Below are 56,540 nucleotides of genomic sequence, written 5' to 3' on the forward strand. Positions count from 1 at the left end.
TTGATGGGCCTGTTCGCCCAGGTCGGCGGCGTCGAGAAACCGCAGGTCTGGCGGGCGGCCTTCATCGTCCTCTCCGTGATCGGCTGTGTGTCCACCCTGCGGCTGCTGGCCCGCGCCCGCGGCGACCACTTCATCACCTGGCAGCAGGCCGCTTCCGCACTGCTCTACGCGCTGATCGCCGTCGTCGGCGCGTTCCCCGATCTCGCCCGCCACGTCGGGCTGCGTCCCATCCAGACCGAGGCCCTCATGCTGATCGTCCTGATCGTTCTCGCTCACGCCCTGGTCTGGCGGTACATGGCGGGGGAGGGCCGTGCCGACGAGGATGCCTGATCCCCGTGCGTCCGGCACCTCGCCGTGTCCGGCCTGCCGGGCCGCCGCCTCCGCAGCGGTGACGGACATGCCTCCCGGGGTGCCCCGCACGACGGAAGGCGCCCTGCCGACGTTCCGGGGGTCAGCGGGACCGGGCGACGAGCCGGACGTCGTCCTCGGCCGGACGGCGGTAGACGCCGTCGCTCCGGTGCAGATGGTGCAGGTCGACGAGGTACCGGCGCAGGGTCACATGGTCGATTCGGTCCCCTTCGCACCAGACGCGGAGCCTTTCGTCGACCTCCTTCTCCGCGTACTCCCGGCCCGGCTCGAAGGTGCGTTCCGCGATGTGGCGCAGTACGAGCTTCTTCCGGTTCCACTGCGACGGCAGCTTCACCAGCCGTCCGTCCCGTACGAACGTGCGGAGCACCGTCTCGAGCCGCTCGTCCCCGGTGCCGTGGTCGTGCGCGGGCCGCGGTCCGGCCGCCTCGCGCGCCAGGCGGCGGAACGAGTCGTAGGACACCGCGAGTCCGTCGGCGCCCGCCGCGACGGCCTCCCGTTCCTCGAGCCGCCGCAGCGCGACGAGGGCCTCCCTGGCCGGCATCCCGGTCCGCTCGACGACCTCGGCGGCGCTCGTCGCGCCCAGCGCCACAGCGGCGAAGACCCGCACCCGGGTCTCGTCGGCGAACAACCCGACCACGTCCTCGCCCGTCATGCTCCGTCTCCGTCCTTCCGGGAGCGGTACCCCCGAACCATGTCATCGGGACGCTACCCCCGAGGCACAGCGGACGCCCGTCGTTTTCCGCGCGGGCTCCGGGCACGCCAGACGCGTCGAGCGCGGTGCCCCCGCCCGGCTTCACCGGAGCGAACTTCATCGAAGCCGTCGGACGATGTGGGATCTTCACACGCATGGGCATACGGGGAAAGCGGGAAGGCGGGAGAAGGCACATGCGGCTGGACACACGGGCGGCGGGCGGGGCGTCGACCCGGCAGGCAAGGAGGTCACGATGACAGGGTCGGAGCACAGGGAGGTCCAGGGGCTGTCCGTGCCGACCGCTTCCGCCGCGCTGGAAGCCATCGGCGCGGGCGCCTACGTCGTCGACGAGCAGGGCTGCATCATCGCCGTCAACGCCCGCGCCGAGGAACTGCTGGGCCGGCCTGCCGCAGAACTCCTCGGCCATGACGCGCACGACCTGCTGCACCGCGATCCGCAGGGGCAGCAGATGCCGAGGACCCAGTGCGCGATGCGACAGGCGTTCCACGCCGGACACCCCGCCCAGGCCGACGAGGACTACTTCGCACGCGCCGACGGTTCGGTGCTGCCGGTCTCCTGGCTGATCACCCCGTACGGCATAGGCGACCACCGGGTCACCACACTCGTCGTCTTCCACACCCCCGAGCCCCTACGGGACACCGGCCCCCTGCCGGAGCCGACGGCCCGGTCGCTGTCGGAACTGCAACGGCTGGCCCTGTTGGCCGAGACCACCACGCAGCTGACCTCCACTCTCGACGCCGACGAGGCGCTGGAGCGGCTGGTGACCCTGGTCGTGCCCCGGCTGGCGGACTGGGCGGTCATCGACCTGATCACCGAACGTGACGAGGTGTGGCGTACCGTCGTGGTCCACGCCGAGGGCGACACGCTGGTGCAGCGCGAGGACCTGCAGGGACCGATGCCGCCGATTCCCGAGGAATCCCCGATGCCCCTGTCCAGAGCCCTGCGCGGCGTCTCCTCCACCCTGGCCGGCCCGCGGACCTACCAGAGGGAACCGGATTCCGGCATCGCGGTCGAGCAGGGCCGCCTGTTCCACGCCACGGGGATGCACTCCGCGGCCATCGCACCCATCCGCAGCACACGCGCGGTCCTGGGCGCGCTGACCCTGGGCCGTACCGAGACTCCGGCGGCCTTCGCACCCACGGACCTCCCGCTGATCGAGGACATCGCGCGCCGGGCCGGCCTCGCCCTGGACAACGCCCGCCTCTACCAGCGTCAGCGCAAGGTGGCCGAGACCATGCAGAACCACCTGCTGCCCCAGATGCCGGGCGTTCAGGGCCTGGAGATGACCGTCCGCTACCTGCCCGCACCCGACGCCTCACATGTCGGCGGCGACTGGTACGACGCCTTCCCCTTGTCCGACGCGTCCACCGCCCTGGCCATCGGCGACGTCGTCGGCCACGACCTGGAGGCGGCGGCCGGCATGGCACAGGTCCGCAACATGCTCCGCGCCTACGCCTGGTCCCAGCACGAACCCCCCAGCCGCATCGTCGAACGGCTCGACGAGGCGATCCAGCACATCACCGACGTCGCCATGGCCACCATGATCTTCGGCCGGATCGAAACGGCCCACGACGGTCACTGGCAGCTGTCCTGGACCAACGCGGGCCACCCTCCGCCGCTGCTGATCAGCCGGGACGGCCTGGCGAGCTACCTCACCGACGGCCACGGCATCCTCCTGGGCACCCAGACGGGACTGCGGCGCCCCGACGCCAGCGCGCTGCTCCCGCCGGGATCCACCCTGGTGCTGTACACGGACGGCCTCATCGAAGCACCCGGCCAGACCCTCGACACGGGGCTGAACCGGCTGCGCCAGCACGCCGCCGCCCTGGCCCACCGGCCCCTCACCTCGTTCACCGATCAACTGCTCCGTCGTGTCCGCCCCGCCGGCAACGACGACGACGTGGCCCTCCTGGCCCTGCGCGTTCCCGAGGGCTGAGCCCGTAGGGGACCTTCGGAGGGCCGATCGGCCCAGGCACGGCGCGCCTCGGCCGTCCCGGTGGGCCCCGGTGGAGGATCGGTGGGGCGGCGGCCCCGCGACGGGCCGCCCGGCACCGTCCGCCGCGTGAACGAGGTCCGGCCATGGAACAGTCCGACGACCCGCTGCCGAAGTCCTCCGCCGACCGGGCGCCGGAACGCGCCGGGAACGGCGCTCCCGGCGTCACGCGGGCGGCGACGTGACCGCCGGACCGCGCGGGCGCGGCCGGTACGGCGAGGACGTCTTCCGCCCCGGACAGCCGCACGAGGACGAGCGCGTCGACTGCGGCGCCCTCGCCTACGACGACATCACCCTGGCGCGGCTGCGGTCACTCGGGGCCGGCCCGGGATGGCGCTGCCTCGACGTGGGCGCCGGAACGGGCACGGTCTCCCGCCGGCTGCTGGACGAGGCCGGGGTGACGAGCGTGCTCGCCGTGGACCGCGACGTCCGTTTCCTCACCGAGCGGCCCGTGCCGGGGCTCGACGTGCTGGAGGCCGACATCACCGCCCCGGACTTCGCCCCCGGCCGGTTCCGGCTCGTCCACGCGCGCTTCGTGCTGATGCACCTGCCCGAGCGCGAACGCCTGATCACGGCACTGGCCGGACTCGTCGCGCCCGGCGGTGTGCTGGTGCTCGGTGACGCGGTCGACCTGACGAGCGACCGGGCGCCCGGCACGCCGTACACGAGGGTGATGCGGGCGATGTGGCAGGGGCTGCGGGAGACCATCGGCACCGATGTCTCCTGGGTGCCGTCGTACCCCCGGCTGCTGTGCGGAGCCGGGCTCGTGCGTGTCGCCGCCGAGATGCATGTGCCGCCGCTGCTGCCCGGCAGCCCCATCAGCCGCTTCTGGGCGGACACCTGGGAGCGGAGCAGAGCGGCGATGCTCGCCACCGGCCTGGTCGACGACGCCGCCGTCGACGACGCGGTCCGGTACCTGGACTCCGACGAGTGCGCCGCGCTGTCCGCCGGCCTGCTGACCGTCTGGGGCCGGAAACCCGAGGAGGCCCGAAGCTGACCGTCCGCGTCCCGGGCGGCTGTGAAGCCCACGGCAGGACGACGCCGCCTACCCTTCGGCGTTACGTGTGGCGAGGTCCTCGTCGGTGATGGCGCGGACCACGCGGCAAGGGGTGCCGAGCGCGACGGTCATCGGGGGGATGCTGCGGCTGACGACGCTGCCGGCGCCGATGACCGATCCGTATCCGATGCGGACGCCGGGCAGGACCACGGCGTTGCTGCCGATCCACACCTTGTCCTCGATCACGATCGGCTCCGAGAACCGCCCGAAGTCGGCGCGTCGTGAGGGGTGCACCGGGTGTCCCGTCGTGGTCAGGGTCACGCTCGGAGCGATCATCACACCGTCACCTATGCGGATGTCGACATCGTCGACGAAGGTGAGGTTCACGTTCCCGAAGAAGTCGTCGCCGATGTGGACGTTGCTGCCGAACCCGGCGTGGAACGGCGGCAGCAGCACCGTGCGTTCACCGACCGACCCGAGGATCGCGACGAGCAGCGACCGGCGCTTCTCCGTCTCGCCCGGCGGGGTGTGGTTGTACTCGAAGATCTGCTCGGTGCGGCGCCGGGGAGCCTGGAAGGCCGCTTCCGACTCGGTGTAGACGAGTCCCTTGGCGATCCGGGCCAGGACCTCTTCCTCGTGTTCCTCGTGCGCGTGCGTCACAGCGGAACGGCTCCGTTCGTCCAACCCCCGGGCCCGGGCCCGACGCGCCCTCGGCCGGCCGCGCGCACCGAGCCTATGCCTTCGCCTGGACCGAGGCGCCCCTGTCCCGCATTGTGACGCCTGCACGGGGACCAATGCGTCGCGATGACGACCGGGACGGCGACCGGTTCGCACTGCGGTCCGGCAACCGGCACGGTGCCGGCGGCACTTGGAACGGCACCGGCACTTTGTCCCATGCGAGGAAGAAGACGCGGGACCGCGCGCGAAAGGGGTTACGCGTTCACGCGAGGCCCGCTAACTTCCTTGAAATGGACCGGTCATAACCCTGTCCGGGGTGACGGCCCGGTGTTCGACGGCGCGACGGCGCGCGCCCGTACTCCTTCACGGCAGGCCCCCGTGGCCTGCCGCCACCCCCCCATATTCCTGGAGACTTCCGTGCGCACGAAACCGCTCGGACACAGACGTGTCCGCATGCTGCTGACGGCCGTGGCGTGTGCCATGGGCCTGGCGCTGCCCATGGGCCCGGCCGTCGGGGCCCCCGCCGCCGCCCCGGCCGGACCCGGCGGCGCAGCCGCGGCGGCCGAGGACTTCCAGCAGGTCACCCTCGCCAAGGGCGTGGCCGAAACGGGCGAGCCCATGACCCTGGCCGTGCTGCCGGACCGCTCGGTGCTGCACACCTCGCGCGACGGCACCCTGCGACGGACCGACGCGGCCGGCACCACCACCGTGGCGGGCAGACTGGACGTCTACAGCCACGACGAGGAGGGCCTGCAGGGCGTCGCGGCCGACCCCGGTTTCTCCACCAACCGCTTCGTCTACCTGTACTACGCCCCCGAGCTGAACACCCCGGCAGGCGACGCCCCCGCCGACGGAACGGCATCCGACTTCACCCCGTTCGACGGCGTCAACCGGCTGTCCCGGTTCGTCCTGCGGACCGACGGCACCCTCGACGTGGGGAGCGAGAAGAAGATCCTCGACGTGCCCGCCTCCCGCGGCCTGTGCTGTCACGTCGGCGGCGACATCGACTTCGACGCGGCGGGCAACCTGTACCTGTCGACGGGCGACGACACCAACCCCTTCGCCTCGGACGGCTACACCCCCATCGACGAGCGCGCCTCCCGCAACCCCGCCTACGACGCCCAGCGTTCCTCGGGCAACACCAATGACCTGCGCGGCAAGATCCTGCGGATCAAGGTGAACCCCGACGGCACCTACGGCATCCCGGCGGGCAACCTCTTCGCGCCCGGCACCGCCAGGACCCGGCCCGAGATCTACGCGATGGGCTTCCGCAACCCCTTCCGGATGAGCGTCGACAAGGCCACGGGCACCGTCCACGTCGGTGACTACGGCCCGGACGCGGGCACCGCCGACGCCTCCCGGGGCCCCGGCGGACAGGTCGAGTTCAACCGGATCACCAGGGCAGGCAACTTCGGCTGGCCCTACTGCACCGGCAGGAACGACGCCTACGTCGACTACGACTTCGCCGCCGGCGCCTCGGGCGCGGCCTTCGACTGCGCGGCGCCGAGGAACACTTCGCCGCACAACACCGGCCTGACCGGCCTGCCGCCCGCCCAGTCCGCCTGGATCCCCTACGACGGCGCCTCCGTCCCCGAGTTCGGCAACGGATCCGAGTCGCCCATGGGCGGACCCGTCTACCGGTACGACGCGAACTCCACCTCCGAGGTGAAGTTCCCCGCCGAGTACGACGGCGACCTCTTCGCCGGCGAGTTCGGCCGCCGCTGGATCAAGCGCATCGAGACCGGCGGCGACGGAAGCGTGCAGGCCGTCAACGCCTTCCCCTGGGCGGGCACCCAGGTGATGGACATGGCCTTCGGCCCGGACGGCGCCCTCTACGTCCTGGACTACGGCACCGGCTACTTCAACGGCGACGCCAACTCCGCCCTGTACCGCATCGAGCACGTGACCGGCGGACGCGCCCCGCTGGCCCAGGCCGAGGCGGACACCACCTCCGGCACGGCACCCCTCACCGTCGGCTTCTCCTCGGCCGGCAGCTCGGACCCGGACGGGGGCGCTCTCACCCACGCCTGGACCTTCGGCGACGGCGCCACCTCCACCGCGGCCGACCCGTCCCACACCTACACCACCAACGGCCAGTACACCGCGACGCTGAAGGTCACCGACCCCACCGGCAAGTCCGCCACGGCCTCCGTCCGGATCACCGTCGGCAACACCGCCCCGACCGTACGGCTCGACACACCCGCCGACGGACGGATCTACGACTTCGGCGCCGCCATCCCCTTCAAGGTCACGGTCACCGATCCGGAGGACGGCACGATCGACTGCGCCAAGGTGAAGGTCACCTTCATCGTCGGTCACGACAGCCACGGCCACCCGCAGACCTCGGCCACCGGCTGCACCGGCACCCTGCACACCCTGGCCGACGGCGAACACGACCCCAACGCCAACATCTTCGGCGTCATCGACGCCGAGTACACCGACAACGGCGCGAACGGACAGCCCGCGCTCACCGCGCACGACCAGCACATCACCCAGCCCGGTCACCGGCAGGCCGAGCACTACGGCGACTCCGCCGGTGTCCAGGTCGTCAACCACACACCCGCGCACGGCGGCAGGACGGTCGGTGAGATCCACAACGGCGACTGGATCTCCTTCACGCCCTACAGCCTCGACAACGCCGCCGGCTTCACCGCCCGCGTCTCCTCGGCGGGCAGCGGCGGCACCCTCGAAGTCCGCGCGGGCTCCCCGGCCGGCACCCTGCTCGGCACGGCCACCGTGCCGGTCACCGGCGGCTGGGAGACCTTCCAGGACGTCACGGCGTCCCTCACCGGCCGGCCGGCCGGCACCACCACCCTGTACCTCGTCTTCAAGGGCGGCAGCGGCGCCCTGTTCGACGTGGACGAGTTCTCCTTCACCACCTCCACCGGCGGCACCCGCACGGGTGAGGTGAGGGGGGTGAACGGCAAGTGCCTGGACGTGGACAACGCGGGTACGGCGGACGGTACGGAGGTGCAGGTCTGGACGTGCAACGCGTCGGCGGCGCAGCGGTGGACGGTGGCGGACGACGGCTCGTTGAGGGCGTTGGGCAAGTGTCTGGACGTGTCCGGTGGCGGGAGTGCGGACGGTACGCGGATCCAGTTGTGGACGTGCAACGGGACGGGGGCGCAGAAGTGGGCGGCCCAGTCGGACGGTACGGTCCGCAATCCGCAGTCGGGCAAGTGCCTGGACGCCTCGGGCGGTACGTGGAACGACGGTACGCCGGTCCACCTGTGGACCTGCCACACCGGACCCAACCAGAAGTGGACCCTGCCGTAGAAAGGAGGCGACCCACGATGCGCACCCTGCTCAAGACAGCGATCGGCCTGTGTGCCGGCGCCGTGCTCTGCCTGACACCCCAGGCCGCGACCCTGCCCGGCACCGCACCGGCGGCCCTCGACACCGCGGACCGCACGGCCACCGCGGCGGCCGACCCGGCGTACAGGATCCTCGTCTTCTCCCGGACGGCGGGCTTCCGCCACTCCTCGATCGACGAGGGCGTCACGGCCCTGCGCGACCTCGGAGCGGCGAACAACTTCACCGTCACCGCCACCGAGGACCCGGCGGCCTTCACCACCGCCAACCTGGCGCAGTACCGGACCGTGGTCTTCCTGTCGACCACGGGCGATGTACTCGGTCCTTCCCAACAGACGGCCTTCGAACAGTACTTGGGCGCGGGCGGCGGATACGTCGGCATCCATGCCGCCGCCGACACCGAGTACGACTGGCCCTTCTACGAAGGACTGGCCGGTGCCCTCTTCCAGTCCCACCCCGCCATCCAGCCGGCGACCGTCGAGGTCGAGGACCGGGCGCACGACGCCACCGCGCACCTCGCCGGCACCTGGCAGCGCACCGACGAGTGGTACAACTACCGCACCAACCCCCGTACCACCGCCCACGTCCTGGCCTCGCTGGACGAGTCCAGCTACTCCGGCGGCTCCATGGCGGGCGACCACCCGATCGCCTGGTGCAAGGACTACGCCGGTGGCCGCGCCTTCTACACCGGCGGCGGCCACACCGAGGAGTCCTACGCCGACCCGGCCTTCCGCCGGCACCTGCTCGGAGGCATCCGCTGGGCCGCCGGCACCACCCGGGCCGACTGCCGCCCGGAGACCGGCTACACACCCCTGTTCGACGGCACCGGAACGACCGGCTGGAAGCAGGCGGGACCGGGCGGCTTCACCCTGGCCGACGGCACCCTCACCTCGCACGGCGGACTGGGCCTCTTCTGGTACGACGCCGAGGAGTTCACCGGTGACTACTCCCTGAAACTGGACTGGAGGGCGAGCGGGGACGACAACTCCGGTGTCTTCGTGGGCTTCCCGGCGTCCGACGACCCCTGGTCGGCGGTGGACAACGGCTACGAGATCCAGATCGACGCCACCGACGCGGCCGACCGCACCACAGGAGCCGTGTACGGATTCCGGTCCGCCGACCTCGCCGCACGCGACGCGGCGCTGAACCCGCCGGGGGAGTGGAACACGTACGAGATCCGCGTCACCGGAGAGCGGCTGGAGGTCTTCCTCAACGGCCGGAAGATCAACGACTTCACCAACACCGACCCGGCACGCAGCCTGGCACAGGGCCGTATCGGCCTCCAGAACCACGGCGACGGGGACGACGTGGCCTTCCGCAACATCCGGATCAAACAGGCCGGAACTCCGTCCGATCCACGTACGGGTGAGGTGAGGGGGGTGAACGGCAAGTGCCTGGACGTGGACAACGCGGGTACGGCGGACGGTACGGAGGTGCAGGTCTGGACGTGCAACGCGTCGGCGGCGCAGCGGTGGACGGTGGCGGACGACGGCTCGTTGAGGGCGTTGGGCAAGTGTCTGGACGTGTCCGGTGGCGGGAGTGCGGACGGTACGCGGATCCAGTTGTGGACGTGCAACGGGACGGGGGCGCAGAAGTGGGCGGCCCAGTCGGACGGTACGGTCCGCAATCCGCAGTCGGGCAAGTGCCTGGACGCCTCGGGCGGTACGTGGAACGACGGTACGCCGGTCCACCTGTGGACCTGCCACACCGGACCCAACCAGAAGTGGACCCTGCCCTGATCCCGGCAACTTGCCCGGCCCGTCCGCCGCTTGACGCTTTCGACCGGGGGTAGCCGATAGAGCGTCAAGGACGAACAAGGCAAAGTACGCAAGGAGGCCGGCCATGGGAGCGCGCCACGACCACGACGGACAGGAACTCGGCGACCTCGAACCGGGCACGCGCCAGCGTGCTCAGTTACGCGCACGCGTCGCCGACATCGCCTCGACGGCGCTGTGCGTGGTGCTCGCCCTGTGGGCGGTGTGGAGTGTCGTCGGCGTGGTGCGCGGAACGGCGGAATGGGCGTACAGCGTGGTCGCCTGCGTGCTGCTGGCGGCCGCGCTGACCGCCCGGACGGCAAGCGTCCGGCGCGGCGACGTCCGGTCCGGACGGTAGGGGGCGGCGGTGGAACGGCTCAACACCTTCCTCGGCCGCCACATCTGGGCCCAGGTGCTGCTCGTCGTCCTTCTGGGCTGGGCGGTGATCATGCTGATGTCACCGGGGGAGCCGGCCCTCGTGGTGCTGGCACGGTCCGCCGTCACCTCGGTGGGCGCGGTGGCCGTCCTGCTGGTGCTGCGGGCCAGGGAGAAACGCGCGGCCGGCGGCTCGGGCGACCGCCTGGTCACCCTGGACCGCCGGCTGCGCCACGGGGAGGTCCCCTCCTCGCCCGCCGACCGGGAGGCCATGCTGGACCTGGTGGAGCAGCGGCTGCACCGCACCCGGCACCGGCGCCCCGCCCTGGCGGTCCTCTGCCTGATGTACGTACTGCTCGTCGCCGCGCCGCTCCTCCTGGGTCAGGTCCGCCAGGCGCTGGTCTGCGCGCTGCTCGGCGCGATCTGCCTGCCGCTGCTGACATGGCAGGGCGGCCGGCAGGTGCGGCGCCTGCGCGAGATGCGCGAGGCCCTCCGCGGGAGCACCGGCGGCCCGCTGTCCACCCGATGACGCGGGACCCCGGGCGCGGTCCCCGTCAGCTTCCCAGGGTGAAGAAGTGCAGCGGGCTGTTCGGTTCGAAGCCGATCCGCGGGTACACGGGGGCCCCGGCGGCGGTCGCGTGCAGCGTGGCGCGGGTCAGTCCGGTGGTCCGGGCGCCCTCGTGCAGGGCCTTGCGGGTCACCGCCTCCCCGTACCCCCTGCGCTCCCATCGCGGGTCCGTGGCCACCAGTACGACGAAGAGGCGGCCGTCCGCTTCCACGGCCCCGGCGCACGTCACCGGAACGCCATCCCGCATGCCCAGGTAGGCGTGCACCCCCGTCCTCCACAGCCGCGAACCCACGAGGCCGTCGCGGCCGGCCTCCAGCGGCATGCCGTAGGCGCGCGAGTTGAGGTCGGCGTAGGCCCGCAGGTGCTCGTCCGTGCCGACCCGTGTGAACGTCAGGTCCGGGTGCGCCGGTTCGGGGACCGGCAGCAGGTCGCCGGCCATACCGGTGCCCGAGAAGGCGTGCACCAGACCGGCACGCTCGGCCGCTTCCGCCAGGCGCGGGCGCGCCTCGGCGTCGAGGAGGTCCTCGAAGACCCACAGAAAGCCCGCGTGCCTCTTCGAGCGCATGATGTCCGCCGCCTGCCCCAGCCGCTTCTCCATGAGGCCCGCGCCCGCCCCGGCGTCGGTGAGCGTGACGCAGTTCCAGAAACCGAACCGGCACTCCGCCCAGCGCACCGCGATGCCCGGCAGGTCCCGCACGTCCGCGCCCGGATCCCGGTCGAGCACCATGTCCCGCCAGACCGTGGCGAGCTGCTCCATCGATTCCACCGCGTCAGCGGAGTTCCGCGTCACCTTGTCCCCTTTGCTCGACCACCGGTCGGGACATGTCTGCCCACCGGGACCGACGGAGCACGCCCGAACCGGCTGGAACGGCTCCGCTCACGGATGATCCGGCAGCCGGAGCCACTCCTCCCAGGTCAGGTCCCGGCCGATGAAGCGCGGCCGTTCGAAGGGCCAGTCCTCGGCGATCCAGCGCGGCACGAACGCGTCCAGCGCCCGTTCCAGCGCACCGCCCACCTCGTCGTCCACCACCCACCAGGAAATCTCGGCGTCCGCCCCCTGCTTCTCGGGCGGGTCGATGTAGACGCAGCCGCGCAGGGCGGTGCGGTCCGCGTTCTCGATCGTGTAGTTGAACGACTCGTGCGCCTCGATCTCCCGGGCGTGCCGCTCCAGATCGGCGAGGTTCGCCTCGTACGACATCGTGGTCGCCGGCCAGCCCCACGCGGGGCCGAAGATCGACCACAGCCGCTCCCGCGAACCCATCACCGTCGGGTAGTCCAGCGGTGCGTCCGCACCGCTGATCGGGCGCAGCCGGTGGCCTCCGCCGTCGGGTATGCCGACGTGGAGGGGATGGACGAAATCATGCGGAAGCCAGGTCATGGGCGTGAGCCAACCAGGCCGGGAAGCGCCGCGCAAAGGGATATCGCCGCGGCCGACCGGTGTCACCTGGCACGGTGGAGTCCGTCCCGCGTGTCGGCCGTCTCTCCCGGACCGGACGCGGCGGGAGGCATGGGCGGCAGGCTCGAGGCGAGGTCCGGCAGCAGGACGGGCTCCAGCCGGACCCGCTCCTGCCTGCCCAGGTACCCCTCCAGTTCCGACGGCCGGTAGCCCGTGTCACGGTCGTAGCGCTCCTTGGCGGGCACCGCCAGGAACTCGTTGCCGTCGGGCTCGCCGTGGTCGTCCACCGCCTTTCCGAGCGGCCGGTGCAGCGGCCCGGCCAGCCGGTACATGCCCGTCCGTGAGGCGTGGAGAGTGCCCGAACCATCCGGCCGTACACGGAAGTCGACGCATTTCTCGGGCTTCATCACCCGGGGTCCCTCCGTGCTGAGCGCGTCGGCGTCGAACTCCAGCCCGTGTCTGCGGGCATGGTCGACCATCCACAGCAGGGCGATGTCCGACAGCCCCGTCTCCGCGTAGCCGCCACCGACATCGCAGTGCACCCCGGCGAACCACACCTGCTTCAACTCCTGGCCCCGCGCGGCGGATTCGGGATGCTGGTGCCACAGGGCCGGCCGGAAAGCCGAGCGCTGTTCGTCGATGGCCAGCGCGTGGAAGGCCGCCTCGACCCGGTCGCTCAGCTCGGTGTCGTGGAACGCCCAGCGGCGGTTGAACCGGTTCGCCGACGGCTGCAGCCATGTGGTGTCCGGGACCGGGATGCCCAGGGCGCCGACGGTGTCCCACACCCCGACGAACCTGATGTCCGTCTCGCGCGCGTACGAGCGGCGGAACAACGTGGCGGCCGCGCCGTTCGGCTGCTCGATGCGGTCACGGTACAGAGCCCAGGCCTCCGGGATCCGGTCGGCGTGGTCCCGGCGCAGGACACCGCTGTTGTGCACCAGCCCCGCCAGACTGCGGGCGGTGAACGCGCCGCGGCTGAAACCGAAGAGGAACAACTCGTCGTCGGGCTCGTACGTCTCGACGAGGAACCGGTAGGCGTCCACGACGTTCTGGGACAGCCCCACACCGAACGCGCCGCCGCGCAGACGCTCCCACCGGTGGGTGCCGACACCGCTGTGGTAGTAGACGCGTTGTTCCTTCCCGGCGGCGGACCCGGGACGCACGGACAGGGCGACCTTGGCGACATTGGTCTTGCTCGGCTGGTCCGCGAAATTCCATGTGCCGTCGCAGCAGACGACCAGACGCTTGGCCATGACCAATCCCTCCTCGCGAGAGAGTGGAGCGGCACACAACACCACTTCCAGGGTCCCACCGTCCGACGCCCCGCGCCATGCGACAGCCGCTCGGCACGCTCGCTGGTGATGTTCCGCCCTCGGGAGCACCATGGAAGAGGAGAGGCGAGCGGCCTCGGACGGGGCCCGCCCCCCCCCAGCCTTCCCTTCCCTCGTACGAGGGGGTTCCCTCATGGCTTCCCACAGCCGTCCTCCTGTCACGCCGACACCCGGGCGGGACATGCGAGAACGTCACCAAGGGGGCCGTCCCGGCGGCGGTGGCCGTCCCAGGCGCCCCGGCGGAGGCGACCGTCCGGACCACCATGGGGGTGGTGGCCGCCCCGACCGTCCCGGTGGTGGTGGCCGCCCCGACCGTCCCGGTGGTGGTGGTCGTCCGGACCGTCCCGGTGGTGGTGGTCGTCCCGACCACCCTGGGGGCGGTGGCCGCCCCGACCGCCCCGGTGACGACGGCGCGGTGGGACCGTTCAGGGTCGTACGTCCCGCGGACATGCTCGTGGTCGACATAAGCCTGGTGAACCTCCGGTTCGACGGCCGCCGTCTGGTGCGGCGGGAGCCGGCCGCGCCGACGCTGGTCGTCGTCGGACTGCCACCGCAACACGTCCGGGAGGAGGTCCCCGGGAAACTGGACTTCACGACCACCCCACCCGGCTCCCTGGAAGCCTTCACCTCCGGTGTGTCCCAACTGGTCTTCTCGGTACCGCCCGAGGTGGAGAGCCTGGACCTGTCCTTGGCATCCCTGCTCGACTGGGAGCGGCTGGTGCCGATGACCGTGCCGCTGCTCCAGCCGGGCGTCCCCGCCCCCGAACTCCCCGGAAGCGTCCTCGAGTTCCCCACCCGGCTGTTCCTCACCTACGACGAACCCGTCACCTGGACCTGCCGACCGGAGCCCCACGACGCCGACGGCCGCACAGGGCTGTGGCACGCCCTGCTGAACAGCGAACGGAGGGGCGACGCACTGCTGCGGGCCCTGAGGAGGGCCGAGGGGCGGCCCCCCGTCCCCGCGCACGTTCCGCTGACCGAGGCGAATCTGGAGGACCTGGTCACCCTCACCAGCCGCACGGAGCTGGTCGACCTCAACAACGCGCCCATACCGCTGCCCAGCGCCCCCCTGCGCGCCGAGCAGTTCATCGCGACACCACTGGGCGCCTCCGCCCATCTGCACGGTGCCTGGGACGACGTGTCACGGGGCGCCAAGGAGCAGTTCGCCAAGCTCGAGAGGCGCAGCCCGGAACTCGTGGCGTACGACCACATCACCGGTCTCGGACGTGACCAGTTCGTCAGAGTCGTCACCCGCGGCGTCCTCACCAGCGGGCACCCGGCCCTCCTGGTGAGTGAGTTCAAGCGGCTGTTCGTCGCCCACAAGGACGACGGGATCGTGGCCTACCTGCAGCGGGAGGACCGGATCCTGCCCCGTGAACCGGAGGTGCGCTACGGGGAGAGCACCGGCTTCCCGAACCAGGGACGCGAGATGCCCTTCCGAGTGCTGCGCATCACCGACCGGGTCACCCCGCCGATCAAACCCGTGTGGCCGCCGCCGCCCCTGGACCGACCGGACGCCCAGCCGCAGGCCGCGGAGCCGTTCTGGGTCGAGCTCGAGGGCGGCGGAGACCATCGGTTCACCGTTCTGGCGACCGACCACGAGGGGCGCACGGTCAGCTTCACCACGCCGCTGGTGTTCGTGCCCGACTCACGGACCGATGCCTGGGGGGCGTTGAACAACCTCTACACGTCGGATGAGACGAAGGAGAAGAAGCGCCTCGAACGGCCGCTGGGCGGGCAGGTGATGGCCATGGCCCAGCCGCCCGCCGACGCTCCCGGCAGCACCGCTCACGCGGTGGGCAGACTGACCTTCGCGTTGGCCCAGAAGGAGGCCGGAGGCCAGCACCCGCTGGCCGGCATGCTCGTCGTGTCCTCCGCCGAGGTGCGGGTCCCCGCCCTCGAACCGTTCGCCCCCAAGGCGGGGGAGGTGTCCGTCGAGTTCAACGAGATCTACCGCAAGCGCGGCATGGCGGCGCATCCGGCGCGTGCCTACCTCGACCTGAAGAACGCGGTCGGCCTCGACTTCGCCGCGGAGAAGGCCGGTGGCCTCGCCCGGCCCAACGCCGCGGTCAAGGTGATCACCGCTCAGGCCGGTGTCGTACCGGACATGTTCAGGGCCGACTCCACCGGCCCCGTCGAAGCGGCACCCATGAAGGACATCCAGGAGGCTTTCGGAAAAGCCAAGTTGCTCGGCTTCATCGACCTGTCCGCACTCCTGGCGCCCATCACCACCGAGCACCTCGGCCGACTGAAGCAGCTCGGAGAGGCCGAGATCCAGAACCTGCTCGACGACGCGGAGGGCATGATCCCCGCCCCGGTGCTGCGCGTCCGCGACCTCGTGGACGGGGAGGGCAGGGAACTGCGCTACGTGTGGAAGACCAAGCTGCGGAAACCGCAGCCGGAGCCACCGGACAACACGTTCCTCCTGGACGTGACCGACGCGGTGCTGACCCTGGACGCGCGGACGACCGTCTCGAAGGACGGCGGGCAGAACACGTCGGTGGAGGGCCGGCTGCGCGATATCGCGCTGGTCATCGCCGACGTCGTCCGTGTGGAGATCGCCGACCTGAAATTCAGGACCGTCCCCGGCAACAAACCGGACGTGTCGGCGTCCGGCCTGGAGATGCGGTTCCTGGGGGAGCTCCGGTTCATCGACACGCTGCGCAGCGCCCTGCCCGCCGACGCCTTCGGTTCCGGCGCGTACGTGGACGTCCAGCCCTGGGGCATCCGCACGGGTTACACGCTGGCCCTTCCCACCATCGGAATCGGTGTCTTCTCACTCGCCAACGTCTCCCTGAAGACGGAACTGACCATCCCCTTCGACCCCGACAAGGCCATCTCCTTCCGCTTCGCGGTCGCCGAGCGGCAGCGTCCCTTCAACGTCGTCGTCTCCATGTTCGGCGGCGGTGGCAACGTCTCCGTGCTGGTCGACGCGGCCGGGCGCATCGAGGTCGAGGGCGCCATCGAGTTCGGTGGGGGAGCGGCACTGAACCTGGGCGTGGCGAGCGGCGGAGTGACGGTCATGGCCGGTGTCCGCTTCGAAGTCCGGGACAAGCTCGTGAAGGTGGGCGGCTACCTGCGCTGCAACGGCTTCCTGAGCGTGCTGGGCATCGTCACCGTCTCCGTCGAGTTCTATCTGGAGCTCACGTACGAGAAGCACGACAACGAGTCCGTGATCCGGGGGAGGGGCACCCTCACGGTGAGTGTGAAGATCGCCTTCTTCAGCAAGTCCGTATCCCTCGAGCTCGAGCGGAGTTTCTCGGGTGCGCCGGGCGACCCCTCCTTCGTCGACTGCTTCGACAAGGAGACGCACTGGGAGGACTACTGCCTGAGCTTCGACGGCGCCCCGTAGACCCGGCGGGAAGTGATCATGAAGTTCGAACAGCAAGTCCTGTGGACCGTGCTCCCGGCGGGAATCCCGGCGGACGGCACCCAGCTCAAGGTATCGGTCTTCGTCACCCCACGACTGGGGGTCCCCGACCGGGATCCCGCCGAACCGCCGGAACGCGGCACGCTGCGGGCCTTCCCCGACTTCCGCGCCTGGCCCGACAAACTGCGGGAAGCGACCTTCGAGTTCGGGCCCGGAGACGGCGCTTCCCCCTCCTTCGGTGGCCAGGTCCGACCGTCCGGCCCGGCCCCCGACGCCGCGCTCTGGACGAAACTCTTCGGCGGCGAGGACATCCCGCTGGAGCCCTACGTGTTCCAGGACATGGCCCCACGGACCCACGAGGCCCGCACCTACTCGGCCCGGAGCGTCAGCGAAGCGACCCGGACGGCCTACGGGCGGGCGGCACGGGAGTCTCCCGAGCAGCCCCCCGAAATGCGTTCCATGATGCGGGAGATGATGAACACCGAGCACCCGGGGCTCTCCTCCCAAGCCACCACCATGCGCGAAGGGCTGAACCAAGTACAGGAATTCCACGAGCCGTTGGGCCGGAACACCCCGACGCTCGCGGACGGAGAGACACCGCCGCCTCCGCCGCCGAAGAAGCCCGACCCGGACTTCCACCAGATGATCACCTCGCTCGGTGACCACCCGGCCCTGCTCCGACGGCTCGGGCTGATCCTGGACTTCCTCCTCCCGGACGGGACCGTCCCCGTCTCCTCGGGCGAGCACACACTGAGCGTCGTCCCGCACTGGACGTCCGAACTCGGTCCGCGGTCGAGGGACCTGGCCCCGCGCACGCGTTACGTCTGCCTTCCCGACCGGAAACTGTTCGTCCCCGCGTCCCGGAAGACCGAAACCGGTCCGCTCGGCTCTCCGGCGCTCGGTCTGCTGGCGCTGCCCGAGGACGACTTCTCCCTCGAACAGGCCGACATCGACGGTGCCGCGCTGAAACTGGCGGAACTCGCCCGCGGCCCGGCCGGGGCCGGCGCCCCCGCACCGGACCCGACCGCGCCGGCCCCGGAGACCAAGGGACTGGCTCCGGTCCGCACCCAGGGGCTCTCCCTGGTCAGGGACAAACGCCTGAAGCTCCTCGAGGACGACTTCAAGAAGGCGGCCCAGGACAACGACGCGGCCGCCGCCGCACTGGCGAAGAGGCAGGCGGGGGACGTACCGCATCCGGAGCGGCCGGACTCGGCGGACATGCCGGACCTCGGCGCCGAGGACCTGGTCCGCGGTCACCGGATGGACGTGTGGGACGACACCCGGGGCCGCTGGTACTCGTTGCACGCGCGCACAGTCGCATACCGTTCCCCCGGTGCCGGCGAACCGCTGCTCACGGCGTCCGACGAAGGCTTCTTCCAGATCAACCTGGTGTCCCCGCCGGACGATGCCGACAGCGACCGGCTGTACGTGCCCGAACGGATCACGACCTGGGAGAACTGGTCCCTCTCCGCGCCCCGGCCCGGCCGGGTCCTGGGCATCGGACAAGGGGCGCCCGACGAGGTCGTCGAGCCCGCCAACGAGAGGCAGACCCGGCTGCCGCTGGAGATCGACGTCAAGGTGCTGAAGGGCACGCTGCCCTGCCTCAGGTACGGCCGTGGATACCGGATCCGGCTGCGCACCGTCGACCTGGCGGGCAACGGCCTCACCCTGCGGGAAGCCGATGCCCTGATGGACCGGGACCACGACGGCGACTGGGCCCTGCCCGGGGACGGGCCCCTGCAGTTCCGGAGGTTCGAGTCCGTGCCGGCCCCCGCCGTCGTACCCAGGCTGCCGCTCGACGAGGGCGCCTCGGTGTCCCGGCTGGTCATCCGCAGCACCCCCGGCAGCGCACCCGGCCCGGCCGGCGGTGCGGCCCCCGGCACCGGGACACGGACCGTCGTACTGGCCGACGTACAGCCGGGCATGACCAACGACGACGTACGCCTCGTCCAGCAGGCCCTGATCGCCCGCGGCCACCCCATCCCCGCCGGCGCGACCGGCCACTTCGGATCCCAGACCGGCGAGGCCTACGCCGCCGAACAGCGCGAACAGGGCTTCCGCGGCGGGGACGCCGACGGCGTCCCCGGCTGCCGGTCCCTCACGGAGCTCGGCCGCAACAGCGGCTTCGCCGTCGACTGCGACGCCGCCGCCGGCACCCCCGGCACGGCGGCCGGCGAGACTCCCCGGGGTGAGGAACCGGCCCGGACCGCCGAACAGTACGCCGCCGACCTCAACGGCTCGCCGCTGGTCACCACAGGGGAACACACCCCCTTCCACGGGGTCGACGAACGGCACCTCGTGGCTCCGAAGGCGTCACTGCAGTGCGTCGAACGGCACGGACTGCTCGACGGGGCCATCGGTTCGCAGGACCGCGCGGCCAGGGAGGCGGGCTACGCGCTGGCGTCCCGGGAGAACGGGTCGCTCAACGATCCGAACCAGCCGGACGTCGAAGTGGTACCGGTCGACTCGCCCGCCGCCGACCCGGAGCACCCCGCGGCGACCGCCCGGCACACCGGGGAACAGGTCGAACTGCCCTATCTGTGCGAGCCGCTGGCCGCCGGCGTCCTGCTGTTCGATCTGCCGGGCATGCCGCAGGGGAAGCCGTTCGAGGTCGCGTGGGGAGGCGACGTCTGGCACCGGCCCCTCTCGTTCCGGCTGCGGCTGGCGGAAGGCGATGCCCCGCCTCACTTCGACGAGTCGTCACGCGTGCTGACCGTCTCGCTCCCCAAGGCCCAGGTCGCCACCGTACAGGTGTGTTCCGCGGTCCGGTTCGACGAGTCGCTGATGGGCCTGGCCTCCTGGTGCCGCGAGCAGCCCGGCCCGCAGCCGGCCCCACAGGCCGCGCCCGAGGTCAGGGAGAGGGCGGCACGGCAGGAGGCGGAGGTGCGGGAAAGGGCGTCCACCGCGCTGGACATGGCGGCCGCCGGACGCCACTGGATGTTCACGCCACGTCAGGAACTCACCCTGGTGCACGCGGTACAGCGGCCACTGAGGCAACCCGTCCTGGACCTGCGGCCCACGGGACAACGCCCCGAGGACGCCACGGCCGAGCACCTCGCCGGAACGATCGGGCTGGACCAGGGCAGCACCGACCGGATCGACCTCGTCGCACAGTGGACGGATGTGGTCGACGAGGGCGACGAGGGCCGCGCCGAGCGTCCGATGACCACACCGGTCTTCGGTCTCCTCACCGCGAAGCTGGCCCCGGCCGCCGACGGTGCCGACGCCGCACCGGCCACCCTCCAGGACGGCACCCTGGCCTTCAGCACCCCGGCCGCGGAACGGTCGGCGAGCACGGAACCGAAGAAGCACGAGTTCGGCGACACCAAGCACCGCAAGGTGCTCTACCACCCGGTGGCCGGCACCAGGTTCGGCGAGTACTTCCCGTCCCGGCTCGCCGAACACGACGCGAGCGCCCGGACCGTCCGGGGCGCGGCCGTGGAACACTCGGTACCCAGCAGCGCCAGGCCCACCGCACCCAGGGTGCTGTACTGCGTACCCACGCTGTCCCTCGAGACCGTCGAAGGCCCGCCCGGCACCGTCGTCCGGCGCCGCCGTGGTGGCGGCATCCGGGTGTTCCTGCAGCGTCCCTGGTTCTCCTCCGGGGACGGCGAACTCCTCGGCGTGGTGCTCGGGCCGGCAGTGGGCGCCGGCACACCCGCCGCGGACGCCCCGGGCGTGACCCTGATGGGCCGCGACCCCGTCCACCGCTCCGCGGGAGTCGTCACCCCGACCGTGTCGACGTTCACCAACGCGGTGCGGCACGCCGAGGGACTCGCCCCCGTGAAGCCCACGGAGCCACCCACCGTCACCGTCGTGGGCTTCACCCCGCAGTTCGACGCCGAGGGGGACCGCTGGTTCTGCGACCTGGACCTGGACACCGGGGACACCTGTCTGCCGTTCATCCGCCTGGCCCTGGTCCGCTACCAGCCGAACTCGATTCCGGGGGCCGAGATCTCACCGGTCGTGGTCACCGATCTGGTACGGACCCTGCCCGACCGTGAACTACGGGTGAAACTCGACGACGTACCGACCGTCAGCGTCACCGGCCCGTCGTACGACCCGTCCGACTCCCCGCCGCCCCGGGTCACGGCGACCGTGCAACGGCGGAACGACGCCGTCACCGACGAGGACCTCGCCTGGGTGACGCTCCACGACACGACCGTGACGCTGACCTCGATCGACGCGGCTTCCACCAGGACCCCGTCCTACATCGGCCAGGTCCCGCTGCCCGAGGGCGAGCAGCGGGACCGGCTGCGTCTGCTGGTCATGGAGACCGACGGAATACCGCCCGACGCGGGGACCCCGCCCACCACGCCGGGGCCGGTGGTGTACTGCGACACCGTTCCCCTGGACGGAGACCCCCGGCACCATGACCACCACGACGGCCGTGACCATCACCGGGGCGGTCACGACCGTCGGCGCTGACCCGGCGAACAGCACGCCGGCACGGGTCCACCGGACGCCTTCACGTACGGTGCTCCGCCCGGGGGAATCCGGGCGACGCCCTCCCGGGCGTGGGCCCCGGTGCGCGGAGAGCGGGTGCCGTCGTGCCCGTCGTACGACCTGGTGGGGCCGCTGCTCGGCGCGGCCGCCGCCTTCCTGCTCGTGTGCTCGGTGGGCCGCGTCGGGACCGGTCGTCGGCCCCCTCGGCGCCGGCCCTACCGTTCGGCCTCGGAGAAGCGGTCCAGGCCGAGCACGGCGAGCAGTTGCAGCTTCTCGTGGCCCTCGGTGCGCGGCGGAGCCGTGAGCACGAGCAGTGTCTGGGACTGGTCCTCGGTGAACAGCGCCTGGCAGTCCAGCTCGATCGCGCCGAGTTCGGGGTGGACGAGCGTCTTGTGGTCCTCGAACCGCTGCGCCACCTCATGGCGGGCCCACAGTTCGGCGAACTCCTCGTTCGCCTTCTGGAGGGCGCGCACGAGTTCACCGGCCCGCGAGCGCGGGCCGCGCAGTCCATGGGCGGCGCGCAGGTTCGCGACCTGGGCGCGGCTCTGCCGGGCGTGGTCGGCCTCGGGATAGACCGACCGTTCCGCGGGATCGGTGAACCAGCGGTAGATCGCGCTGCGGGCGAGACCCGTGTGCTTCGTCGCGTCCCCGAACAGGGCGGCGGCCATCCTGTTCTGCACCAGCGTCTCGCCGAGGTCGGTCAGAACGAGCGCCGGGGTGTCGTCGAGCCGGTCCAGCACCCGCAGCAGCGCGGGAGCGACATGCGGCGAGGCCGACAGCGACACCGGTGCGTTGTGCCCGGCTATCCGGTACAGGTAGGTGCGCTCGTCGCCCGTCAGCCGCAGCGCCCGGGCGAGCGAGGCCAGCATGTGCTCGCTGGGCTGCGGCCCGCGCCGCTGCTCCAGCCGGGTGTAGTAGTCGGTCGACATCACGGCCAGTGACGCGACCTCCTCACGCCGCAGACCCCGGGTCCGCCGGCGTGCGCCTGTGGGAAGGCCGAGGTCCTCCGGCTGCAGCGCCTCGCGGCGGCGGCGCAGGAAGTCGGCCAGAGCTGCACGGTCCATGGAGGCGATTATCGTCCGGCACCGGTGCCCGAGCCAGGGATCGCCGATCCCCCGACAACCGGTCTCTGCCCCCGCGGCGGCGGACCGGCGACGATCGGGGCATGAACATCTCCGGAAACACCGTCTTCATCCCCGGCTCCACCAGCGGCATCGGTCTCGCTCTCGCCCTCGAACTGAAGGCCCGGGGGAACACCGTCATCGTCGGCGGCCGACGCACCGAGCTGCTGGAACGGATCGCGGCCGAGCACCCCGGCATCGACACCGTGCAGATCGACACCACGGACGCCGCGAGCATCACCTCCGCCGCGAAGCGGGTGCTGGACCGTCACCCGGACCTCAACGTCCTCGTCACCATGGCCGGCGTGATGCGCGTCGAGGACTGGCGCGATCCCGCGTCGTTCCTGGCCTCCGCGGAGTCCACGGTGACGACGAACGTGCTCGGTCCGATCCGTCTGATCGCCGCGTTCGTCGAGCATCTGCAGGCGCAGCCGGACGCCACGATCATGACCGTCTCCTCGGGCCTGGCCTTCACGCCGCTCAAGGTCACGCCGAGCTACAACGCGTCGAAGGCGGCGATCCACATGCTCAGCGAGTCCGTCCGGCTGCAGTTCGCCGGCACCTCGGTGAAGGTCGTGGAACTCGAACCGCCGTCCGTCCGCACCGCGCTGCTGCCCGGACACGAGGACAACGAACACGCCATGCCGCTCGACGAGTTCGTCGCAGAGGTGATCGGTCTGATCGAGACCCGGCCCGACGCGAAGGAGATCCAGGTCGAGCGCGTGAAGTTCCTGCGCTACGGCGAGGCCCGCGGCGACTACGACCAGGTCGTCGCGACACTCAACGGCACCGACCCGCACGGCAAGTAAGCCGGAACCGCTCGCCACCACGCACCCGCCCGGCCTGCCGGTGCCGTGCCGCGGGCTGCCGGGACGTGCCGCGTTCCCGGCCCGCCGGACCGGGCATGCGGTGCGGGGGCCCGAGGCCGGAGGCCAGGTGACGTGGATGCGGCCGCCGGCCCCCTCCGCGGAGCGGTGACGAGACAGTTCCGGAAGTCAGGGCGTGGGGCTCCTCAGTTCATGCGGATCACCGCGTACGTCTCGCCGTCCCTCGGTGGCCGTGTCCAGGAGCGGGTGGTGAACGTGTGCAGCCGCCCGTTCACGATCGCGTGGCGCGGCAGCCGCGCACCGAACTCCCCGGCCACCGCTTCCAGCAGCGGCCGTTCCGCCTCGGCGGCGTCCTCCGGGGCACCGAAGAACCGGCTCGGATCCAGTGCCCGCGGTATGTCCCCGCCGCGCCGGACCTCTCCGTCCGCGTAGGTGAACGCGTACTGCTCGACGCCGTCCCGCGCCACCGAAAGATGGAAGAACGGCTCCCCGTGCCATGCTCTGAGGCCGCTCCACACCACCACCGCGCGGGTGCCCGCGCCGGCGGCCGGGACGGGGGAGACGAACCGCCGCCGGTCGAACGGGGCGGGGTCGCCGTCGAAGGCGAAGCTCCAGCCGGCGCCGGCCCGGCCGACCGCCATGAGCGCCCTGTCGTCGTAGGACGAGAACTCCCTCCGGTTGTGCAGCAGCCTGCTGCGCGCATCCCAGAGGGTCATGGGTTCGTTCAGCACCGTGCCGTCCCCGTCCGCCAGCCGGGCCGGCAACTCTTCCGGTTCCACCCCTTCCACCAGGACGAACCGGTAGGACGTACGGTTGTTGCCGGAGTCGGGCTCCGCGAGCCAGGCCAGGCCGTCCGGGTCGAGCCCGGCCGTCGGCCCCGGTGCCCCGCCCGTCTGCCCGCCCCGCGGAGTGGACAGCAGCTCGCGGCCCCGCTCCGGGGTCAGCAGCGGTCCGAGCAGGGGGTCGGCCACCCACCCCAGCGGCGCCAGGAGGTCCGGTCCCAGCGGCTCCCACGAGGGCAGGGCGTCCATCAGGTTCCGCCACGCCCTGTCGGTGTCCCCCCACCGCGTCAGCTCCCGGGCCCGCTCCACCGCCTCCCCGAACGGCCCGGCCGCCGTGTACCGGTACGTGCCGCCGCGCACCCGCTCCAGCGTCGCGTAAGCCAGTGACACCAGGTCCTCGTCGGCGCCCCGAAGGTGGAACTTCAGCGTGGAGTCGTCCCGGTACGAGTGCGCCGCGTGCTCGGCGACCAGGAGCGGCAGCAGCTCGGGCGCGTACCGAGGGTCCGTCACCAGGCCGTCGAAGTACACCATGGAGGTCTGCCCGAGCAGGCGGCGTATCTGGTCGCCCAGCCCGGCGGCCCGCGGCCTGTTGTACCCCTTGGCCTCGTCCAGTGCCTTCCCGGCCCGCTCCCAGCCGCCGCGCAGCGCCTCCAGCCGGGCCTCCTCCACCGCGGCGTCCAGCTTCCGCGTCGTGTCGTTGACGAACTCCGGCTCCCCGTCGCGGGGCCGGGCCCGCAGGCTGTGGAACTCCCGGTGCATGTCCTGCATGAACGCGAGGAAGCTCGCGTGCCGTCCGGGCGACTCGGCCCGCCAGCTCGCCCACGTGTACACGGCCCACTCGCCGTCCTCGTCCACGTCCTCGGGATCCATCAGGACGTAGGTGATGTCGGACTCGACGTCGAGCTGCAGCCCGCGCCGCCAGATGTCCACCTCCCGCCGCTCCTCGGGCCCGGCGTCCTCGTCCAGGTACTCCTCGAACATGACCGCGAGTCCCGACTCGTCGTCGTGCCAGCGCGCGTCCGCGGTTCCCGCCAGCAGCGACACGAACCCGCCCGCGTGCCGCCACCCGTCGCTGACCTTGAGGAACTCCCGGTACGAGGGCGGCATCCGCCGGCCGAGGCGCTTCTCCAGGGCCGTGATCCGCTCCTCGGACGCGGGCGGGAACCCCAGCCACCGGGCCTGCCGGGCGGCTTCGTTCTCTGCGCCCCGCGTCTCGCCGTCCGGCAGGGAATCCGCCCACTCCCCGCTCCACTCGAGCAGGAACGGCCGCCAATCGAAGGGTGAGTTCTCCGTCATGCTCCGATGCTGTCACCCGCCACTGACAGTCCCGGGCGAGCGCCGGGAGTCCTCTCAGCCGAGGACGATGTCTCCCGAGCGGGAGGGCACGGCGTCCAGGGCGGAGAGCGTCGCCTCGTCGAGGGTGACCGCTCCCGCCGCCACGTTCGCCTCCAGGTGTCCGGGGCCGGCCGTGCCGGGGATCAGCAGGACGTCGGGGGAGTGGTGGAGCAGCCGGGCCAGACCCACCTGTGCGGGTGTGGCGCCCAGCTCACGCGCGGCGGAGCGCACGGCGGGCTCGCCGGTCACCTTCGGCACACCGTCGAAGGCGCCGCCGAGAGGGAAGCACGGCACCCGGGCGACGCCTTCCTCCCGGCACAGGCGGAGCATGTCCTCGTCGTCGACGATGACGTGGGCGAAGTCGACGGGGACGTGGCAGCCCTCGCAGTCCGAATGATGGACGAGATGGTCGAACGGTCCCGGAGGATCACCGGGAAGAGTCTCATGGACCCCGCGCGGCAGCGGGTCGTCGACCGCACGCGAGCCCTCGCCCAACGGCTCGGGCAGGCGCCCGCCCGCCGCGAGGTGGACGGCGGGACGACGAACGGTGTGCAGGCCCGAGCAGCCCCACGCCGCGAACTCCGCGCTCTCCGTTCCGGCCGGATCGGGCTCGGTCCACTGCCGCAGTCCCGCACCTTCCAGCAGCCCGCCGATCGCGGTGAAGTCGGCGCGGACCATTTCGGCGCAGTCGTCCTCGGCGCCGACGAGCACACCGACGACCATGTTCAAGCCCATGGCCTCGTCCCGACACCGGTACGACGGCGCGCCGTCCGCCCTCCGGCGACGGGTCGCGTCGGCAGCCGACCACGATCGCGTGCGGTGAAGCCGCGTGACGGGGGTACCGGCTGGGTGACGCGTGACGGTGTGGCTCGGGAGGGCGACGATGGAAGCGATGGGTCAGTTGCGACAGCTCAGAGCCGTGTATGCGGGCGGTGTGGTCGCCTGGACTCTCTGCCTGCTGCTGACCCTGTTCCAGGAACACGGGTCGGCACGGCAGGTCGTGGTGTTGCTGGGCCTGCTCGCCGTCTTCCTCGTCCTGCTGCTGTGGTCGACCTGGTGCCTCTGGGAAGCCGGGACGCGCCGTTCTCCGGACCGGCCGGGAGGCACGGCGAGCACGCGGCTCGAGCGGTCCTGACGGGATCAGCGGCAGGCCCGGTGCGCAGGAGACCGTGGCCCGGTCGAGCGGCACGGGCGGGGGACGTCCCGCGCCGGCGCGGGTGATGTGGCGGTGGCAGGGACGCGGCCGGGTCGCGCACCCCGCCGACCGGCTCGTCCCCGGTCCGGCCCGTGCCCCACGGGCAGGCCTCGTCGACCTCGACGGCCACCGAGTCGGGGCCGGCCCCGGACAAGGGCCGCCTGCCCGCCGGCCGCCAAGTCCGATTCTCCCAGCGTGTCTGTGAACGCGACGGCCGGGCATACGGGCTTCATCCCTATGAGAGGAGCTCGTTCATGCTCGGTATGGTCGCGGCGGTGCTTTTCTTCATCGCGTTTCTGATCAACGCGGCAGAGATCGGCACCAACGACGTTTTCTCTTCGGTGAACGTCATGCTGCTGGGGCTGACCGCTCTGGCCCTGCACGTGGCGGGAATCGGGACCGGCTGGTCCCGCCGACGCTGACCCGGTCCCGCGCGGGTCCGGCACCGGTGTCACCGGGCCCGCGCCGTGCCGCACCGGCCGGCGCCTTGACGGCGTGAGCGGGAAGCGGAGGGGTCCCCGTCGTGCACGGGTTGAAGCGTCAACAGCCAAGTCCGGGCTTCCGGCCTGCATTTGACGGGGTACGGAGTCGGAGGGACGCTGGATGTGTGTAGTACGAAGAAGGGCGCTCGGACACGCCCCGCGCAAGGAAGCCCTGCGTCCCGCACGGCCTTGCGATGACCTTCGTGATCGTCCTAGCCCAGGGAGTGGGCACGATGAAGAACTCCCGCACTCCTCCCAGGAGCCCGGCCGCAGCCTGCCCGGGGCCCTGTCCGGTGCCGCTGGCGCCCGACGCCCTGGCCCAGCTCTACGCCCGGTACCTCGACCTCACCACTTCGGGCCGGCTGCCGGACACCACCGCCTTCGAGGACTACTACCGCACCTGGCGCTCGGCCCGGCGCGGCGCCAGGCGCGTGGGACTCGACGACGGCGCCGCCCGGGTGGGCCCGAGCGTTGCCCGCCAGCTCATCACCCGGCCCGCCAGGCGTCTGAAGGGCGTGATCAACACACTCGTACTCCTGGTCGACTTCCCCGACCGGCCGCACGACCCGAACCGTCGCCCCGGCCACTTCCGGGAGTTGCTGTTCAGCACGGCGTCCCTGCCGACGGGCAGCATGCGCGACTACTACCGCACGGTGAGCGGATTCGATCCGTTCGGCGACACCGGCATCGACGTCCAGGGCGAGGTCCAGGGCTGGTTCCGGATGCCGCAGCCGCTGTCGTTCTACGCCGACGGCAACTCCGGCCTCACCGAGGACGGTTTCCCGCGCAACGCCCAGGGCCTGGCCCGGGACGCGGTACGGACCGCCCTGCAGGAGGGCGTCGACTTCACGCCCTTCGACGCGCTGGACGAACACGCGGTCACCGCCCTGTTCATCGTGCACGCGGGCCTCGGCGCCGAGCAGACACTCGACCGGAACGATCTGTGGAGCCTCAAGTGGGGCGTGCCGAACGGTGTGAAGGTCGCGCCCGGCCTGACGGTGGAGACCTTCCTCACCGTGCCCGAGGACTGCGCGATGGGCGTGTGCGCCCACGAGTGGGGCCACCTCGCGGCACGCTGGGCGGACTACTACGACACCGGCCAGCTGGAAGCGACCACGTCCAACGGGCTCGGCAACTACTGCCTGATGGCCTCGGGTTCCTGGGGCAACACCGGGCTCACACCGACGTTCCCCAACGGCATGCTGCGCATGTTCCACGGCTGGGCGGCTCCGCAGCGCGTCACGGCGAGCACCAAGGACCTGGTGCTGCGGCCCTCCGCGGAAAGCGGTGACCTCGTGTTCATCCAGAACGCGGACACGATGACGGAGAGGCAGTACATCCTCGTCGAGTACCGGCGCCGCCGCGGACAGGACGCGTTCCTGCCCGACTCGGGCATCGCGGTCCTCGTCGTCGACGAAGCCATCGAGGACGTCAACGAGGAGGACGCCCTCGCCGTCGAACTGCTGCAGGCCGACGGCAAACGGGACCTCGGAGCGATCTTCGGCCGGGGCAACCGGGGAGACTCCGACGACCTGTATCCGTCCCTGGGGAACAGGGCCCTCGGCGAGACGACGACCCCGCCGCTCAACCTGCCGGACGGACGGTGGTCCGGGGTCACCGTCGAGGTCGAGGGGAGCCCGGGCGACGAGACGATGGCGATCGACGTCCGGATGGACTGAGCGACGCCTCCCGGCGGGTCACCGGGCGACCGGTGTCTCCGCTGCCGGGACGGCGCTCCCGCGGACGACCGGCCGGTGCGGGACCGTCGGATCGGAGTCGGGCACCTCGCGCACAGGACAGGCGGAAGCGGATGTCTCCCCCCGCTTCCTGCGGCTGCCGCACCACCGCACACGACAACGGCGCGTGACAACGGCCCCTCAGCCGATGCGAGCCCCCGCGCCGCCGACCCGGACGCGCGGGTCACCCGCGCGCAGTGTCACCGTGAGCCGGCCCGGGCGGCCCAGGTCCTCGCCCTGGTGCAGGGTGAGAACGGCGTCCTCGGGGACAAGGCCGAGCTCACGGGCGTACGCCCCGAACGCGGCGGCGGCGGCGCCGGTCGCCGGGTCCTCGACGACGCCGCCGACGGGGAACGGGTCACGGACGTGGAAGACGGTGGCCGACTCCCGCCACACCAACTGGACGGTGGTCAGGTCCAGACGGTGCATGAGGGCCTCGAGGCGCGCGAAGTCGTACGAGAGGTCCGCGAGGCGGGCGCGCGTGGCCGCCGCGAGAACGAGATGACGGGCGCCGGCGAACGCGATACGGGGCGGGAAGGCCGGATCGAGTTCGGCGGCCGGCCAGCCCAGCGCGGCGAGCGCCTCCGCGAGGTCGGCGTCGGCGATCTCCTCGACGTGCGGCTCCACGCTGGTGAGCGTGGCCCTGACCGTCCCGTCCTCCTCGGTCACCTCCACCGGCACGGTGCCGGCCCGCGTCGCGAACACCAGCTTCCCCGGGCCTGTCCGCTCGGCGAGCGCGACGGCGGTCGCGACGGTGGCGTGCCCGCAGAACGACACCTCGGCCCTGGGGCTGAAGTAACGGATGCTGTACGTCCGTCCCCGCGGACCGTCGAGGTCCTTCGGGGGCGCGGTGAGGAACGCGGACTCGGAGTATCCGAGCTCGGCGGCGATGGCCAGCATGTCCCCGTCGTCCAGGGCGGTGGCGTCCAGAACGACACCGGCGGGGTTCCCGCCGTCGGGACTGCTGGAGAAGGCGGTGTATCGCAGTACTTCGGGCCGTGGCGCATTCGTCGTCATGCTCGCGGCAACGCGACGCGAACCCGCGGCTATTCCTGGACGCGGGGAGGGTACGGCCCACACATAATCGGTTGCCCGCCGGCGACGGCGGTGGATGCAATGTCCGGCATGACGACCCAGGCAGGTCCGCCACGGCGGGAAGAGACGAACGTGTACCACCGGGCCCTGCCACCGTGCGGTCCGCGTCGTCACACGGAAGACGCCGACGCATGAGTGCGCCCTCGGCACCGCCGTCCGGAGCCGGACGGACCGACGGACCGCCCGTCCGGATCGGCGCTCTCGTTCCGCTGACCCGGCCCGGCTGGGCCGAGGCGGGCCGGCACTTGCTCGCCGGACTCGAACTGGCCGTGCGCGAGGCCAACGACGCCGGCGGGATCGCCGGAAGACCACTCGAGCTGGTGGTCCGGGACACCGCGGCCGATCCACGGAGAGCCGCGGCGGCCGTCGACGAACTGGCTCGCCTGGGCGTGGCCGCCTTGGCGGGGGAGTACCACAGCGTCGCCGCTCGTGCCGCCGCCGCCCGGGCCGACGCCCTCGGACTGCCGTTCCTGTGCTCGTCGGCGGTTCTCGACGCGCTCACCGAACAGCCGACGCGATGGGTCGCGCGCCTCGCCCCGGCGCAGTCCCACGGCTGGCGGATCTACGCGGACTTCCTCCTCGGCGCGGGGCACAGCCGTATCGCCGTGGCGACCGAGCCGAGCGTCTACTGGGCATCTGGGGCCCGCATCCTGCGGGACCACCTCGCGCCACGCGACGGGGCCCTCGTCGAGCTCGACATGAGCACGCTCGCCCCCACGGCCGTGTGCGACGCACTCGCCGACCACCGCGCGACAGCGCTCCTCCTCCTGGTCGGCCACCCGGAGCCGGCCGTGTCGATCGTCAGGTCCGTCCGCCGCGACCGGCGCCTCGCCGGGATCATGATCGGTGCTCCGGCCGGGCAACCGGAGTTCGCTCCCTGGGCGGCCATGCCGGGTGGCGACGGCGCCGCCATCCCGTTCCTGCGCTACCTGCCCCGGCGTCTCGGCCCGCTCGGCGCACGAGTCGGTACGGCCCTCCGCGAACGGCTGGGCGAAGCACCCTCCTTCGTCGCCTTCGAGGGCTACGACACGGTCGTCGCCCTCACCGATGTGCTGCGTCCCCACGGCGGGGACCGGGTGCGCACGGCCGAGCCCTGGTCGCGCGTCGCGGTCGAAGGCACCCGCGGGCACATCCGGTTCTCCCGCCCGCCGGGCATCAGCGTCTGGCAATGGGCCTGGCCGCCCGTCCAGGTCGCCGACCGGGACCCGGCGGAACCCGACCGCCTTCGGATCCTGCACACGGGCTGAGAGTTCAGTGGGCGGGGCGGTCCCATAAGCTCGTGCGGGGAAGCGTCGGATGCCAGGTGTGTGCGCCTTGAGGAGGCGATAGTGCTCGGAAGGAGCGCGCGGTTGCTCGCGGGTGCCGTGATCGTGGCCTGCATGGTGCTCCTCGGGCCCAGCGCACCGAGCGGAGCCCCCTTCGCCAGGCCACTGCCCGACGGTGCCGTCGGCGACGTCGTACCGAACCGGGTCATGACGTGGAACCTCTGCAACCCCTGCGAGACGAGCAACGTCGACCGGGCGGCGGAGATCGCCACGTACGCGCCCCAGGTCATCGGAGTGCAGGAAGCGTGCGTACGTGACGTCGAGAGGATCCGGGACTACCTGAGGCGCCTTTACGGGCTGGTGTACCACGTCGAGTACGGGACGGTCCTGCGGAACTGGGGCCGCTGCGGGGGAGTGCCGTGGAGTCCGGGAGCCTTCGGCCAGGCGATCCTCTCGGCGGCACCGATGACGGACCGCGTCCATGTGGAATACCCCGACGGGGGATCCGAGGACCGCGGGTACATGGCGGTCACCACCACGGTGGGCGGCCGGTCCGTACGGGTCTTCAACACGCACCTCGCCGAACGACGTCAGGAAGAGGTGAGGGCGGACCAGGCCGGCGTACTCGCCGAGGTCGTCGCCCGGCACGACCGCGCGATCGTTCTCGGAGACTTCAACGCCGTGCCGGACGCTCCCGAACTCTCCCGGATCTGGGCACTGGCCGAGGACGCGGATCCCCGGTGTCTTCCCTCGTACGCCGGCGCCTGCGAGACGACCACCGACTGGCACAGCAAGTTCGACTACGTCTTCCTGCGAGGCATCACCCCGCTCGAACACCGTGTGGAACCCACTCCGTACTCGGACCACCACATGCTGCACACCGACGTGGACGTGACCTAGTACGTTCCCGCCGCCTCCCCTTCGGCGGCGGCCAGGGAGGCGAGCAGGCGCAGTCCCTCTTCCGAGGGGGAGCCGGGCTCCGCGGCGTAGACGGTCATGTGGAGTCCGGGTTCGGCGGCCTGGGCGAGGTGCGGGAGGTGGGCGCGTTCGGCGTCGTCCGGCCGGAGCGCGCGGGCGACGGCCTCGAGGACGGCCGGTGAGACACCGGCCAGGCTGCCCCGCTCCAGTTTCGCGCAGTACTCGACGCTCACGTCGGCCGGCGCGGCGACCTCGCTCCTGGGCAGCCCCGGCACACGCCGCCGGGAACCGGCGGGCAGGCCGGCCCGCTCCGGGGTGATCTTCGCTCGCCGCGAGGTGAGGAACTCGCGGACCTCCTCACGGTTGTCCATGTCTTCGACCGTACGGCCTGTCCGCCGCAGGAGGGGTGTACCGGCAGTGCACCTTTCGCCGGTGACTCGCCGGCCGCCGGGATCAGCGGTTACCTGGAGCAGAGGCACTCCTCCAGGGGTGCCCGGCCCGGCGGCGTACGAAGAACAACGGCATTCTCACGTGCCTCCGCCTCGTACCTGCCCACGGCCACGGCGGTCCGAGGGCCGCCCCGGACCCCGCCCCCTCACCGACTCACCGAACGGAAGGACCTTCCTGATGCGCGGAGCAGTGATCCACGCCCCCGGCGACGTGCGCTTCGAGACCCTCGACGACCCCAGGATCCTCAAGCCGACCGACGCGATCATCCGCACGGCCGTCACCTGCGTGTGCGGCTCCGACCTGTGGCCCTGGCGCGGCCTGGACACCACCGGCGAGGCCCACCCGATGGGCCACGAGTACGTCGGCTTCGTGGAGGAGGTCGGAGCCGAGGTCACCGCGGTCAGGCCCGGCCAGTTCGTCGTCGGCTCCTTCGCGACTTCCGACAACACCTGCGCGAACTGCCGCAACGGCTTCCAGTCCAACTGCCTGAACCGTGAGTTCATGAGCACCTGCCAGGCCGAGTACGTCCGCATACCCAACGCCCAGGGCACCCTGGTCGCCACCGACGAGGTCCCGGACGAGCGGTTCTGGCCCGGCCTGCTGGCCGACTCCGACGTGATGGGTACGGGCTGGTGGGCCGCCGACGCCGCCGAGGTGAAGCCCGGCTCGACCGCCGTGGTGGTCGGCGACGGCGCGGTCGGCCTGTGCGCGGTGATCGCGGCGAAGGAGCTGGGCGCGGAGCGGATCATCGCGATGAGCCGCCACGAGCCCCGGCAGAAGCTCGCCCTCGAGTTCGGCGCCACCGACATCGTCACCGAGCGCGGTGACGAGGGGGTCGCCCGGATCAAGGACCTCACCGACGGGGTCGGAGCCGACTCCGTCCTCGAGTGCGTCGGCACCGCCCAGGCCATGCGGCAGGCGCTGCACGCGGCCCGGCCCGGCGGCACCGTCGGCTTCGTCGGCGTCCCCCACGAGGTCGCCGTCGACGGCCAGGAACTGTTCTACTCCCACGTCGGCCTGCGCGGCGGCCCCGCCCCCGTGCGCCGCTACCTGCCCGACCTGATCGACCGCGTCCTGTCCGGCCGGATCGACCCGGGCAAGGTCTTCGACCTCACCCTGCCCCTGGAGCAGGTCGCCGAGGGTTACAAGGCGATGGACGAACGCCGGGCCATCAAGACCCTCCTCAAGCCCTGACCGGAGAAAGAACGACCATGCACATCACCCGAAGCTCGATCACCACCGTCAAGGGACCCGCCGACTGGTTCACCGGTGACGTCTACACCGACGCCGTCGCTGCCGCGCCCGCGCCCGCGCCCGCGCCGTCCCGGGTCACCGCGAACCTGGTGCACTTCATGCCCGGCGCCCGCACCCACTGGCACCGCCACCCTCTGGGACAGACCGTCTTCGTCACCGAAGGCGTCGGCCTGTGCCGGCGTCGCGGCGGGCCGGTCGAGGTCGTCCGCCCCGGTGACCGCGTCCTGTTCGAGGCCGACGAGGAGCACTGGCACGGTGCCGCCCCGAACCGGCTGATGGTCCACCTGGCCATCAACGAGGCGGACGCCGACCACGACGTCGTCCACTGGCTGACCCCCGTCACCGACGAGGAGTACGCCTCCCCGGCCGTCGACTGACACCTGCCCCGGACCGGCAAGGCCGAGGGACACTGTCGGGGTGGCCGATGCTCTGCCGCGTAGGCGTGTCGGTGCGCAATGGCCGTGTGCGGTCCCGCCGGTCCGAGAGGGCGGTCAGTTCTCGTCCGGGACGGCCATCTCCCCGAGGAGGGACCAGTCGTCCTGCGGAATCGTCATGTTGACGATGCGCGGGGTCTCCACGAGGTGGGGCGGCAGCGTCGTGCGCGCGGTGGTGAAGTGCTCGGACCGTACGTGCGCGGCTCCGGCCTCGTCGTCCCGGAAGGCCTCGATCAGTACGTACTCGGTCGGGTCGTCGACGCTGCGGGACCAGTCGAACCACAGACATCCCGGCTCGTCGCGGGTCGCCTCGGTGAACTCACGGGTGATCTCGGGCCATGCGTCGGCGTGCTCGGGCAGGACGCGGAACCTGGCGGTGATGAAGATCATGACTCTCCTGGGAGGTGTCGTGGTGACCGGTCGGGGGACGAGGATCGCCCGTACGGCGTCCAGGTCGTCCGGGACGTCCTGGGACCGGTCGAGGGGATACGTACCGGTGCGCAGTCGTACCTTCCCCCCGGGCGGCGAGCACTATCACCTCGCACAGGTCGTTGTAGCTGAAGAGGCTCTGCCCGTGGTGGACATCGTCACAGGACTCCTGGGCCCACTGCCCTCGAGGCCACAGCAGCCTGGTTGCGGATCGGCGCACGGGCTCGTCCGGAGACAGCCGGAGTCGGGCGGCAGCCTAGCCCTTCGAGTCCTGCCTCCAGTCCCGGGCGAGGAGTCCGAGCAGCACCTCGTCCAGGAACTCGCCCATCACCCAGGCCGAGGAGCGCAGCACGCCCTCGCGGACGAAGCCGTTGCGCTCGGCGGAGCGCAGCATCGCGGTGTTGTCCGACAGCGTCTCGATCTGCAGCCGTTGCAGGCCGCGGACGACGAAACCGTAGTGGCACAGCACCGCGACCACGTCGGTGCCGTAGCCCTTGCCGCGGGAGGACGGCAGCAGTCCCACCCCGATGTGCGCGAGCCGGTTGTGATTGTCGATGCCCCACAGCGTCGCGGTGCCGACCAGCGTGCCGCCGGCCAGCTCCACCACGGAGAACGGGACGGACCCCTCCTTCGTGTAGTCCACCACGAGCCGCGGATCCTTGGAGCCGGGCGTGACCGGCCGCCACGGCGTGCCCTCGGCCCGCGAGGCGTTGACCACGTCGTCGTAGAGCTCGGCCCGCAGGACCGGTATGTCGTCCTCGTGCCGGGCCCTGAGCCCGACCTTGTCACCCTTCAGCATGCAGGCTTCCTATCCGACCGGGTCGGCCTGCGGCAATCGAATTAGGAGGCGACGGCCGGGGAGTGCTCGGTCTCGCGTCCGCGGTGACGGCGGGCGGGGGTGTCGCCGGTCACTCCGGGGTTCGCCGGGCGCGGGCGGCGCGGGCGCGGTCGCCGCAGCGGGTGGAACACCAGTGGCGCCGCCCGTGGGTGCGGACGAGGAAGCGGTCGCAGGGTGTGGAGCCGCAGGCTGCGAGCAGGTCGGCGTCCCGGCCGGTGAGCAGGTCGGCGGCGTCGGCGGCGAGGGTCGCCAGCGCGTGGCTGACGGCCTGGTCGGTGGGGTGCGCCTGGACGCGGCGTGGTCCCTGTGCTCGGTCCCAGGCGAGCAGGGGAGCGGTGGGCACGGCGGTGAGTGCCTCGTTGACGGCCCGCAGGGACTGCTCGGGAGGGGCGGTGCCGTCGACACGGGCGGCGAACAGGGCCCGTACGTGACCGCGCAGCGTGCGCATCCGCTGTGCGCACACCTCGTACAGCTTGACGTCCGGGGCGGTCAGGTCGTGGGCGGCGAGCCAGCGCATGGCGGATTCGGGGGCGGCGAGCAGGTCGTAACGCTGGTCGGCGGGGAGGGCCGCGGTGGTGTCGGCGAAGTCGAGCGAGCGGTACCGGTCGGCACCCGGAGCCGGGGGCAGCGCGGTGGGTGCGATGTCGGCGGCCACGTTCTCTTCCACGCACTCATGGTAACGCTTGCGTTTTTCCGTGACGCCTCCCTATCGTGAGTCACGGAAAAATGGACTTGTATCCGTGACCCTCCAGGAGTGATCCGCATGCCCCGGTACGACGCCGAGCAGATCCAGGTCCGCACGCTGGGCGGTCCCACCGCCCTCTTCGAGTACGGGGGCCTGCGGTTTCTGACCGACCCGACCTTCGACGGCCCCGGCGATCACCCCTCGCAGGGGCCGACCCTGACCAAGACCGCTCCCGCCGACGCCACCCCCGCCGAACTCGGCCCCGTCGACGTGGTCCTGCTCTCGCACGACGAGCACGCCGACAACCTCGACACGTCCGGACGCGCCGTGCTCGCCGACGTCCCGCTCACCCTCACCACTCCCGGCGGTGGACAGCGGCTGGGAGGCACGGCCAGAGGTCTGGCCGACTGGGAGTCGGTCGACCTGGACCGGCCCGACGGAGGCACGGTCACCGTCACCGGCGTTCCCGCCATCCACGGTCCGGGCCCTCGCGAAGAGATCGAGCCGATCACCGGCCAGGTCGTCGGTTTCGTGCTCACCGGGGACGGCCTGCCCACGGTCTACGTCAGCGGCGACAACGCCTCGCTCGACGCGGTCAAGGAAGTCGCGGAGCGTTTCGCCCCGTTGGACATCGCCATTCTCTTCGCCGGAGCCCCCCGCTTCCCCATGCTTTTCGACGGCGGACTGCTCGTCCTCGACAGCGCCCGGGCGGCCGAAGCCACCCGGATCCTCGACGCCCGCCGCGTCGTCCCCGTCCACCACGACGGCTGGGCCCACTTCACCGAGGGCCGCGGCGAACTGGAGGCCGCTTTCACCGCCGCCGGCCTGGCCGACCGCCTGGACAGGAATTGGGTTCAGCGCGTCTGAGCCCGCCGGATCATGCCACGGCGTATGTGGGTGTGCCCCCCCGTCTTCGGACGGGGGGGCACCCACATACGCCGTATCGGTTCGCCCTGCGCGGGCCGCGTCGGTTATGCGTGGGCGTGCCCACGGCGATGGCCGCGGCCGGTGAACAGCCGGTACAGCGCCAGCAGGATGACGGATCCGACGATGGCCGCGATCCAGGTGGACAGCTCGAAGAAACCGTCGATCGAGTCGACCCCGAAGATCACCTTGCCGAGGAACCCTCCGAGGAGCCCTCCGGCGATGCCGATGAGCATGGTGATGATGATTCCGCCCGGGTCCTTGCCAGGCATGAGCGCCTTGGCGATGGCGCCGGCGAGCAGGCCGATGACTATCCACGCGATGATGCCCATCACAGACTCTCCTTGCAGTCGGTTCGTCGTACGTGTGTCCCGGGATCGCCTCTCCTAACGGACTCGTGTGCGATTGGCGCGACTCGTTCGAACCAATCCCCGCGTCTCCAACCCCCGCCGAAAAATGGCGTTTTCACGCTTTTCTGAGGGGCACACGGGTCGCCGGTCCGCCGTCGTTCGGTGGACGAGCGGCAGTCGTCGAGGAGATGGGGATTCATATGCGTCGCAGGGGGACGAAGGTCGCCGTGATCACGGTCGCCGCGGTCATGGGGAGTGTTCTGACGGGGTGCGGGGACGACAGCGGGCCGACGGGCGCGAAGGACGGCGCGTCGTCGAGCGCCGGCAGAGGCGACGGGGGCCAGGACCGGAGCACGACAGCGGTGCGAACGGCCTACGAGAAGACGGCCGAAGCCGAGTCGGCTCGGATGACGATCAGGACGAAGCTCGCCGCGGAGGGCGAGACGATCACGTCGGACGGTGAGGGCGTCCTCGATCTGGCCGAGGGCGACAGCGTCATGACCGTCACCGCGCAGGGCGAGAGCCTCGAGCAACGCGTGGTCGACGAGGTCCTGTACCAGAAGGCCCGGGGCCGGAGCGCTCCGGGCGGCAAGCCCTGGATCAGCATCGACCTGCAGAAGGTCGCCGACCGGCAGGGCGTGGACGACCAGGGGATCGGCGACCCGGCCCGGACCGCGGCCTATGCCGGAGCGATCACCGACAAGGACGTCACGGAGGTCGGCACCGAGAAGGTCGACGGCGTCGACACCACCCACTACCGGGTCTCGGTGGACGTGACGGAGCTGCCGGGCGGCGATCGGATGCGCGAGCAGCTCGGCCCGACGCTGCCGATGCAGGTCTGGCTCGACGACGAGGGGCGGCTCCGTCGCCAGCAGGTGGACATGACCGTCAAGGCCCCGGCTTCCGCCTCCGCGAAGCCGGACAGCGGCGCGGCGCCGCAACAGCTCAAGATGAGCACCGTGATGGAGTTCTCGGACTTCGGCACCGAGGTCGATCCCGAGGCCCCGCCGGCCGGGCAGGTGGCCGACATGACGGACAAGGCGCTCCAGGAAAGCCGGCAGCAGGGCTGAGCCGCGGAAGCCCGGCCGGGGCGACGGCCGGGCGGGACCGCACCTCCTGACCCGCCGATGTCCTCGTGCGGGCACATGGAAGTCGGGGCGACCGGTGGGCCGTTGCTCCGCCTTCCCGCCCGGAGCCGTCACCGACGTCCCGGCCGCGCCGGAGGCCGGCCCCTGCCACAGCGCGTTCTTCATCGTGCCGCCGCGTACGCCGACTCCCGCTTTCCGCGCCGACGTACGGTCGTCGAAGACGTCCCGAGGGCGAGGCGGCGGTTCGTTCTCCTCCCCGCGAACGTCCTGGCGGACGGGAGTGAACGCCCGCGGGGGCGTCGCCGCCGTGCGGGTGCGGGAGGAGCAGGCCGTCAGCCGGTGTGGTGGGTGGTCGGGGTCAGGCGAAGGCGGGGTTGCCGGTCACCGTGCGGGCGTGGGCCAGGAGCCGTGTCTCGATCTCGGCCGCTGTGGCGGTGCCGATCAGCAGGTCCATGGCGTAACCGTCCTCCAGGGCGACGAAGGACCTGCCCAGCGCGCGGGGGGCGGCGGTGAGCGTGAAGTGTCCGTCGTCCTCGCCGTGCGCGAGGACCTGTCGGTACAGGTCCGTCTGCTGGTCGACGAAGACCTGGTGTGCCCGGCCGACCGCCTCGTTGCGCAGGGCGACGGGGAAGAGTTCGAACAGCAGCCGGGTGCTCTGCTCGCCCGCTCCCGACCACGGCACTCCGCTGCGGATGCACGCCCGCAGCTGTTCCACCGGCCCCTCGGCCGCCTGCACGCCAGGCTGCTCACCCCGGTGCCGAACGTCCTCATCGTGGCCGCGGTCGCGCTGTTGGCGATGAACCTGTCCCTGGCCGACGCCACCTCGTTCATCAACTTCGGCACGTTCCTCGGCTTCACCCTGGTCAACGTCTGCGTCATCGCCCACGCCGTACGGCAACGGCGCTCCGGGAACCGCCCCTCACCGCTCGGCTTCACGATCCTCCCCCTGGCCGGCGCGGCCGTCGACGTCTACCTGATCACCCAACTCGGCTCCACCGCGACCGAACTGGGACTCGTCTGGCTCGCCGTCGGCGTCGTCCACCTCGCCGTCATCACCAAGGGCTTCCGCCGCCCCACACCCGAACTCCGGCTCGACTCCGAGGACTCCGCCATGACCTCGCACTGACAGGACGTCCCCCGTGCGGCATCCGTGGCCGCGCGGGGCGTACGGAGTCCCTTCGAGCGTCCGCCACCTGCCCGGCCGGAGAGCGGTCCGGGCAGGTGGCCTCACCGGCTCGGCCCGTCTGCCCCGGGGTTTCCTCATCCGTGCACGCGCCGGTCGATTCTTTCCCTCACCTGGTGCCACAGTTGCGTGTGATGGCCGGGATCCATTCCCTCGGCGGCGAACACGGCGTCGGCGAAGCTGTCCGCGTCGGTGGGCGGTGCCTCCTGCAGACGCTGCTGCTCGTGGGGCGGGAGGCAGAAGCCGAGGTCGACACAGAGTTCGTGGAGGAGTTCCCGTATCCCGGCCTTCGGATCGCGTGGCGTCATGGAACGGCATGGTCGCACGCCCGGTCCGCGTACATCACGGGATTCGAGGCAACGCCCCGTGCCCGAGGGGCGCCAGGTGACAATGACCGTCGTGACGTCCCTCCACACCAACCCGCTCTTCGCCCGGCTCGCCGATTCCGAACGGATCCTCGTCGCGGGAGCGGGCGGCGGTTTCGACATCTACTCCGGCCTGCCGGTGGCCCTCTCCCTCCTGCACCAAGGGAAGGAGGTGTACCTCGCGAACCTCTCCTTCAGCGCACTCGCCGGTCTGCCTCCCGACGACTGGGCCGCTGACGACCTCGCCGTCGTCACTCCCGACTCCGCCCCGCACCAGAGCTACTTCCCGGAGCGGACCCTCGCCCGGTGGCTGCGCCTGCACGGCTACCCGCCCACCGTGTACGCCTTCCCGCAGACCGGCGTACGCCCGTTGCGCGCCGCTTACCAGGCACTGATCGAGCTGCACGGCATCGACGCCGTGGTACTGGTCGACGGTGGCACCGACATCCTGTTGCGCGGTGACGAGGCCGGTCTCGGCACACCGGAGGAGGACCTGGCCAGCGTGGCGGCGCTCGCCGCGCTGGACGGCATACCGAACCGGGTCGTGGTGTCCGTCGGGTTCGGCGTGGACGCCTACCACGGCGTGAACCACGTACAGGTCCTGGAGAACATCGCCGCCCTGGAGCGCGACGGCGCGTACCTCGGCGCGTTCTCGGTACCACGCGCCACCCGCGAAGGCGCCCTGTACCTGGACGCGGTGGCGCACGCCCAGGACCACACCCCCGAGCACCCCAGCATCGTGAACGGTTCGATCGCGGCAGCCGTGCGCGGCTCGTTCGGCGACGTCCGCTTCACCGACCGCACGCGGGGCAGCGAGTTGTTCGTGAACCCGCTGATGTCCCTGTACTTCGCCTTCGACCTGCCGGGCCTGGCTGCCCGGTGCCTCTACCTGGACCGCATCGAGGACACCTACCTGATGCGTCAGGTCCACTCCCGGATCGCCGAGTTCCGTGAATCCACGGTGACCCGCCCACCCCGCACCTTCCCCCACTAGCGACCGGACCGGCCGCGCGAGGCTGCCGACGGGACGGTGTCGCGGCCGTCATGCACGGCATGTCGCTTCAGGGAACCGACGCCTACCGGGACGACGGCACACTGCCTGCGCCGGGGACGAACCCGAGGGCCGAACCGGGGATCCGGTACGTGACCGGTCCGGAAGCACCGGTCACAAGGGGCACGGCGATGGGGGGAACCGAGAGTCAGTGCGCAGGTCGGGCCCGTTCGGGAGCGGGCCGAGAGAAAGGCGCCTGACGGGTGAAAGCCCAAGCCGGGCGCCTTCTTCCATGCGTCTGGAAGAAACCCGGCTTCTTCGGCGGGTACGACACCGGCAGGTTCTTCGCCTGTTCGCGGTGCACGGCCCATTCCGCCGCTGACCTGCAGAAATGAGTAAAATCACCGGAAGGGTGGCGAAGTCGGCCAGCTTCTGCCCCGGATCCTGGCGGGCGGGGCCGCGCCGGGTCCCGATGCGGGGGTGGCCCCGTGCCACCGCATGGCGCAGGCCGTTCGAAGCGTCTTCTGGCGTCCACAGGGTCCGGGGCGGGGCTGGTTCCGCGGGTGGAGGCGTTGTGGTCCGGGCGCCGGGACGATCCGCGCGGAACAGGTCCGGCCGCTGTTCCTCGGCTGAGCGGCGCGGCCGGGGGAGGCCCGCGGAGTGCTCCGTGCTAGCGTTGGCTGTTTGCAGCGTCGCTGTGTCGGTGTCCCTGGCTGGTGACCACGTCCCTGCCGGGCCTTCCTCGGTACGGTCCCTCGGAGGAAGGCTTTCTGTGAGCGAATCAGCACGTACCGATGCCCGGTGGCAGGACTCTGCGTCCGAGGCGTCAGAGGCCGCTTCGACGCTGCCCACGGTGGCGTCCTTCGCGCGGCTGGGGCTGCCGGCCGAGGTTCTGCGGGTGCTCGACGAGCACGGTGTGACGGTGCCCTTCCCCATCCAGGCCGCTGCGCTGCCGAACGCGCTCGCGGGACGGGACGTCCTGGGCCGGGGCCGTACCGGATCCGGCAAGACGCTCGCCTTCGGCCTGGGGATGCTCGCCCGGACGGCCGGGCGGCGCGCGCAGCCGAAAGAGCCGCTGGCGCTCGTTCTGGTGCCCACCAGGGAACTGGCGCAGCAGGTCGGTGAGGCGCTCACCCCGTACGCCGAGGCGCTGCGACTGCGGCTCGTGACCGTGGTGGGCGGAGTGTCCGTCGGACGGCAGACCGCCGCGCTGCGGGACGGCGCCGAGATCGTCGTCGCCACGCCCGGCCGGCTGCACGACCTCGTCGAGCGCAGGGGCTGCCGGCTGGGGCGTGTGCGCATCGTGGTCCTGGACGAGGCCGACCAGATGTGTGACATGGGGTTCCTGCCGCAGGTCACCGAGATCCTGGACCAGGTGCGTTCCGACGGGCAGCGGATGCTGTTCTCCGCCACCCTCGACCGTGACGTCGACCAGCTGGTGCAGCGCTACCTGCGCGACCCCGCCGTCCACTCCGTGGACCCCTCGTCCGGCGTGGTCTCCGAGACCGAGCACCACGTCCTCGTCGTGCACGGCCCGGACCGGTACGCCGTGACCACGGAGATCGCCGCCCGGGACGGCCGCGTCCTGCTGTTCCTGGACACCAGGCACGGTGTCGACCAGCTCACGCGGCATCTGCGGGCCAGTGGCGTGGCCGCCGCCGCCCTGCACAGCGGGAAGGCCCAGCCGCAGCGCACCCGGACCCTGGACCGGTTCAGGAACGGGCAGGTCACCGCGCTGGTGGCGACGAACGTCGCCGCACGGGGCCTGCACGTCGACGACCTCGACCTCGTGGTCAACGTCGACCCGGCCACCGACCCGAAGGACTATCTGCACCGCGCGGGCCGCACGGCGCGGGCCGGCCGCTCCGGCACCGTCGTGACGCTCGTCCTGCCGGGACAGCGCCGCGAGACGGGCCAGGTCATGGCGGACGCCGGCGTCGCTGCCAAGGTCACCAAGGTGCGGTCCGGCGAGGCGGAGCTGAGTCGGATCACCGGCGCCAGGGCCCCCTCCGGAGAGCCTCTCGACGGCGGGCCGGCCGTAGCGCGCCCCAAGAGCCACAACGTCCCGTTCCGCGGCCTGGGCAGCGCCAAGGACGCGAAGAGCGGCTCCGGCGGCAGGTCGTCCCGCAAGAGCAGCGAGGCCCGCAAGCTCGCGGAGGCCCGCAAGGCGGCCCGGGTACGGCGCGGCGGCTGAACCCGGCTTCCCGGACTGCCGGGCGGTGTCCTCGTCCACGCTGCCGGACGGACACGCGGGACCGGAGATCCGCCGGGGCGCACCGGACGGCGCGGGGTCATCGGGCGTGCGCGGTCCCAAGCCGGATACCACCGTCTCGACAAGCCGGACGATCTCAGGGTCTTGCCCTCGCCGAGCACGGTCCCCACTTCGAATCCGTGAAGTGGCGCAAGGCGTCGGGTCGAAGGCGGAGCGTGGCTGTCGCGCCGGGCCGGACGGAGCGTCCAGGTCCTCTTCCGCTACCACGCCAAGTCGCCGGCTGAAGCGCGGAACCACACCGACACTCTGACCGAAGACTCCATGCGGCGAGGGGAGGAGGTGACGACGAGGAGAGCGCCTCAGCGGGACCTCGGCCCGGAAACGTCCCGGAACCACTGGTCAGAGCTGGGGCACGGGCGGGAGACATCGGGAGTGAGGGTGTGTCTCCACTCGCTGCTCAGATGCGCTCCGAGAAGGGCGCCTGCCGGGCATCATCCCTGGTCAGGCGCCCTTTTTCTACGCCTAGAAGAAGCCCAGCCGCTTCGGCGAGTACGACACCAGCAGATTCTTCGTCTGCTGGTAGTGGTCCAGCATCATCTTGTGCGTCTCCCGGCCGATCCCGGACTGCTTGTAGCCGCCGAACGCCGCGTGCGCGGGGTAGGCGTGGTAGCAGTTCGTCCAGACGCGGCCCGCCTGGATCGCGCGCCCGGCGCGGTAGGCCGTGTTGATGTCGCGGGTCCACACGCCCGCGCCGAGGCCGTACGACGTGTCGTTGGCGATCCTGATCGCGTCGTCGAAGTCGTCGAACGAGGCCACCGAGACGACGGGGCCGAAGATCTCCTCCTGGAAGACGCGCATCCGGTTGTCGCCCTCGAAGATGGTCGGCTGCACGTAGTAGCCGCCCTTCAAGTCACCGTCGTACTCGGCGCGTTCGCCGCCCGTGAGAACCTTGGCGCCCTCCTGCCGGCCGATGTCGATGTAGGACAGGATCTTGGTCAGCTGCTCGCTGGAGGCCTGCGCGCCGATCATCGTGTCGGTGTCGAGCGGGTGTCCGGGCCTGATCAGCTCGGTGCGGGCGACGGCCGCGGCCAGGAAGTCGGGGTAGTTGCCGCGCTGGATCAGCCCCCGGGAGGGGCACGTGCACACCTCGCCCTGGTTCAGCGCGAACATCGTGAACCCTTCGAGGGCCTTGTCGCGCAGTTCGTCGTCCTTCTCCCACACGTCGTCGAAGAAGATGTTCGGCGACTTGCCGCCCAGCTCCAGCGTGACCGGCTTCAGGTTCTCGGCCGCGTACTGCATGATCAGCCGCCCCGTGGACGTCTCGCCGGTGAAGGCCACCTTCGCCACCCGCGGACTCGACGCGAGCGGCTTTCCGGCCTCCGGGCCGAAGCCGTTGACGATGTTCAGCACGCCAGGCGGCAGCAGGTCGGAGACGAGGCTCAGCCAGTAGTGGATGGAGACCGGTGTCTGCTCGGCGGGCTTGAGGACGACCGCGTTGCCCGCGGCGAGGGCGGGCGCGAGCTTCCACGTCGCCATCAGGATGGGGAAGTTCCACGGGATGATCTGGGCGACGACGCCCAGCGGCTCGTGGAAGTGGTAGGCGACCGTGTCGTCGTCGACCTCGCTGAGTGAACCCTCCTGAGCGCGCACAGCACCGGCGAAGTAGCGGAAGTGGTCGATGGCCAGCGGGATGTCGGCCGCCAGGGTCTCCCGTACGGGCTTGCCGTTCTCCCAGCTCTCCGCCACCGCGAGCGCTTCCAGGTCGGCCTCCATGCGGTCGGCGATCTTCAGCAGGACGTCGGACCGCTCGGACGCCGGCCTGCGCCCCCAGCCGGGCGCGGCCGCGTGCGCCGCGTCGAGCGCCGCCTCGACGTCCTCCGCCGTGCCACGCGCCACCTCGGTGAACGGCAGACCGTTCACCGGGCTCGGGTTCTCGAAGTACCGCCCCGCGACCGGAGGTACGTACTCGCCGCCGATGAAGTGGTCGTAGCGGGACTGGTAGGAGACGATCGCGCCCTCGCTCCCGGGCGCCGCGTAACGGGTCATGCGGAACTGGCCTCCTTCGGCAGCGCTGCCCGCCGTTGGGCAGCTCCGCGCCGGAGCGTAGGGACACGGACGTTGCAACCACGTTGCGGGCGGGCGGCGTTGCTACCGGTCCTCGAAGCGGGCCCAGCCGTCCGGGGCCCTCAGCTCCGATTCGAGTGCGGCCAGACGGACCCGGTTCACGGCCGTCGGCCGGGCCGTGGCCAGCGCCCGCCACACCTCCACATCCTCCTCGCCCCAGGGCGCGTGGACCCAGTCGGCCAGCAGGTCGGGATCCGAGCGGGCGATCAGCGCCGCGCGCAGACCGTCGGCGAGGCGGCGCCTGAGCCGTACGACCGCCGGGGCCCGCGAGGCCGGCAGCAACGGGCCCGGGTAGGCGGCCAGGGCGGTGGTGACCGCGCCGGCCGCCAGCCGGCGTTCGACGACGGCGACGTCCGCCTCCATGGGCGCCGTGAGCCGGTAGGGCCGCGACGCGAGCAGTCCCGGCCCGAGGACCTGGCGCAGCCGGGCGAGCTCCGCGCGTAGTGTCACCGGCGTCACCGACTCGTCCTCGTACAGGGCGCACAGCAGTTCGTCACCGGTCAGGCCGTCGGGATGCCCGGCCAGCAGGACGAGGATCTCACTGTGCCGGCGGCTGAGCCGGATCCTGCGGCCCTCCGTCGTCAGCACCGCCCGGTCGCGGCCCAGTGCCGCCAGTTCGGGCCCGCTGGCGGCCCGGCGTCCGGGGGCGAGCAGCGCCAGCCGGTACTCCGCCGCGCGTGCCACGGCCTGTACGAACCCCAGGCTGTGCGGATGCGCGAGACCGTCCCCGCCGGTGATGTCCACGGCACCGAGCAGCCGCCCCGTGCGGGGGTCGTGGACCGGGGCCGCCGCGCACGTCCACGGCTGTACGCGCCGCACGAAGTGCTCGGCCGCGAACACCTGGACCGGACGGCCCACGGCGACCGCCGTGCCCGGCGCGTTCGTCCCGACCGCGCTCTCCGACCACCGCGCGCCCGGCACGAAGTTCATCCGCCGTGCCTGCCGCAGTGTCGACGTGTGCCCCTCGACCCACAGCAGCCTGCCGCGCGCGTCGCACACCGCCAGCAGGTGTCGGCCGTCGGAGGCGAACGTGCCCAGCAACTCCCGGAACAGCGGCATCACATGCGCCAGCGGGTGCTCGGCCCGGCAGGCCCCGAGGTCGCTGCCCGTCAGTTCGATGTCGGCGGTGCCGTCCGGGTGCACCCCGGCGCGTGCCGAGCGCCGCCACGACTCGGCGACCACGCCGCGCACCGGGCCCGGCACCGTACCGGCCTCGGTGAAGGCATCGTGCGCCCGGTGCAGCACACGTACGCGCTCGGCAGGGTCGGCTCCTGGCTCCAGGGCCACCCAGGGATCGGTCACCATGGCCTCCCGCGGGGCGATGCGCTGGGGGACATCGTCGCCCGGCGCGCGCGGGGCGACAACCATGTCGACGAGGGCGGTCCCTGCCGTCGCCGCCGGCACGGCCGGCCGGTGTGCGAGTGGCGGTGCCCCGCACCGCGAGGAACACTGGCTGAACGGGCCGTCGCCGTTCGGCGGTCCGGGAACCGCCGGGTGAGACGTGGTCTCACGGCCGTACGTCACCAGGGAGACGCGCATGTCCTCGAAGAGGCGCCGCAAGAAGAAGTCGCGCCGCAACCACGCGGCGAACCACGGGAAGCGCCCGCAGTCCTGAAGGAGAAGCACCGCCGACGCGCCGCCGACCGACCGAGGGGACCGCTACGACGTCCGTCAAAGGGCGTCGTGGCGTCAGGTGGGCCGCGGTCGATCAGGACGGACCGGGGAGGTGCGGTGATGGACGACAACGCCGGGAACGACGAGGCACCCGTCGAGGAGGGGGACCCGTACGACGGCGAACCCGACGCCGAGGACCTCGAGGAATACACCGAGCCGGAGCCGTACGACGACGATCCGGGCTCCTACGAGGCGGAGGACGTGGCCGCCGCCCAGGGTGTCTCCGTGGCAGCCGATGCGAACCCCGATGTCTTCCTGGACGTTCCGGTGCTGAAGGTCGACGAGATCGACCTGGACGTCGAGAACCTGCGGGCGCACGTCTCCCTGCAGGCCGAGGTGCTGGATCTGCTGAAGCTGAGTGTGGGCGCCGACGTCACCCTCGGCCGCGTGCACCTGGGTATTTCGGGGGTAGAGGCACAGGCCCAGCTCAGGGTGCGTCTCGACAATGTCGCCATGATCGTCAATCGGGTGCTCACGACACTCGACCGCCATCCGGAGATCCTGCGCGATCTGACGCGAGGGGTCGGATCCGCCGTACAGGACGTCGGTGGTGGAGCCCGTCAAGCCGTGGGTGAGGTGGGTACGGGTGCCGGACGGGCCGTTCAGGACGTCGGCCGAGGCGCCGGGGCTGCTGTCCAGGACGTCGGCCAGGGCGCCGGGACCGCCGTCCGGGACGTGGGCCGCGGTGTCGGCTCGGTGGCGCAGGACGTCGGCCGAGGCGCCGGCACGGCCGTTCAGGACGTGGGCCGTGGCGCCGGACGCGCGGTGGAGGACGTCGGTGGAGCGGGCCGGACCGCTGTCGGCAAGGCCGGTGAGGAGGCCGGCGGCATCACCGGGGGTGTCGTGGGTGAAGCCGCGGACACGACGGAAGGCACCGTACGCCGAACCGGGCCGGGCGCCCGGAGCGCGCGCAAGCCGGGGGACGGGCAACGGGACCGGACCGTCCGGAGCGAGAGCGGCACCCGTAAGCGCCGGACACGCGCCGAGGACGGAGAACTGCCACCGAGGCCCGGCCGCCGCCGTGCCACCGAAGAACGGGAAGAGCCGCCCTGAACTGCGGTGGAGAGCGCGGAGTGGGACATCTCGTTCCGGTCGACGGTCCACGCCGCGCGCCTCCGCTTCGCGGAGGAACCCCGGACAGCCGTCCGCTTCCCGGGTACCGGGGAGCGGGAGTCGACGAGCCACAGTGACCGTGACCACCTTCCCGAGAAGGTCGCGCCGAGCCACGACTACCGTGACGTCACCGTCGGCTACCGCCTGGAAACACGGCTCGCGGGAGAGCCGGAGCACAGACGCAGCGGCGCCGACGAAGCCGGCCGCCGGCAGTCGTGACCGCTACTTGATCAGGGCGTTCGCCCCGATGATCACCAGGCCGATCAGCATGTCGGCGATCCCGGCCCGGAGCGAGGCCGCCCACCCACGGCCCGCGCCGCGTGCCGTCCACGCGCCCCAACCGGCGAGCAGCAGGGTGTTGAGCACCAGGGCGGTGTTCACCGCCTGGGTCTCCGTCCACCAGGAGGGCATCGCGGTCAGCAGCAGCACGACGGTGGGGACGGCCGCCACGACGACCGGCCACTCGGAGAGCATGGCGCGCAGCCCGACCCGGACACCGCTGCCGTCCGCCGACAACCGATGCGCGACGACATGGGCATAGCCGTGGGCGGCGGCGGAGGCGAGGGCGGTGAGCAGGACCCACAGCGCATCGGAGCCGGGCTCCTCCGCCTCACCGGGAGAGTCGAGCGCGGCGGCCAGCGCGCTGGCCAGGATCAGCCCGTAGACGCCGCTGAACAGCGTCGTTTCCGACGTTCGCCGAGTCGCCGCCGGGTACGGGGTGCCCGGCCGGCGGAAGCGATGGGAGCGGTGATGCATCGCCACCACCTTCACCGGGGACACCGGACACGGCAACACGGCACGATGCGGACGGGTGGTGCCGTGCTGCGGGCCCCAGTCCCCAGTCCCCAGGATCATCAGGTGCGCTGCGTCGACGACGTTTCCCGGGTGCGACACTGAGCCCATGTTCGTTCAGCTCCTCACGGCCATGGGTGTGCTCGCCGTCCTGACCGTGGTTCCCGGTCCGGACATGGCGGTGGTGACGAAGCGGGCCATCGCGTCCGGCCGGCAGGACGGCCTGCGCACCGTCGGCGGCATCACGGTGGGGCTGCTCGTCTGGGGTGCGCTCACGGTGGCCGGTCTGGCGGCCGTCCTGGCGGCGTCCGCCACGGCCTACACGGTCGTCAAGCTCGCCGGGGCCGTCTACCTCGGCTTCCTGGGGGTCCAGGCCCTGCTGCGGAGCCGACGCGGCCGTTCGGTGACGACGCCGGCGGCCGGCCTCGCGGTCCCGCCCGGCGACCCGTGGCGCACGGGGCTGGTCAGCAACATCCTCAACCCGAAGATCGCGGTCTTCTACGCCGGCCTCCTGCCCACGCTCGCGCCGTCCGGCGTCTCGCCGCACCTGGGGATGACCCTGCTGGTCCTCATCCACACGGCCCTGACACTCGTCTGGCTCGGCGGCTACGTGCTGGTGCTGGCCAAGGCCCGCGCCTTCTTCGAGAAGCCCGCCGTACGACGCGCCACGGACCGCGTCACAGGGGTCGTCCTGATCGGGTTCGGGGTCAAGGTCGCCACCTCCCACCCCTGAGCGGAGTGCCGAAACAGCCGCTCACCCCACAGGCCTCGCCTGCTTCACATCGCGCGTCCTTCGTCCCCGACAGCGATCGTGGGCGCGTCGGCGTTCAGCGCGATGTCACCCAGCCGGGTGTCCAGGTGCCGGTGGTGTCGTGGCCGGCCGATGCGGCGGCGAGGTGGGCGCGGAGCACGGCCAGTGCCGGGTGGGGGTTGTCGCGGTGCCACAGGAGCGAGTGCGGGTAGACGGGGGTCGGGTCGGTGACCGGGACGCGGCGCAGGTCGTGGCCGGCGGGCCAGACGAGGCGGGTCTGCCCGCCCATGAAGGTGGCGAGGGCCGGGGTGTCGGCGACGGTGTCGAGGAGCGCGTCGGAGCCGAAGTTGGGGCCGGTGGCTTCGATGGTGAGGCCGAACTCGGCGACGAGGTCGTCGTAGTAGGCGGCCCACTCGGTCCCGGGGACGATGCCGGGCATCCAGATCCGGTGCCCGGCGAGCTGTGCGACGGTCACCGACCGGGCGCCCGCCAGTGCGTGGGCGGGGCCGGTGAGGAGCTGGAGCGGCTCGTCGAGCACCCGGACCGACTCGATGTCCTCGGGAAGGGGCCGGCCGGGCATGCCGACGGCACGGAAGGACGCGTCGATCGTTCCGGACCGGAGGGCGGCGACGGCCGTCTCGATGTCGAACAGCCACACCACGTCGAGGTCGATCTCGGGATGGGCACGGTGGAAGGCGCGCATCAGACCCGACGCCGCACCGCGCGAGGCGATCACGTCGACGCGCAGCGGACGGTGGCCGGGGAGCACGGACGCTTGCGCGCGCTCGGCGACGCGCAGCAGTTCGCGTGCGTGGGGCAGGAACGCCTGCCCGTCGATGCTGAGCCGGGCGCCGCGGGCGGTGCGGGTGAACAGCCGCACGCCGAGGTCGCGTTCCAGCGCGGCGATGCGCTTGGACACGGCCTGCTGGGTGACCGCCAGCTCGGCGGCAGCCTCCTGGAACTGCCCCGCGTCCGCGGCGGCGACGAAGGTCCGTACGGCGTCGAGGTCCACGCCGACACCCTAAGGCCACAACCGGTGGTTGTGGCCGGTGGCCCTCCGGTTGTTTGATCCCTGGCCACAGCCCTCGCTTGGATACTCCCGATCGCGGATCGGTTGTGCGGGTGAAGGGCAGGGGGACCGGGCATGAGGAACGGACACCGGCTGGGGCGGCGGTTCGGATGGTTCTGGGCAGCGTACGGGACCAGCGCGCTCGGCACCTGGCTCGCCTTCGGCGCGTTCCCGCTGATCGCCGTCCAGGTGCTGCACGCCGGACCGGCCGAGGTCGCCGCGCTGTCCTCCGCGGGGGCCGCGGTGGGCGCGGTCGTGGCCGTGCCGCTCGGCCCGTGGATGGAGTTCCGCCGCAAGCGGCAGGTGCTGATCGCGATGGACCTGACGCGGTTCGCGGCGCTGCTGACGGTCCCCGCCGCGTTCGCGCTCGGCGCGCTCACCTTCCTTCAGCTCCTGCTGGTCTCGGTCGTCGTCGCGGCGGCCGACATCACCTTCCGCGCGGCCTCCGGCGCGTATCTGAAGAACCTGCTGCCGGCCGAGGAACTGCTCGTCGCCAACGCCCGGTTCGAGTCCACGGCCTGGACGATCACGATCGTCGGACCGCCGCTGGGCGGCGCGGCGATCGGGCTGCTCGGTCCGGTGGCGACGGTGCTGGCCGACGCGGTCAGCTACCTGCTCTCGGCTCTGGGCATCCGCGCGACGGGCGGGCACGAGCCGCGGCCCGGGCGCCGGGAGACCGCACGCATGCGCGCCGGGGACCTGCTCGACGGCTGGCGGTACATCCTCTCCGACACGGCCCTGCGTCCGCTGTTCTTCAACACCGCCCTGTTCAACGGCCTGGTGATGGCCGCCCAACCGCTGCTGGCCGTCCAGATGCTCGGACAGTTGGGATTCGCACCGTGGCAGTACGGCCTCGCCTTCGCCGCTCCCTCGATCGGTGGGCTGTTCGGATCGCGACTGGCCCGGCCGCTCGTCACCCGGTTCGGGCAGCACCAGGTCCTGGTCGCGGCCGGGTCACTGCGTGCCGTCTGGCCCATCGGCCTGGCCCTCCTGGGGCCGGGCACCGGCGGACTGCTGCTGGTGATCGGCGTCGAGTTCGGGCTCATCCTCTGCTGCGGGGTCTTCAACCCCGTCCACGCCACCTACCGTCTCCAGCGCATCGCGACCGACCGGGTCACCCGCACGCTGACCGCCTGGGCGGTGACGACCAAGGGCACGACCGCACTTCTGACGGCCCTGTGGGGAGTGCTGGGCAGCCTGTTCGGTCCACGCACGGCCATCGGACTGGCCGGCGTGTTCCTGCTGGCGACCCCGCTGCTGCTCCGCCGCGAGGAAACCCTTCCCTCCGAACCGAAGCCGGCACGGAACCGGACCTGACGGGCCGTCACGACCCTTGTGCGACCGGGTCGCGCCGCCCGTCCGAGAAGTGGCCTGTCCCGGCGTGACCGCGACAGCCTCCGCCACGGCAGGCAACGGTCTCGACGCGACGCAACCGGTGTCGGCGGGCTGCCGGTCGCCGCGCTCTCCGACGGTGACGCAGGACCGGTGACGCCGTCGCGGTTCACGAGCCCGCCGCGCCCACTGCGCCGCGAACTGCTCCCGGTCCTCGACGACTTGCCGACGCCTTACCTCGTGGAGGACGTGCTGCGGCACCCCACGCAGTGGAAGCGGGCCGCGGAGATCCTGCACCCCTTCGAGCGGCACGCCCGGCATCCGCGGGTCTGCCGACGGCGGCGTCGTCCCGGGGCCTGTCTCTTCGAGGCGTGAAGGGAACCGGCGTCCGGAGGGACAGCGTCCGTTGATGCGCAGGAGCGCCAGCAGGTCCAGAGGAGCTTGAGATGACCGGCACCGCCACCCGTTACCTCCATCTTGTCCGGCACGGCGAGGCATCACCGGACGGGAGCGGTTTGACGGAGGCCGGCCGACGGCAGGCCACCCTGCTCGGACGGCGCCTCCGGGACATCCCCTTCACCGCTGTTCACCACGGCCCCCTGCCGCGGGCGGAACAGACCGCACGCCTGATCGGCGACCAGCTGGAGAGCGTTCCTCTGCACGTCTCGGAAGCCGCCGGTGACTACGTGCCCTATCTACCGGAGAGGGCCGAACTTCCGTCCGAGTCGGCGGACTTCCATCTCCGCTTCCTCGCCGGTGCCGACGACGAGGAGCGGAAGCGCGGACCCGAGCTGGCCCGCCGGGCGCTGGACCTGTTCACCGGGGCGGCGGACGGTGAAGAGGACCGGCACGAACTGGTCGTCACTCACAACTTCCTGGTCGCCTGGCTCGTCCGGGACGCCATGCACGCGCCGAAGTGGCGGTGGCTCGGCCTCAGCCACTGCAACGCGGCACTCACGGTCATCCGCTACACGCCCGGCCGGCCCGCCTCCGTCCTCCTCTCCAACGACATGCGGCATCTGCCCACCGAGCTGCGCTGGACGGGCTTTCCCCCCGAGCTGCGCATCTGAAGGGCACCGTCAGGGCGTTGTCGTGTCTCGAGACCGGCTTCCCTGCCGCATGACCGGCGGCCCTGACCGGCTGCCCGGACAGGGCCGCCCCTGAGAACACCTCGCCCGCGCTCGTCCCGCCCGTACGGTCGCAGGATTGTTCTCACCGCGGGATCCCATGAGGTTCGCGTGCGGCCTTCCCGGCGGGTCCCGGGCTGAGAGCAGGTTCCGTCATGGCATGTCGTATCGGTGAGCTCGTGCTCGGTTGCCGCGACCCTGCGGTGCCGGCGCGGTTCCGGTGCGAGGCCCTGGACTTCGGCGTGGTCGTGCCGGGCGATCCCGGACCGGCCGCCGCCCGGTTCCTCGGCATGGTCTCCAGCTGCGCGCGCTGCCGTCGAGCACGTTGCCGGCCAGGTCATGGCGCGATGACGCGAGCCGGGTACGTCGCCCGGGGAAGAGGACGGGGCGGTGGTCGTCAGCGGTCGTGGAGGGCCCGGATCTCGTCGGCGACCATGGCGGGGTCCTCCTCGGCCATGAAGTGGCCGCAGGAGACCGTGCGGTGCCGCAGGTCCCCGGCCCAGGCGCTCCACAGCCCCTGGGCGTGGTAGCCGAGTGCCGCGCCCCAGTCCTGCTGGAGGACGGTGACCGGCATGGCCAGCCGGTTGCCCGCCTCCCGGTCGGCGGTGTCGTGGTCCACGTCCACGCCGGCCGAGGCGCGGTAGTCGGCGACGATGGAGGGCACGGCCGCCGCGGACGCCGCGAGGTAGTGGGCGCGGACACCGGCGGGGATCGCGTCCGGGGAGTCGGTCCAGGCGTCGAGGAAGTGGCCGAAGAAGGCGTCGGCGGACGCCTCGATCAGCTGTTCCGGCAGGCCCGGGGCCTGGGCCATCAGATACAGGTGGAAGCCGACCGCGCCGGACACGCCGTGCAGGGCGTGCCACATGTCGAGGGTCGGCAGGACGTCGAGGAAGAGCGCCCGGGACACGGTACCCGGGTGGTCCATCGCGGCGCGGAAGGCGACGAGGGCGCCGCGGTCGTGGCCGGCCAGAGCGAAGCGGTCGTGTCCCAGACGGGCGGCGAGGCGGACCACGTCCCGGGCCATGGTGCGCTTGGAGTAGACGTCCGGGCCGCTTTCCGCGGGCTTGTCGCTGGCACCGTAGCCGCGCAGGTCCGGGCAGATGACGGTGTGGTCGGCGGCGAGATCGGCGGCGACGTGCCGCCACATCAGGTGGGTCTGCGGAAAACCGTGCAGCAGCACGACCGGGGCACCGCTGCCGCCGACGGCGGCGTTCAGCGCGAGGCCGTCGCCGACCGGTACGCGGTGCTCGGTGAATCCGGGGACGCTCGGGTGTGTCACAGCGACTCCTGTGGCTCGTGGCAGAGTGGACGTCCCGGGCCCGGCGGTCCGAGCCGTCCGGGGACGTCACCCAGGCTGCGGGCCCCGGATCAGCGATCGATGAGTGGACAGGCGGCACCCCGGGGACGGCGCCGCCCTCGAAGGGACCGTGCCATGGGTGTGGAGTTCGGACTGCTGGGGCCGGTCGCCGCCTGGGACCCCGACGGCGCGTCCCTGCCGCTCGGCGCGCCCCGCCACCGGGAGGTGCTCGGACGGTTGCTGATCGCCCGCAACCGGGTGGTCCCGGTCGGCCGGCTCGTGGCCGACCTGTGGGAGGACGAACCCCCGGCCGGCGCGCTCGGCGCACTCCGCACCTTCGTCGCGGCGCTGCGCCGCGCCCTGGAACCCGGGCGCCCCTCCCGGCAGCCGTCGCGGCTGCTGGTCACCGACGGTCCCGGATACGTTCTGCGCGCCGGACGCGAGGCGGTGGACGCCTGGAGGTTCGAGGACGCGGCCGCGCGGGCCGCCGAGGCGCCACCGCGCGCGGCGGTCGCCCTGTGGGACCGGGCGCTCGCCCAGTGGCGCGGGCCGGTCCTGGCCGACTTCCCCGCCGTCGCGTGGGCCGCCGCCGAACAGGCCCGGCTGGAGGCGCTCCGCCTCGACGCGGTCGAACGGCGCGCCGACGCCCTCCTGGCCACCGGCGCCGCCCGGAACGCCGTCGTCGGTCTGCGGGCCCACGTCACCGCGCACCCGGGGCGGGAGGACGGGTGGGCGCTGCTGGCGACCGCTCTGGACCGGTCCGGCCGTCGCGGCGAGGCCCTGGAGACCCTGCTCCAGGGCCGCCGGGCCCTCACCAGCGCGTACGGACCGGACACCGGAGCCGCTCTGGCACGCGCCGAAGCCCGCATACTCAGCGGCACCACAGGCTCCGCGACCGAGCCGGCCGGGGCGGCGGACGGCGTCTGGGACCGCACGGCCGCCGCGTGGGACCGCTCGGTGCCCGCCCGGTCCAGGGCCCGGCTGCACGCCACCGCCGGCCTGCTGCGAGACCTCGCGGTGACCGGCGCCGACGGTTTGCGGGAGGCGCGCGAGCACCGGCGCGAGCTGGTCGCCGCGGCCGAGACGACCGGGGACCCGGAGCTGGCCGCGAGGATCATAGGTTCCTACGACGTCCCGGCGGTCTGGACCCGGGCCGACGACCCCGCCGACGCCGGCGAACTCGTCCGGACCGCCGCCCGCGCCGCCGCCCGGCTCGGCCCCGACGGACCGTCCGCGCTGCGGGCCCGGCTGCTGTCGGTCGTCGCCGTCGAGTCGCGCGGCGACGCCGCCGCGGACGCACCGCTTCCCCGGGCGTCCGCCACGTCCGCCGCCGAACCGTGGCGACTGCGCGCCGAACGCGCCGCCGAGGAGGCCGTCCGCCTCGCCCGCCGCCTCGGTGACCCCGCGGTGCTCGCGTTCGCCCTCAACGGCGCCTTCATGCAGTCCTTCGCCACCTGCGGATCGGCCGCCCGCCGGGACGCCCTCGGCGCCGAGCTGACCCGGCTGGCCGTCGACCACCAACTGCCCGGCCACGAGGTTCTGGGCCGTCTCCTCCGCGTCCAGGCACTCGCCGGTCTCGGCGACCTCGTGGCGGCGGACGCGGAGGCCGAGGAGGTCGACCGGCTGGCGCACCGCGACGAACGGCCCCTCGCCGCGGTGTTCACCTCCTGGTACCGGGCCCTGCGCACCTGCGAGACCGACGGATGGCCGGCGGCCCGCCCCCGGTACGGGAAGCTCCTCGCGGAGACCGCGGGTTACGGCATGCCCGGACTCACCCGGGGAGCGGCCGTCCTCGTCGCGCTCGTCCCGTCGATGCGGGACGGCACCCTGCCCGACCCCGACGACTTCGCCGGCCTCGACGCCGGCCCCTACCGGCCGTGGCTCGTTCCCCTGCTGCAGGCCGCCTCCGGCGCCACCGAACGGGCCCGGCAGGCACTCGCAACGGTTCCCCGGCCACCCCACGACCTCCTCCAGGAGGCGCTCTGGTGCGTACTGGCCCGC

The 56,540-nt window shown here is 72.0% G+C and carries 49 protein-coding genes and 3 pseudogenes (1 of these 52 only partly in view); 31 read left to right on the plus strand and 21 right to left on the minus strand.

Going from position 1 to position 56,540, the window contains the following annotated elements:
- Positions 1 to 85: 85 nt before the first annotated feature.
- On the plus strand, positions 86 to 175 hold the full coding sequence (locus ACFV5H_RS19005; RefSeq protein ID WP_385196006.1) for an EspF repeat-containing protein: 90 nt from the start codon (positions 86 to 88) through the stop codon (positions 173 to 175).
- A gap of 276 nt (positions 176 to 451) precedes the next feature.
- On the opposite strand, the gene ACFV5H_RS19010 is transcribed toward ACFV5H_RS19005, so the two are convergent.
- Positions 452 to 1,021: a DUF2087 domain-containing protein gene (locus tag ACFV5H_RS19010; RefSeq protein WP_385196009.1), complete on the minus strand. Its 570-nt coding sequence runs from the start codon at positions 1,019 to 1,021 to the stop codon at positions 452 to 454.
- 292 nt (positions 1,022 to 1,313) lie between these two features.
- Between ACFV5H_RS19010 and ACFV5H_RS19015 the strand changes: the two genes are divergently transcribed.
- On the plus strand, positions 1,314 to 3,017 hold the full coding sequence (locus ACFV5H_RS19015; RefSeq protein ID WP_385196012.1) for a SpoIIE family protein phosphatase: 1,704 nt from the start codon (positions 1,314 to 1,316) through the stop codon (positions 3,015 to 3,017).
- Between the two features lie 238 nt (positions 3,018 to 3,255).
- Positions 3,256 to 4,071 (plus strand): class I SAM-dependent methyltransferase, encoded by an 816-nt coding sequence (locus ACFV5H_RS19020; RefSeq protein WP_385196014.1) that lies wholly within the window; start codon positions 3,256 to 3,258, stop codon positions 4,069 to 4,071.
- Between the two features lie 48 nt (positions 4,072 to 4,119).
- Here the strand turns inward: ACFV5H_RS19020 and ACFV5H_RS19025 are convergent, their stop codons facing one another.
- Positions 4,120 to 4,731 carry a sugar O-acetyltransferase gene (locus ACFV5H_RS19025; RefSeq protein ID WP_385196017.1) on the minus strand — a complete coding sequence of 204 codons (612 nt, stop codon included), beginning with the start codon at positions 4,729 to 4,731 and terminating at the stop codon, positions 4,120 to 4,122.
- Between the two features lie 471 nt (positions 4,732 to 5,202).
- On the opposite strand from ACFV5H_RS19025, the gene ACFV5H_RS19030 reads away from it, so the two are divergent.
- The 4 genes from ACFV5H_RS19030 (at position 5,203) to ACFV5H_RS19045 (ending at position 10,719) form a co-directional block, all read left to right on the plus strand.
- Complete coding sequence (locus tag ACFV5H_RS19030; RefSeq protein WP_385196186.1) at positions 5,203 to 8,025, plus strand: lectin; 2,823 nt, start codon at positions 5,203 to 5,205, stop codon at positions 8,023 to 8,025.
- Positions 8,026 to 8,042: 17 nt separating this feature from the next.
- On the plus strand, positions 8,043 to 9,800 hold the full coding sequence (locus ACFV5H_RS19035; protein ID WP_385196020.1) for a lectin: 1,758 nt from the start codon (positions 8,043 to 8,045) through the stop codon (positions 9,798 to 9,800).
- Positions 9,801 to 9,903: 103 nt separating this feature from the next.
- Complete coding sequence (locus ACFV5H_RS19040) at positions 9,904 to 10,173, plus strand: hypothetical protein (protein ID WP_385196023.1); 270 nt, start codon at positions 9,904 to 9,906, stop codon at positions 10,171 to 10,173.
- A gap of 9 nt (positions 10,174 to 10,182) precedes the next feature.
- Positions 10,183 to 10,719, plus strand: a complete 537-nt coding sequence (locus ACFV5H_RS19045) for a hypothetical protein (protein WP_385196026.1) — start codon at positions 10,183 to 10,185, stop codon at positions 10,717 to 10,719.
- A gap of 25 nt (positions 10,720 to 10,744) precedes the next feature.
- On the opposite strand, the gene ACFV5H_RS19050 is transcribed toward ACFV5H_RS19045, so the two are convergent.
- From ACFV5H_RS19050 to ACFV5H_RS19060, 3 genes are all read right to left on the minus strand, one after another.
- On the minus strand, positions 10,745 to 11,515 hold the full coding sequence (locus ACFV5H_RS19050; RefSeq protein ID WP_385196189.1) for a GNAT family N-acetyltransferase: 771 nt from the start codon (positions 11,513 to 11,515) through the stop codon (positions 10,745 to 10,747).
- Positions 11,516 to 11,635: 120 nt separating this feature from the next.
- The gene (locus ACFV5H_RS19055) at positions 11,636 to 12,136 is read right to left on the minus strand and encodes an N-acetyltransferase (RefSeq protein WP_385196028.1); all 501 of its coding nucleotides are present in this window, start codon (positions 12,134 to 12,136) and stop codon (positions 11,636 to 11,638) included.
- Positions 12,137 to 12,198: 62 nt separating this feature from the next.
- Positions 12,199 to 13,407: a DUF2235 domain-containing protein gene (locus ACFV5H_RS19060; protein ID WP_385196030.1), complete on the minus strand. Its 1,209-nt coding sequence runs from the start codon at positions 13,405 to 13,407 to the stop codon at positions 12,199 to 12,201.
- A 350-nt stretch (positions 13,408 to 13,757) separates the two neighbouring features.
- Between ACFV5H_RS19060 and ACFV5H_RS19065 the strand changes: the two genes are divergently transcribed.
- From ACFV5H_RS19065 to ACFV5H_RS19075, 3 genes are read left to right on the plus strand one after another with little or no spacing between them, the layout of a single operon-like run.
- Positions 13,758 to 13,952 carry a hypothetical protein gene (locus tag ACFV5H_RS19065; RefSeq protein WP_385196032.1) on the plus strand — a complete coding sequence of 65 codons (195 nt, stop codon included), beginning with the start codon at positions 13,758 to 13,760 and terminating at the stop codon, positions 13,950 to 13,952.
- Positions 13,940 to 16,837 (plus strand): hypothetical protein, encoded by a 2,898-nt coding sequence (locus ACFV5H_RS19070; RefSeq protein ID WP_385196034.1) that lies wholly within the window; start codon positions 13,940 to 13,942, stop codon positions 16,835 to 16,837. Before ACFV5H_RS19065 ends, ACFV5H_RS19070 begins: the two co-directional genes overlap by 13 nt.
- An 18-nt stretch (positions 16,838 to 16,855) precedes the next feature.
- Positions 16,856 to 21,283, plus strand: a complete 4,428-nt coding sequence (locus tag ACFV5H_RS19075; RefSeq protein ID WP_385196037.1) for a peptidoglycan-binding protein — start codon at positions 16,856 to 16,858, stop codon at positions 21,281 to 21,283.
- A 233-nt stretch (positions 21,284 to 21,516) separates the two neighbouring features.
- Here ACFV5H_RS19075 and ACFV5H_RS19080 read toward each other — a convergent pair whose 3' ends face one another.
- Positions 21,517 to 22,365, minus strand: a complete 849-nt coding sequence (locus ACFV5H_RS19080) for a helix-turn-helix transcriptional regulator (protein WP_385196040.1) — start codon at positions 22,363 to 22,365, stop codon at positions 21,517 to 21,519.
- Between the two features lie 101 nt (positions 22,366 to 22,466).
- Between ACFV5H_RS19080 and ACFV5H_RS19085 the strand changes: the two genes are divergently transcribed.
- Positions 22,467 to 23,231, plus strand: coding sequence for an SDR family oxidoreductase (locus ACFV5H_RS19085; RefSeq protein ID WP_385196042.1), 765 nt, complete (start codon positions 22,467 to 22,469; stop codon positions 23,229 to 23,231).
- Between the two features lie 203 nt (positions 23,232 to 23,434).
- Here the strand turns inward: ACFV5H_RS19085 and ACFV5H_RS19090 are convergent, their stop codons facing one another.
- Positions 23,435 to 25,327, minus strand: coding sequence for an SMI1/KNR4 family protein (locus ACFV5H_RS19090; protein ID WP_385196045.1), 1,893 nt, complete (start codon positions 25,325 to 25,327; stop codon positions 23,435 to 23,437).
- 54 nt (positions 25,328 to 25,381) lie between these two features.
- Positions 25,382 to 25,711, minus strand: a pseudogene (locus ACFV5H_RS19095) (aldo/keto reductase); the annotation flags it as partial.
- Between the two features lie 547 nt (positions 25,712 to 26,258).
- Here ACFV5H_RS19095 and ACFV5H_RS19100 point away from each other — a divergent pair.
- The 3 genes from ACFV5H_RS19100 (at position 26,259) to ACFV5H_RS19110 (ending at position 28,722) form a co-directional block, all read left to right on the plus strand.
- A complete protein-coding gene (locus ACFV5H_RS19100) occupies positions 26,259 to 26,501 on the plus strand; it encodes a hypothetical protein (RefSeq protein WP_385196047.1) in 243 nt (80 codons plus the stop codon).
- 314 nt (positions 26,502 to 26,815) lie between these two features.
- Positions 26,816 to 26,983, plus strand: coding sequence for a hypothetical protein (locus ACFV5H_RS19105; RefSeq protein ID WP_167353471.1), 168 nt, complete (start codon positions 26,816 to 26,818; stop codon positions 26,981 to 26,983).
- Between the two features lie 254 nt (positions 26,984 to 27,237).
- Positions 27,238 to 28,722 (plus strand): M6 family metalloprotease domain-containing protein, encoded by a 1,485-nt coding sequence (locus ACFV5H_RS19110; protein ID WP_385196050.1) that lies wholly within the window; start codon positions 27,238 to 27,240, stop codon positions 28,720 to 28,722.
- Positions 28,723 to 28,920: 198 nt separating this feature from the next.
- Here ACFV5H_RS19110 and ACFV5H_RS19115 read toward each other — a convergent pair whose 3' ends face one another.
- Positions 28,921 to 29,796 (minus strand): PhzF family phenazine biosynthesis isomerase, encoded by an 876-nt coding sequence (locus tag ACFV5H_RS19115; RefSeq protein ID WP_385196052.1) that lies wholly within the window; start codon positions 29,794 to 29,796, stop codon positions 28,921 to 28,923.
- A gap of 209 nt (positions 29,797 to 30,005) precedes the next feature.
- Here ACFV5H_RS19115 and ACFV5H_RS19120 point away from each other — a divergent pair, with 209 nt between their 5' ends.
- Together ACFV5H_RS19120 and ACFV5H_RS19125 are read left to right on the plus strand one after the other, a co-directional pair.
- The gene (locus ACFV5H_RS19120) at positions 30,006 to 31,121 is read left to right on the plus strand and encodes an ABC transporter substrate-binding protein (RefSeq protein WP_385196055.1); all 1,116 of its coding nucleotides are present in this window, start codon (positions 30,006 to 30,008) and stop codon (positions 31,119 to 31,121) included.
- 78 nt (positions 31,122 to 31,199) lie between these two features.
- The gene (locus ACFV5H_RS19125; protein WP_385196192.1) at positions 31,200 to 32,039 is read left to right on the plus strand and encodes an endonuclease/exonuclease/phosphatase family protein; all 840 of its coding nucleotides are present in this window, start codon (positions 31,200 to 31,202) and stop codon (positions 32,037 to 32,039) included.
- Positions 32,040 to 32,149: 110 nt separating this feature from the next.
- Here ACFV5H_RS19125 and ACFV5H_RS19130 read toward each other — a convergent pair.
- A pseudogene (locus tag ACFV5H_RS19130) lies at positions 32,150 to 32,428 on the minus strand (helix-turn-helix domain-containing protein); the annotation flags it as partial.
- 256 nt (positions 32,429 to 32,684) lie between these two features.
- Between ACFV5H_RS19130 and ACFV5H_RS19135 the strand changes: the two are divergent.
- Both ACFV5H_RS19135 and ACFV5H_RS19140 read left to right on the plus strand, forming a co-directional pair.
- The gene (locus tag ACFV5H_RS19135) at positions 32,685 to 33,701 is read left to right on the plus strand and encodes a zinc-dependent alcohol dehydrogenase family protein (RefSeq protein WP_385196058.1); all 1,017 of its coding nucleotides are present in this window, start codon (positions 32,685 to 32,687) and stop codon (positions 33,699 to 33,701) included.
- 17 nt (positions 33,702 to 33,718) lie between these two features.
- The gene (locus ACFV5H_RS19140; protein ID WP_385196061.1) at positions 33,719 to 34,138 is read left to right on the plus strand and encodes a cupin domain-containing protein; all 420 of its coding nucleotides are present in this window, start codon (positions 33,719 to 33,721) and stop codon (positions 34,136 to 34,138) included.
- A gap of 114 nt (positions 34,139 to 34,252) precedes the next feature.
- On the opposite strand, the gene ACFV5H_RS19145 is transcribed toward ACFV5H_RS19140, so the two are convergent.
- The 3 genes from ACFV5H_RS19145 to ACFV5H_RS19155 form a co-directional block, all read right to left on the minus strand.
- Positions 34,253 to 34,585, minus strand: a complete 333-nt coding sequence (locus ACFV5H_RS19145) for a putative quinol monooxygenase (protein WP_385196064.1) — start codon at positions 34,583 to 34,585, stop codon at positions 34,253 to 34,255.
- Positions 34,586 to 34,880: 295 nt separating this feature from the next.
- Positions 34,881 to 35,423, minus strand: coding sequence for a GNAT family N-acetyltransferase (locus ACFV5H_RS19150; protein ID WP_385196067.1), 543 nt, complete (start codon positions 35,421 to 35,423; stop codon positions 34,881 to 34,883).
- Positions 35,424 to 35,532: 109 nt separating this feature from the next.
- Complete coding sequence (locus tag ACFV5H_RS19155) at positions 35,533 to 36,129, minus strand: ABATE domain-containing protein (RefSeq protein ID WP_385196070.1); 597 nt, start codon at positions 36,127 to 36,129, stop codon at positions 35,533 to 35,535.
- A 96-nt stretch (positions 36,130 to 36,225) separates the two neighbouring features.
- Here ACFV5H_RS19155 and ACFV5H_RS19160 point away from each other — a divergent pair, with 96 nt between their 5' ends.
- Complete coding sequence (locus tag ACFV5H_RS19160) at positions 36,226 to 37,014, plus strand: MBL fold metallo-hydrolase (protein ID WP_385196072.1); 789 nt, start codon at positions 36,226 to 36,228, stop codon at positions 37,012 to 37,014.
- A gap of 104 nt (positions 37,015 to 37,118) precedes the next feature.
- Here ACFV5H_RS19160 and ACFV5H_RS19165 read toward each other — a convergent pair whose 3' ends face one another.
- Positions 37,119 to 37,403 (minus strand): GlsB/YeaQ/YmgE family stress response membrane protein, encoded by a 285-nt coding sequence (locus ACFV5H_RS19165; protein WP_385196074.1) that lies wholly within the window; start codon positions 37,401 to 37,403, stop codon positions 37,119 to 37,121.
- Between the two features lie 218 nt (positions 37,404 to 37,621).
- On the opposite strand from ACFV5H_RS19165, the gene ACFV5H_RS19170 reads away from it, so the two are divergent.
- Positions 37,622 to 38,491 (plus strand): hypothetical protein, encoded by an 870-nt coding sequence (locus ACFV5H_RS19170; protein WP_385196077.1) that lies wholly within the window; start codon positions 37,622 to 37,624, stop codon positions 38,489 to 38,491.
- 376 nt (positions 38,492 to 38,867) lie between these two features.
- On the opposite strand, the gene ACFV5H_RS19175 is transcribed toward ACFV5H_RS19170, so the two are convergent.
- Positions 38,868 to 39,245, minus strand: coding sequence for a TetR family transcriptional regulator C-terminal domain-containing protein (locus tag ACFV5H_RS19175; RefSeq protein ID WP_385196079.1), 378 nt, complete (start codon positions 39,243 to 39,245; stop codon positions 38,868 to 38,870).
- Positions 39,246 to 39,263: 18 nt separating this feature from the next.
- Between ACFV5H_RS19175 and ACFV5H_RS19180 the strand changes: the two genes are divergently transcribed.
- Positions 39,264 to 39,635: a hypothetical protein gene (locus ACFV5H_RS19180; protein ID WP_385196082.1), complete on the plus strand. Its 372-nt coding sequence runs from the start codon at positions 39,264 to 39,266 to the stop codon at positions 39,633 to 39,635.
- Between the two features lie 134 nt (positions 39,636 to 39,769).
- Here the strand turns inward: ACFV5H_RS19180 and ACFV5H_RS19185 are convergent, their stop codons facing one another.
- Positions 39,770 to 40,000 (minus strand): hypothetical protein, encoded by a 231-nt coding sequence (locus ACFV5H_RS19185; RefSeq protein WP_385196084.1) that lies wholly within the window; start codon positions 39,998 to 40,000, stop codon positions 39,770 to 39,772.
- An 82-nt stretch (positions 40,001 to 40,082) separates the two neighbouring features.
- Between ACFV5H_RS19185 and ACFV5H_RS19190 the strand changes: the two genes are divergently transcribed.
- Complete coding sequence (locus tag ACFV5H_RS19190; RefSeq protein ID WP_385196194.1) at positions 40,083 to 41,051, plus strand: DUF1152 domain-containing protein; 969 nt, start codon at positions 40,083 to 40,085, stop codon at positions 41,049 to 41,051.
- A gap of 769 nt (positions 41,052 to 41,820) precedes the next feature.
- Positions 41,821 to 43,242 carry a DEAD/DEAH box helicase gene (locus ACFV5H_RS19195; protein ID WP_385196087.1) on the plus strand — a complete coding sequence of 474 codons (1,422 nt, stop codon included), beginning with the start codon at positions 41,821 to 41,823 and terminating at the stop codon, positions 43,240 to 43,242.
- Between the two features lie 540 nt (positions 43,243 to 43,782).
- Here ACFV5H_RS19195 and ACFV5H_RS19200 read toward each other — a convergent pair.
- Together ACFV5H_RS19200 and ACFV5H_RS19205 are read right to left on the minus strand one after the other, a co-directional pair.
- Positions 43,783 to 45,306 (minus strand): aldehyde dehydrogenase family protein, encoded by a 1,524-nt coding sequence (locus ACFV5H_RS19200; RefSeq protein WP_385196090.1) that lies wholly within the window; start codon positions 45,304 to 45,306, stop codon positions 43,783 to 43,785.
- Positions 45,307 to 45,408: 102 nt separating this feature from the next.
- Positions 45,409 to 46,686 (minus strand): GAF domain-containing protein, encoded by a 1,278-nt coding sequence (locus tag ACFV5H_RS19205; RefSeq protein WP_385196196.1) that lies wholly within the window; start codon positions 46,684 to 46,686, stop codon positions 45,409 to 45,411.
- Between the two features lie 432 nt (positions 46,687 to 47,118).
- Here ACFV5H_RS19205 and ACFV5H_RS19210 point away from each other — a divergent pair, with 432 nt between their 5' ends.
- Together ACFV5H_RS19210 and ACFV5H_RS19215 are read left to right on the plus strand one after the other, a co-directional pair.
- Positions 47,119 to 48,111, plus strand: a complete 993-nt coding sequence (locus ACFV5H_RS19210; RefSeq protein ID WP_385196093.1) for a hypothetical protein — start codon at positions 47,119 to 47,121, stop codon at positions 48,109 to 48,111.
- 6 nt (positions 48,112 to 48,117) lie between these two features.
- Positions 48,118 to 48,390 (plus strand): hypothetical protein, encoded by a 273-nt coding sequence (locus ACFV5H_RS19215; protein ID WP_385196095.1) that lies wholly within the window; start codon positions 48,118 to 48,120, stop codon positions 48,388 to 48,390.
- A 3-nt stretch (positions 48,391 to 48,393) separates the two neighbouring features.
- Here ACFV5H_RS19215 and ACFV5H_RS19220 read toward each other — a convergent pair whose 3' ends face one another.
- Complete coding sequence (locus tag ACFV5H_RS19220; RefSeq protein WP_385196098.1) at positions 48,394 to 48,927, minus strand: hypothetical protein; 534 nt, start codon at positions 48,925 to 48,927, stop codon at positions 48,394 to 48,396.
- 145 nt (positions 48,928 to 49,072) lie between these two features.
- Here ACFV5H_RS19220 and ACFV5H_RS19225 point away from each other — a divergent pair, with 145 nt between their 5' ends.
- Positions 49,073 to 49,696 (plus strand): LysE family translocator, encoded by a 624-nt coding sequence (locus ACFV5H_RS19225; protein ID WP_385196100.1) that lies wholly within the window; start codon positions 49,073 to 49,075, stop codon positions 49,694 to 49,696.
- 94 nt (positions 49,697 to 49,790) lie between these two features.
- Here ACFV5H_RS19225 and ACFV5H_RS19230 read toward each other — a convergent pair whose 3' ends face one another.
- A complete protein-coding gene (locus tag ACFV5H_RS19230; protein ID WP_385196103.1) occupies positions 49,791 to 50,726 on the minus strand; it encodes a LysR family transcriptional regulator in 936 nt (311 codons plus the stop codon).
- 132 nt (positions 50,727 to 50,858) lie between these two features.
- Between ACFV5H_RS19230 and ACFV5H_RS19235 the strand changes: the two genes are divergently transcribed.
- From ACFV5H_RS19235 to ACFV5H_RS19250, 4 genes and pseudogenes are all read left to right on the plus strand, one after another.
- Complete coding sequence (locus ACFV5H_RS19235) at positions 50,859 to 52,100, plus strand: MFS transporter (RefSeq protein ID WP_385196105.1); 1,242 nt, start codon at positions 50,859 to 50,861, stop codon at positions 52,098 to 52,100.
- Between the two features lie 168 nt (positions 52,101 to 52,268).
- Positions 52,269 to 52,490, plus strand: coding sequence for a hypothetical protein (locus tag ACFV5H_RS19240; protein WP_385196107.1), 222 nt, complete (start codon positions 52,269 to 52,271; stop codon positions 52,488 to 52,490).
- 71 nt (positions 52,491 to 52,561) lie between these two features.
- Positions 52,562 to 53,185, plus strand: coding sequence for a histidine phosphatase family protein (locus ACFV5H_RS19245; RefSeq protein ID WP_385196109.1), 624 nt, complete (start codon positions 52,562 to 52,564; stop codon positions 53,183 to 53,185).
- Between the two features lie 212 nt (positions 53,186 to 53,397).
- Positions 53,398 to 53,490: pseudogene (locus ACFV5H_RS19250) on the plus strand (VOC family protein); the annotation flags it as partial.
- A 149-nt stretch (positions 53,491 to 53,639) separates the two neighbouring features.
- Here the strand turns inward: ACFV5H_RS19250 and ACFV5H_RS19255 are convergent.
- On the minus strand, positions 53,640 to 54,521 hold the full coding sequence (locus ACFV5H_RS19255; protein ID WP_385196111.1) for an alpha/beta fold hydrolase: 882 nt from the start codon (positions 54,519 to 54,521) through the stop codon (positions 53,640 to 53,642).
- Positions 54,522 to 54,674: 153 nt separating this feature from the next.
- Between ACFV5H_RS19255 and ACFV5H_RS19260 the strand changes: the two genes are divergently transcribed.
- Positions 54,675 to 56,540, plus strand: partial view of a BTAD domain-containing putative transcriptional regulator gene (locus ACFV5H_RS19260; RefSeq protein WP_385196114.1) — the 5' portion only. The gene runs 195 nt beyond the window's last position; the window shows 1,866 of its 2,061 coding nt (coding positions 1–1,866); the start codon lies at positions 54,675 to 54,677; its stop codon lies off the right edge, out of view.

Source organism: Streptomyces sp. NPDC059787, from assembly GCF_042732315.1.
Lineage (GTDB): Bacteria > Actinomycetota > Actinomycetes > Streptomycetales > Streptomycetaceae > Streptomyces > Streptomyces atrovirens.

Coding starts and splice junctions, on each gene's coding strand:
- ACFV5H_RS19010 (WP_385196009.1), bottom strand. CDS start 1,021: ATGACGGGCGAGGACGTGGTCGGGTTGTTCGCCGACGAGACCCGGGTG.
- ACFV5H_RS19015 (WP_385196012.1), top strand. CDS start 1,314: ATGACAGGGTCGGAGCACAGGGAGGTCCAGGGGCTGTCCGTGCCGACC.
- ACFV5H_RS19030 (WP_385196186.1), top strand. CDS start 5,203: ATGCTGCTGACGGCCGTGGCGTGTGCCATGGGCCTGGCGCTGCCCATG.
- ACFV5H_RS19035 (WP_385196020.1), top strand. CDS start 8,043: ATGCGCACCCTGCTCAAGACAGCGATCGGCCTGTGTGCCGGCGCCGTG.
- ACFV5H_RS19040 (WP_385196023.1), top strand. CDS start 9,904: ATGGGAGCGCGCCACGACCACGACGGACAGGAACTCGGCGACCTCGAA.
- ACFV5H_RS19050 (WP_385196189.1), bottom strand. CDS start 11,515: ATGGAGCAGCTCGCCACGGTCTGGCGGGACATGGTGCTCGACCGGGAT.
- ACFV5H_RS19055 (WP_385196028.1), bottom strand. CDS start 12,136: ATGACCTGGCTTCCGCATGATTTCGTCCATCCCCTCCACGTCGGCATA.
- ACFV5H_RS19060 (WP_385196030.1), bottom strand. CDS start 13,407: ATGGCCAAGCGTCTGGTCGTCTGCTGCGACGGCACATGGAATTTCGCG.
- ACFV5H_RS19075 (WP_385196037.1), top strand. CDS start 16,856: ATGAAGTTCGAACAGCAAGTCCTGTGGACCGTGCTCCCGGCGGGAATC.
- ACFV5H_RS19080 (WP_385196040.1), bottom strand. CDS start 22,365: ATGGACCGTGCAGCTCTGGCCGACTTCCTGCGCCGCCGCCGCGAGGCG.
- ACFV5H_RS19085 (WP_385196042.1), top strand. CDS start 22,467: ATGAACATCTCCGGAAACACCGTCTTCATCCCCGGCTCCACCAGCGGC.
- ACFV5H_RS19090 (WP_385196045.1), bottom strand. CDS start 25,327: ATGACGGAGAACTCACCCTTCGATTGGCGGCCGTTCCTGCTCGAGTGG.
- ACFV5H_RS19100 (WP_385196047.1), top strand. CDS start 26,259: ATGGGTCAGTTGCGACAGCTCAGAGCCGTGTATGCGGGCGGTGTGGTC.
- ACFV5H_RS19105 (WP_167353471.1), top strand. CDS start 26,816: ATGCTCGGTATGGTCGCGGCGGTGCTTTTCTTCATCGCGTTTCTGATC.
- ACFV5H_RS19110 (WP_385196050.1), top strand. CDS start 27,238: ATGACCTTCGTGATCGTCCTAGCCCAGGGAGTGGGCACGATGAAGAAC.
- ACFV5H_RS19115 (WP_385196052.1), bottom strand. CDS start 29,796: ATGACGACGAATGCGCCACGGCCCGAAGTACTGCGATACACCGCCTTC.
- ACFV5H_RS19120 (WP_385196055.1), top strand. CDS start 30,006: ATGAGTGCGCCCTCGGCACCGCCGTCCGGAGCCGGACGGACCGACGGA.
- ACFV5H_RS19135 (WP_385196058.1), top strand. CDS start 32,685: ATGCGCGGAGCAGTGATCCACGCCCCCGGCGACGTGCGCTTCGAGACC.
- ACFV5H_RS19140 (WP_385196061.1), top strand. CDS start 33,719: ATGCACATCACCCGAAGCTCGATCACCACCGTCAAGGGACCCGCCGAC.
- ACFV5H_RS19145 (WP_385196064.1), bottom strand. CDS start 34,585: ATGATCTTCATCACCGCCAGGTTCCGCGTCCTGCCCGAGCACGCCGAC.
- ACFV5H_RS19150 (WP_385196067.1), bottom strand. CDS start 35,423: ATGCTGAAGGGTGACAAGGTCGGGCTCAGGGCCCGGCACGAGGACGAC.
- ACFV5H_RS19160 (WP_385196072.1), top strand. CDS start 36,226: ATGCCCCGGTACGACGCCGAGCAGATCCAGGTCCGCACGCTGGGCGGT.
- ACFV5H_RS19165 (WP_385196074.1), bottom strand. CDS start 37,403: ATGGGCATCATCGCGTGGATAGTCATCGGCCTGCTCGCCGGCGCCATC.
- ACFV5H_RS19170 (WP_385196077.1), top strand. CDS start 37,622: ATGCGTCGCAGGGGGACGAAGGTCGCCGTGATCACGGTCGCCGCGGTC.
- ACFV5H_RS19185 (WP_385196084.1), bottom strand. CDS start 40,000: ATGACGCCACGCGATCCGAAGGCCGGGATACGGGAACTCCTCCACGAA.
- ACFV5H_RS19190 (WP_385196194.1), top strand. CDS start 40,083: ATGACCGTCGTGACGTCCCTCCACACCAACCCGCTCTTCGCCCGGCTC.
- ACFV5H_RS19200 (WP_385196090.1), bottom strand. CDS start 45,306: ATGACCCGTTACGCGGCGCCCGGGAGCGAGGGCGCGATCGTCTCCTAC.
- ACFV5H_RS19210 (WP_385196093.1), top strand. CDS start 47,119: ATGGACGACAACGCCGGGAACGACGAGGCACCCGTCGAGGAGGGGGAC.
- ACFV5H_RS19220 (WP_385196098.1), bottom strand. CDS start 48,927: ATGCATCACCGCTCCCATCGCTTCCGCCGGCCGGGCACCCCGTACCCG.
- ACFV5H_RS19225 (WP_385196100.1), top strand. CDS start 49,073: ATGTTCGTTCAGCTCCTCACGGCCATGGGTGTGCTCGCCGTCCTGACC.
- ACFV5H_RS19235 (WP_385196105.1), top strand. CDS start 50,859: ATGAGGAACGGACACCGGCTGGGGCGGCGGTTCGGATGGTTCTGGGCA.
- ACFV5H_RS19245 (WP_385196109.1), top strand. CDS start 52,562: ATGACCGGCACCGCCACCCGTTACCTCCATCTTGTCCGGCACGGCGAG.